Origin of the sequence: Nocardia thailandica NBRC 100428 (genome assembly GCF_000308795.1) — a bacterium.
Taxonomy (GTDB): Bacteria; Actinomycetota; Actinomycetes; order Mycobacteriales; family Mycobacteriaceae; genus Nocardia; species Nocardia thailandica.
The window spans coordinates 1-47326 of sequence record NZ_BAGK01000182.1; the positions used below are offsets into that span (position 1 = coordinate 1).

Sequence of the window (47326 nt, forward strand, 5' to 3'; positions counted from 1 at the left end):
GCGGCGCGGAACTGCCCGAACACACCAGGTCCGGCGTGCTGATCGCCGCGCTCGACGACGGCAACGCGCTCACCGAAGTACTTCGCCGCCACCGGCCGCCGCATCGGAACCACGGTCGACGCCGACGTGCTCGCCCCCGCCGTGAGCGCGCGGCTGATCGATATCGGCTCTGGCACAGTCACGTTCCGTCATCCCCTGGTCCGCTCGGCGCTGGTCGCGGCGGCGCGGGGGGAGGAGCGCCGCCGGGCGCACCTGGCGCTGGCCGAGGTGCTCGACGGGTCGCCGGATCGTCAGGTGTGGCACCGGGCGGCCGGCGCGGCGGGCGTGGACGAGGACGTGGCCGCGGCGCTGGAGGCGGCCGCCGAGCGCGCCAGGCATCGCGACGGGGCGATCGCGGCGCTCGAACGCGCCGCCGCGCTCAGCGGCGATACCGGACGCCGCGCCGACCGGCTGCTGCGCGCGGCCGAACTGGCCGTGGACTCGGGCCGCCGCGACATCGTCGACCGGCTCATCGACGCCGCGCGCTCGCTACCGCTCACCCCGGAGCAGGAGGCCACCGCGAGCTGGGTGCTCAGCGCGCCCGAGGACGGGATCAGGGAGAGCCCGGCGCGGATCGGCGAACTGGCGGCGCTGGCCGCCGCCGTCGCCGCCGACGGATACCCCGATCCGGCGCTGCGGATCCTGTGGGGTGCGGCCATGCGATGCTTCTGGTCCGAGCCGGGCCCTGATGTCCGGCGCGCGGTCCTGGCCGTCGCCGACTCCCTGGGCATCCCCGACGGCGATCATCGCAAGCTGGCGATCGATTCGATCGTTGCGCCGTTCGAGCGCGGCGAGCAGGTCCTCGGTCACCTTCGACAGCTGGCGGCCGGCACCGGCCGTGACCCGGAGGTCGACTACTTCCTCAGCAGCGCCGCCTATCAGGTCGGCGCGTTCGATCTGGCGGCCCACTTCGCCGGCGCGGCCGTGCCCGGCTTCCGATCGGCGGGCCGGCTCGGCCTGCTCACGCGGGCCCTGGCGATCCAGGCGTGGAGCCTGGCCAGGGTCGGTGACCTCGCCGCCGCAGCGCCCATCGCGGCCGAGGCCGCGGCCTTCGCGCTGGAGACCGGGCAGACATTCATGCACGCCTCCGCCACCGGTGTCCAGGCCGAGATCGCCGCGCTGCGTGGCGATTACGTGATGGCCGCGGCGATCGCCGCCGACACCGAACGGACCGGGCTGGCCGCCGCCGTACGTCCGGTGCTGGCGACCGTGCAGCTCACGCGCGGCATCATCGCGCTGGGCGAGGGCCGTTTCGACGACGCGTTCACCGATCTGGCCCGCGTCCACGATCCGCTGGACCCGTCGTATTCGCTGGCACTGCGGGTGTGTTTCCTGACCGAGCTCAGCGAGGCCGCGGTGCGCGCGGGCCGTACCGCGGCCGTCGCGGACCTGCTGCGCGGGCTGGAACCGGTCGCCACCACCACATCCTCACCGGCACTGCACATCGGAATGCGCTATGCCCGGGCCGTTCTCGCGGGCGACTCGGCCGCGGAGCGGTTCGCCGAGGCGCTGGCGGCCGACCTCACCGGCTGGCCTGCCGAGCGCGGCAGGCTGCATCTGGCCTACGGCGAGTGGCTGCGCCGCCAGCGCCGGGTGGTCGAATCCCGAACCCACCTGCGCACGGCCAGGGAGATCTTCGACGCCCTCGGCTTCACCGCGTGGAGCGAACGCGCCCGCCTCGAGCTGCGCAGCGCGGGCGAATCCAGCCCGAACCGCGACCCGGACGCGCGTGAACGGCTGACCCCGCACGAGCTCAGCATCGCGCAGCTGGCGGCGCAGGGGCTGACGAACCGGGAGATCGGGCAGCGGCTCTTCCTGTCGCATCGGACCGTCAGCACGCACCTGCACAGGATCTTCCCGAAGCTCGGCATCAGTTCTCGCGGTGATCTCGCCGCGCTGCTGCCGTCCCTGGACGGCCCGGCGGTCTGACCGGCACGCGGCGATCGACACCGATTACGTCATCCGACGCACGCGGCGGGACCCACCCGCTCCCTAGCGTCGATGCCATGGACATCAATCGACGACGACTCTTCGGCGGCGCGCTCGCGGCGGGCGCCGCCGGGCTGGCCGCGACCTCCCTGGGCGCCTGCGCCACCGAGGCACCGGCCGCACCCGCCGTCCCCGGCGCCGCGCTGCGGGCAGGCGCGGGAACCAACACGAACCTGGGACCGATCAAGTCGATCCAGGCGGGCGTGCTCGACGTCGCCTACGCCGAATTCGGTCCCGCCTCCGGGCAACCCGTGGTGCTGGTGCACGGCTGGCCCTACGACCCGCACAGCTTCGCCGACGTGGGCCCGCTGCTGGCCGAGTCGGGCTTCCGGGTGCTGGTCCCGTTCCTGCGCGGATACGGGCCGACGCGCTTCCTGTCCGCGCAGACGCCGCGCAACGGTCAGCAGTCCGCCATCGCGCGCGACATCGTCGACTTCCTGGACGCGCTGCGCATCGACGAAGCGGTGCTCGGCGGATTCGACTGGGGCGCGCGGACGGTCGACATCATCGCCGCGCTCTGGCCGGAGCGGGTCGCGGCGCTGGTCGCGGTGAGCGGGTACATCGTCACCCAGCTCGCGGCCCAGCAGCAGCCGCTGGCGCCCGCCGCGGAGCTCGGCTGGTGGTATCAGTACTACTTCGCCACCGAACGCGGGCGACTCGGCTACGCGCGCCATCGCCACGACTTCAACAGGCTGATCTGGCGGAATGCCTCTCCGGCCTGGGATTTCGACGAGGCGACCTATCAGCGCAGCGGCGCGGCCTTCGACAATCCCGACCACGTCGACATCGTCATCTCCAACTACCGCTGGCGGCTCGGCCTTGCCCCGGGCGAAGCGCGATACGACGACGACGAGCAGCGCCTGTCGACCGGGCCGGTCATCCCGGTCCCGGCCATCACGATCGCCAGCGACTTCGACGGCGCGGCCGGGGACGGAAAGGCCTACCGGGGAAAGTTCACCGGGAAGTACGAACACCGGGTGCTCGACGGCATCGGTCACAACGTCCCGCAGGAAGCGCCACGGCCGTTCGCGCAGGCGATCGTCGACGCCGCCCGGATGTGAAGGAAGCCACCGCCACACACGCGTACTCCGGCGCCGGGCGGGCCGCCCGGCGCCGGAGTGCCGTCTACAGGGTGATGGTCTGGTACTCGGTGTACTGGCCCAGCCCGACCGCACCGAACTCGCGGCCGATTCCGCTGGCCTTGAAGCCACCGAACGGGCCGTCGAATCCCACCGGCGCGCCGTTGACGGTGACCGTTCCCGCCCGGATGCGGCGCGCGAACGCCAGGGCGGCGTCCTCGTCGGCCGACCACACGCCGCCGGAGAGCCCGTAGTCGGAGTCGTCGGCGATGCGCAGGGCGTCGTCCAGGCCGTCGTAGGGGATCACCACCAGGACCGGGCCGAAGATCTCCTCACGCGCGATCCGCATGGCCGGGGTCACATCGGCGAAGACCGTCGGAGTGACGTAGAAGCCGTCGCCCAGGCCGGGCGGCAGGTGCGGGCCACCGCAGACCAGCCGCGCCCCCTCCGCGATGCCGAGCTCGATGTAGTCGCGGACCCGCCGCTGCTGATCACCGCGCACCATCGGCCCGATGAAGGTACGCGGATCGCTCGGATCACCGACCGGCAGCGACTCCACCAGCGCGGCGAGCGCGGCCACCACCTCCGCGTACCGGCTGCGCGGGGCGAGGATCCGGGTATGGGCGATGCAGGATTCGCCGTTGTTCAGCAGGGAACCGAACTTCAGGCCCGCCGTCACCGCGGTCAGGTCGGCGTCCGGCAGGATCACCGCCGCCGACTTCCCGCCCAGCTCGAGGCTGACGCGCTTGAGCTGAGCGCCCGCGATGGCGGCGATGCGCCTGCCCGCCCCGGTCGAGCCGGTGAACGCGATCTTGTCCACCCGGGGATGCGAGATCAGGTACTCACTGGTGTCGCGGTCGGCAGGCAGCACGCTGAGGACACCGTCGGGGAGCCCGACCTGATCCATCAGCTCGGCCAGCACGCCCATGCTCAGCGAATTCTCCGGAGATGCCTTGAGCACCACCGAGTTCCCGGCGAGCAGGGCGGGCAGGAGCTTCGCGGTCGCGGCCGCGAAGGGCGAATTCCACGGAATCACCGCCGCGACCACGCCGACCGGTTCCCGGCGGACCACCGTGCGGACCGGATCGGACGGGTCCGACGGGGCGAGCTCGCGTTCCCACGGAAAGTCTTCTGCCGCGGCGAAATAGGCGCGTGCCTGCCGCGTCAGTCCCGCCTGGCCCGCCGTGGTGAACCACGCGGCCGAACCGTTCTCGGCGGTGATGAGCGCGGCGATGCGCTCGGCTCGGGCGGCACGCAACTCGTCGAAGCGCCGGAGCGTTTCGATGCGGACGGCCGGTGGGGTGTCGCGCCAGACGCGGCTGTCGAAGGCGGCGGCGGCCGCCGCCACCGCCCTGTCCACGTCCGTGGGGTGCGCCTGCGCCGCCCGGCCGATCACCGAACGATCGTGCGGAGACAGGATCTCCAGCAGGGCGGGCTCGCTGGCCTCGGTCCACCTGCCGCCGAGGTAGAGCCGGTCGTAGGTGATCACGCGAGCTCTCCCCGGTCCCGCTGATCGCGATAGGTTTCCAGCAGCCGCAGCCAGACCTCGCCGATCGTCGGGAACGAGGGCACGGCATGCCAGAGTCGTTCCAGGGGAACCTCTCCGGCGATCGCGACGGTCGCCGAGTGCAGCAGTTCGGCAACCCCGGGGCCGGCGAAGGTGGCGCCGACGACGACCCCGCGATCGGGATCGACGAGCACCCGCGCCCGGCCGCGATATCCCGGATCGTGCTGGATCGCCCCTGCCACGTGGCCGATCTCGTAGTCGACCACGTGCACTGCGCGTCCGGTGCGGGCGGCATCGGCGGTGGTCAGGCCGACCGACGCGATCTCCGGGTCGGTGAACACCACCTGCGGCACCGCGTCCCGGTCGGCGGTGGCGGCGTGCGCGCCCCAGCGCGTGGTGTCCAGGTCCCGCCCGCGCGCCCGGGCGGCAATGACCGCCCCGGCGATGCGCGCCTGGTATTTGCCCTGGTGGGTGAGCAGAGCCCGGCGATTGACGTCGCCGACGGCATAGAGCCACTCGCCCTCGACCGCGGTGACGGTGAGCGTGTCGTCGGTGCTCAGCCACTCCCCCGGCGACAGGCCGACGGTGTCGACGCCGAGGTCGGTGGTCCGCGGCGCGCGCCCGGTCGCCAGCAAGAGTTCGTCGGCCATCAGCTCCGCCCCGTCCGCGAGGACGACGCGCACCCCGTTCTCCCCGCGCCGCGCGGTCGTGATGGCCGTGCCCAGCCGCAGGTCGACGCCCGCTTCCCGGAGCCGCTCGGTGACCAGGTCCGCGGCGAACGGCTCCACGCGCTCCAGCAGCCGCGATTCCCGGGCGATCAGGGTCACCCGGGCGCCGAGGGCCTGCCAGGCGGTGGCCATCTCGACCGCGACGACCCCCGCCCCGAGGATCGCCAGCCGATCCGGCACCGACTGCGCGGCGGTGGCCTCGCGACTGGTCCACGGCCGCAACGCGGCCGGGTCGGGCAGCGGCGGCAGCGCGGCGGAGGTCCCGGTGCAGAGGGCGACCGCGTGGCGGGCGACGAGCCGCACGGTGCGGCCGTCGGGCGTGCGGACCGCCACCCGTTTGGGCCCGTCGAGCCTGCCGTGGCCGCGCACCAGGTCGACCCCGACCGAGGCGAGCCAGGCGAGCTGGTCCTCGTCGTTCCACTCGGCCGCCATGCGGTCGCGATGCTTCAGCACCGCGGCGGCGTCGAGGGGCCCGGTGACCGCGCTCGCCACCCCGGGGAAGCGGGCGGCCTCGCGGTGGAGCAGCGCCGGGCGCAGCAGCGCCTTGCTGGGTTCGCACGCCCAGTACGAGCACTCGCCGCCGACCAGTTCGGCCTCGACGATCACGGTGCTCAGCCCCGCGGCGCGGGTCCGGTCGGCGACGTTCTCGCCGACCGGACCCGCGCCGATCACCACGACATCGTAGGTGCGGGTTTCGTTGTCGGACATGTTGTTTCCCTTCTCGATCAGCGGCCGGGCGCGCGCTGGGTGACTTCCTGCAGGTACCAGCCGTTGCCGTCGGGATCGGTGAACGCGGCGAAGGAGCCGTAGGAACGCCGCTGCGGGTCGGCGCCCGGCACCCGGTGCGCGGCGTCGGGGTGGTGGAACACGCCGGTGGCGTCGCGGAAGGGGCCGTCGACCGCGACACCGCGCCCGGCCAGCTCCGCGACGGCCCGCTCGATGTCGGCGACGATGAGGTGCAGGCCGTGCGTGGAACCCGGTGCGGCCGCGGCGACTCCGGTGCCGAAGATGATCGAGCATCCCGAGCCGGGCGGGGTGACCTGCACGACCCGATAGCCGTCGTCGACGGGGAAATCGGCGTCGAGCCGGAAGCCGAGCCGGTCGACGTAGAAGGCCTTGGCGCGGTCGACGTCGGTGACGGGCAGCACGACGACTTCCAGTTTCATGTCCATGATCGGTGTTCTCCTCGAGGGTTGTGGTGATGGTCAGCGGGTGGCGGCCTGCTCGATGACGTCGGCGACCACATCGGGATGCGAGACGGCCACCGAATGCGACGCGGCGACCTCGGTGATTCGGGAGTGCGCCCGCTCGGCCATGAACCGCTGCGCGGCGGCCGGGATGTTGAGGTCCTGGGTGGTGACCACCGACCAGCTCGGCTTGTCGGCCCACGCGGCCACGGTGGCCTTCTCCTCGAGCGCGGCCTGCGCGATGGGGCGCTGGGCGGCGGCGGCCAGCGCGGCACGCTCGGCGGGCACGTCGGCGGCGAACTGGGCGGGGAACTTCGTCCGCTGGATGTAGAGATCGGTGCCCGCGCTGCCGTCCGCCGCGGTGAACGGGACCGGGTCGAGAGTGCCGGGAAGGGTGGAACCGGGGAACTTGTTCGTCAGCTCCAGCGCGGTCTCCCCCGGGGCCGGCTGGAAGGCCGCCACGTAGACCAGCGAGCGAACCTGGTCGTTGCCCGCGGCGGCCGCGCTGATCACCGACCCGCCGTAGGAGTGCCCGACCAGGACCACCGGGCCCTGGATGTGGTCGATCACGCTGCGCACGACCGCCGCGTCCGCGGCGGGCCCCCGCAGCGGATTGGCCACCGCGACAACGGGATACCGGTCGGCGATGAGCTTGCCGACGACGTCGTTCCAGCTGGAGCCGTCCGCGAACGCGCCGTGGACCAGGACCACGGTGGGCCGCGGCGCATCCGGTGCCGGTCCGGCCGCTGTGGTGGTGCTCGCGCTGCAGGCGACGGCGAGGGCGCCCGCGGCGACGGCGGCCGTGGCCGCGGCGATGATTCGGTGCGGACGGCGGATGTCGACCATGTCGATGGTCCTTTCGAACGAACGGTGCGGTGGGGGTGGTTCCACCTTGGGCCGCACCCCACGGGCGCCACATCTGTCATCTGACGCCGACCATGACGTAGTCACCCGCGATTACGTCACCGCGTGCGTCATCCGACAGATTCGGCGGGTGTGCGCCGGCGGCGATCGTTGAGCCATGACGACGATCCGCTTCCACCTGCTGTCCACCCTGACTCCCGCCGAGGTCGTGCACGTGCTCACCGACTTCGGGCCCACCCGCCCCGAGACCTGGTCGAACTCCATCGACGCCGAGCACTTCGTCGTGCACGACCGGGGCGAGACCTGGGCCGAGGTCACCGAGGGCACCGCCTCCGCCTGGGAACGCGCCCGCTACGACTGGGACCCCGCGGGCGACACCGTCACCGTCACCACGCTGGACTCCAAACTGTTCGGCGCGGGCGGCGGCTGGGTCTTCCGTGCCACACCCACCGAGCGGGGCACGCGCGTCGATGTCGAACTGACCCGCACGCCCACGGCGGTCAAGGGCAGGCTCCTGGCGGCGCTGCTGCCGCTGGTCGGGCCGTCCTCGCTGCGCAAGTCCTTCGCCGCACCGCTGCGGGCCGCGTGATGTCCGGGCCGCTGACACCCGGCGCCCACGCCTTCGAACGGTCGGCCGACCGGAGCAGGCGATGACCGAACAGGCCTTCATCGCAGCGCTGTTCGTGACCGGCCCGATCGCGATGGTGATCTGGTCGGAAGCCGCCGTCCTGCACGGCCGCGGCCCCACTGCGCGTGAACTCCTCGGCCGAACCCGGCCCGAACGAACGGAAATCCCATGAGTACGACCGCAATACCGACCGTTCCGACGTCGGAACGGTCGGCGGTGATCCGCCTGTCGCTGGGGCGCGGTGTCCTGGCCATCGGGTGGGCGGCAGCCTTCGCCGTCGTGAGCGACACCCTCGACGGGGCGGCCGTGGCGCTGCTCGTCGCCTATCCGCTGATCGACGCCGTGTCGTCGCTGATCGACCACCGCGGCATGCCCGACGGACCCGAACGCCGGGTGACGGCGCTCAACGGCGCGCTCGGCGCGGTCGTCGCCGCCGCGCTCGGGTTCGCAGGGGCCGCCGGCGGCGCGGGCACGGTGCTCGGCGTCTTCGGGGCCTGGGCCGTGGTGTCGGGCGCGGCACAGCTCACCGTCGGCCTGCGCCGCCGTGGCCCGGTGTTCGGCCGGCAGTGGCCGACGCTGATCTCCGGCGGCCTGTCCTTCCTGGTCGGCCTCACCTACCTGGCCCAGGCCACCGGCGATTCGCCGTCGCTACACGTGCTGTCCGTGTACGCCACCGGCGGCGGCGTCTTCTTCATCGCCCAGGCCGCGCTGCTGGCGTGGACCTCACGCCAGGTCGGCAAAAGACCCTGACGACTACGAGAATTCGACACACCAGCCGCCGCCGGCCACGTGCCTGGTCTGCTCTCCCACTGCCGACAGACGCTCCCGGGCCGCGATCGACCGATTCCTCACGGGGATCCCCGGGTGATGGCCGCGCGGAGGACCGCCGAGCCCGCCCCCGGACCCTGACGATCCGGGGTCCCTACTCGGCGACGTTCTCGGCCAACGCGTTCCGGGCGAGGTCGCGCAGCCAGGTGTGGGCGGGGTCGGTGTCGTAGCGCTGATGCCACGACAGGTACACTGCGGCGTCGGGCACCTCGAGTGGCAGCGCGAGCAGCGCGAGGCCGAGGTCGGCCGCGGCGGCCAGGGCGGTCGCCGCGGGCGCGGTGACCAGGACGTCGGACGCGCGCGCGATCCGGAACGCGGCGTGCTCGGTGGGCACGGCGGCCACCACCCGGCGGGTGAGGCCCCGGCGGGCGAGTTCGTCGTCGAGCAGGTTGGCCATCGTGCCCCGGCGGGAGATGGTGACGTGCTCGGCGTCGGCGTACTCGGCGACGGTGATCGTCTCGCCGAGGGCCAGTGGATGCCCGCGGCGCGCCACGACGACGTGACGGGTGCGTGCCACTTGTTCGGCCCGGATCTCCGGAGTGGTCGGCCGGTCCGCGTTCGCGGCGAGATCGACTTCGCCGCGGCGCAATTCGGGGGTGTCGACGCTGGACTCCGCGAGGAAGCGCAGGCGCACCCCCGGCGCCCGCTCGCGCACCGAGGACAACAGCGCCGGGCCTGCCAGCGCGACGAGCGAGTCGTGCCAGCGCAGCGTGAAGGTCCGGTCGAGGGTGTCGAGGTCGAGCACGCGACTGGGCGCGAGGACTCCGCGCACCTGGGCCAGCAGGTCGTGTACCTGCGCCCGGATCGCGAGGGCATAGGGCGTGGGAACCATCGTCCGCCCGGTGCGCACCAGGATCTGGTCCCCGGTGGTGCGCCGTATCCGCCCGAGGCTGCGGCTCATCGCCGGTGGCGTCACGTGCAACCGCTCGGCGGCGCCCGCCACGCTGCCCTCCTCCAGCAGGGCATCGAGGGCCGCGAGCAGATTCAGATCCAATTGCATGACAGTCATCCTAGGCGTGCTCAGCATGCACTTGTCGTTAACTGTCGGTGGGCATAGCGTCGAAGACGAACACGGACCAGCCGGTTCCACCCGGCGGCCCGATCCCGAACCCCCTCACCGACAAGGAGTTTCGTCATGCCCGAAATCACCCTGCCCGGCGGTGTCGCCACCGACGCCGCACTGCTCGCGCAGACCGAGATCGCGGTTCGCGCAGCGGGTTCGATCCTGCTGGACCGCTTCGGCGACATCGTCGCCTACGACAGCCGCGACGATCTCGGGCGCGCCCTGGCCGCCAACGACGACGCCGTCCTCGACGTGCTGCGTCCGCAGCTGGAAGCACTGCGCCCTGGCGCGCGCTGGGTCGAGGAGGAGCTCGCCGCCGGCGCGCTGCCCGACGGCGAGTGGTGGGTCGTCGACCCCGTCGAAGGCAACATCAATCACCTGCACGCCCTGACGGACTGGGCGGTCACCGCCACCCTGGTCCGAGACAACCAGCCCGTGCTCACCGTGGTCCACCTGCCGCTGACCGGCCGGACCTACACCGCGCGGGCGGGCGCCGGCGCGCACCTGGGCAGACGGCCGCTGCGCGTCTCGGCGACAGCCGATCTCGGGCTGGCCGTCGTGGCGACCAGCCAGGCCCGCCCCGACGAGGATCCCGCCGTCGTGGCGCGGCTCGGCGCCTCGATCACCGCCATGTTCCGCGACGCGCTGGTCGTGCGGGTCGCGGTGCCCGCCACCCTGCACCTGGTGAACGTGGCCGCCGGGCGCGTCGACGGCTTCTGGCAGTTCGCCGGCGCCCGCGCCGACCTGCTGCCCGGCGCCCTGCTCGTCGCCGAGGCGGGCGGCCGGATCTCCACCGCCGACGGCCGTCCCTGGACCCCCGGCGCCGACAGCTTCCTGGCCACCGGCCCGGGCCTCCACGCCGCCGCGGTCGGCGCCCTCTCGCGCTGATCACCTCCGACCCCGAAGAGACTGTCATGACCACCATCACCGTTCTCGGCAGCGGCCGCGTCGGCGGCTCCCTCGCCGCCGCGCTGCGCGCCGCGGGCCACGACGTCCGGGTGCCCGACCGCTCCCCCGAGGCCGTCGCCGCCGCGATCCGCGCCGCCGCGATCGTCGTCAACGCCACCCCCGGCGCGAGCTCGCTCGAACGACTCGGCGCCCTGGCCGACGACCTGGCGGGCAAGATCCTGCTCGACCTCGCCAACGCGACCCTCGACGGCCCCGACGGGCTCCCGGCGGCCCTGCTCTACCCCGGGTCGAGCCTGGCCGAACAGCTGCAGCACAGCCTGCCCGGCACCCGCGTGGTGAAAACCCTCAACACCATGCTGTTTTCGGTCATGACCGCACCCGCAACGCTCACCCAGCCACCGACCGCGTTCCTGTCCGGCGACGACACCGACGCCAAAGACATCGTCGCCGCGCTGCTCGCCGACCTGGGCTGGCGACCCGAATGGCTCTGCGACCTCGGCGGCATCGAGACCGCCCGCGCCACCGAGGCCGCGATCCTGTTCGTCCCCCACCTCATCCGGTCCTCCGGCTTCGCACCGTTCGCCGTCTCGATCGCGCGCTGAGACAGGGGCGTTCGGTGGCCCCGGCGAGCGGTCCGTGACCGGGTGCCGCACGGCACCACGGCCGCGGGCACGCCTTCACCCCGCGGACGCCGGGGGCCTGATGACGGAGCGCGTCAGGTTCCGCGGATGCGCGGGGTCGAGGCCGCGGACGCGGGCGAGGGCGTGGGCCACCCGGTGCACGGCGACCAGCTCGGCCAGGGGGTCGGCGGGCCGGTCGAGCACCCGGGCACCGGCGCGGCGGGCGGCGGCCAGCACGAGCGGGTCGGCGCAGTCCAGCGACCAGACCACGGTGCCGGGTGCGGCCGCGCCGAGGGGTCCGTGCAGGTATTCCGGCGCGGGATAGGCCTCGGCGACGACGGCGGCCATCTCCTGGATCTTCAGCGCGGCCTCCTGGGCCAGGCCGACGGTCCAGCCCCGGCCGAGGAAGACGAAGTGCCCGTGCTCTGCCGGGTCGACCGGCAGCGGGTCGGCGAGGGCCCGGCGCGCGTCGTCGATCGCGGCGGTGAGATCCGTGCCGAGGTAGGCGCGCGTCATCGCCAGCACGGTGGTGGCGAAACGGGTCTGAACCACCCCGGGTTCGGCGGCCTCCGCCAGGGTGACCACGTGGGACGCCGCGGCCGACAGCGGGCTGTCGGTGTCACCGCACACCGCGTAGACCGGCGTGCCGGGGTGGCGCGAGACCGCCTCGAGGACTTCGCTCGTGGTTCCCGAACGGGAGAGGGCGAGCAGGGCGTCGTAGCTCCTGCGCGGCGGCAGTTCGGTCGGCGTGAACGCGTCGGTCTCCCCCGCGCCCGCGGACTCGCGCAGCGCCGCGACCGCACGCGCCACGTACAGCGATGTGCCGCAACCTATGACGGCCAGCCGGAGCCCGTCCGGCGGCAGGGCCGCCACCGCGCCGGGGCGCGCCCGGAGCCCGGCGCCCCGCACTGCGGCGAGCTGCCACAGCGCCGGCTGACCGGCGATCTCCCGCGCGAGGTCCGCGCCCGGTTCAGCGGGCATCGGACAGGTACGGCAGCGCGTCGGCCAGGGCGGGCTGGCCCGGCGCGCCGCCGATCCGCGCGGTCGACAGCGACCCGCAGGCGACGGCCAGCCGCAGGGACCGGTCGGCCTCCCAGCCGTTGAGCCACCCGAAGAGGAACCCGGCGTCGAACGAGTCACCGGCCCCCGTGGTGTCGACCACCTCGACCGGGAGCGCCGGCGCCCGCCGTTCGCCGTCGCGGTCGCGCAGCAGGGCGCCCTCGGCGCCGAGTTTCACCGCCACCGCCAGATCGCCGCCGAGGGCGCGCAGCGCCGCCGCGGCGGCACCGGGGTCGGGCAGGCCGGTGATGTGCGCGGCCTCCCGGCCGTTGAGCAGGAAGACGTCGGTCAGTGGCAGCAGCTCGAGAACGGTGTCCCAGCGACCCTGCGGATCCCAATTGCAGTCCAGGGACGTGGTCGTCCCACCCGCGCGCGCGGCGGCGAACAGCGCGGGCAGCCCGGCCTGGAGGGCGGGCTGCAGATAGTAGCTGCCGACATGCAGGTGCCGGGCCGCGCGCAGCAGGTCCGCGGGCACCCGGTCGGCCCGGTAGTCGGCCATCACCCCGCGCACGGTGAGGATCGCGCGGTCGGCGCCGCGGTGCAGCAGCACCGAGACACCGGTCGGGCGGTCCGGGTCGGTCACGCACGCGGAGGTGTCGATGCCGCGCCGCGCCATCTCGTCTAGCATGTAGCGGCCGAACAGGTCCCCGCCGACGGCGCCGGCGAACGCCGTGCGCAACCCCAGCCGGGCCGCTCCGCAGGCGGTGAGCACCGAGGAACTACCCGGAGTGAGGGTGACGTCGTCGACGAGGGTCTCCACCTGACCGAAGACCGGCTCGACGTTCTCCCCGCTGACGATCACGTCCGGATTGATCTCACCGACCACCAGCAGGTCCACCGCGGCCACTCGATCGTCACGTGAGGGATCGAGTTCCATCCGCGCACCTTCGGTAGTGGGGAGTTGCTGCCGCGTCGCTATTGTACGACACGAAAGATCGTTGCGCGGCAAAGCGATTGGGGGGACAATTCTCCGTGTGACGGCGGAGATTCGGTGCCCGAACGGGTTTCGTCCGCGCCGGAATCGCACGAGGGCGGGGAGGCGTTCGTTGTCCGAGCTCCATCACCACCGTGCCGCCGTCCGTTCCGAGCATTTCGAGGGCGCCTGGTCGGTTTCCGACGATGGCTGGACGGGACGAATGTCGTTGCGGGGCAGCGGAGACGGGTCGTTCGAGGGCACCTTCGTCAGCGACCGGTTCCGGCAGACCCACCACGTCACCGGCGCCGTCGGCGCCGCGCCCCATGTGCTCGAGTTCGTCGTCCACGATTACAATTTCCTGCCCGAACAACGGTATTCCACTTTTCTTTTCACCCGGGGACACAATGCCCTCGCCGGATCGAGTTCGTGGCGCGGAATTCCATTCGGATTCGTCGCCTGGCGCCGCGACGCCCCGCTGGCCGGACAATTCCGGGCGGGCCCGGTCGAGCCCGCGGACTTCTGTGGCACCTGGGGAATGCGGCTCGACGGCAACACCGCGGATCTGGTTCTCGAGTACGACACGGCCGCCGGTGTGTTACGCGGCGCCTGCTGGGGGCGTTCCCTCGGCCCGGCCTTCGACATCGTCGGCACGCCGGACGCCGAGGTCCCCCATCACGTGTCGATGACGCTGACGAGAGCCGCCGACCCGGCCGTGCACCTGGACGGGCTGCTGTTCTCGCGGCCCAAGAACATCGTCTGCGGGTCCGCCCGGCTCCCCGGCGGACCGGTCGGCTTCTACATGGTCCGGATCCGATGACCGCCCGGCGTCCGAGAGGCGCGCCGAGGTGAAGCCGCGGGACCCGGGCTTCAAGCGCGACATCCCCCTGCTGCTGCTCGGCGTGGTCCTGGGATTCGGTACCAACCTGGTCACCAACGACCCCGAGCGATGGCCCGCGGTGCTCCGGCCGGTCGACACCTACGCCGTGTTCTGGCTCGCGGCGCTGACCTTCGGCGCGTTCGGGTCGGTGCTGTGGCTGTCGCGTCGCGGCGCGCTGCATCGCACGTGGAGCGGCAGCGGCAACCCCTATCCCGGGCTGGAGCCCTTCGACTCGGCGCGGTCGGGAGTCTTCTTCGGGCGCCGGACCGAGACCGAGGATCTCGTCGAACGGATCGTGGCCGCCCGCCAGCTCCCGTCGCTGCGGTTCATCCCGGTCGTCGGCCCCTCCGGCTGCGGCAAGTCCTCGCTCATCCAGGCCGGGGTACTGCCCACCGTGCGGCAGCGCGGCGGCTGGCAGGTCGTCGGGCCCATCCTGCCGGGCACCGACCCGATCCAGGAGCTGTGCCGGATCACGGCGGGCCCGCAGGAGCGGCAGCACGCCGACGGCCTGCTCGCGGCCGAACAGGCGCTGCGCGTCGAGGCCGACGCCCTGCTGGCGGACGCGGACGCCGGTGTCCCGTACCGGCGCCCGGTGACGCTGGCGCGCCGTCTGCTGCAGGCGCGGGGGGAGCAGCGGCGGCTGCTGCTCGTCATCGACCAGTTCGAGGAACTGGTCACGCTGAGCGAGTCCGGTGACCGGCACCGGTTCCTCGCCCTGCTGGAGGCGGCGCTGGCCGTCGAACCCCGCTTCCACGTGGTGGTTTCGCTGCGCGCCGAGTTCCTGGTCACCTTCCAGGCCGAACACGGTGGCTCGCTGTTCACCCACCCCTACGGTCTCGGGGTGCTGCCGCGCGAGCGGATCCGGGAGGTCATCGTCGGCCCCGCGCGGGCCGCCGATGTGACCTTCGAGGACGGGCTGGTCGAGCTGATGCTCGGCGAGGCGCACGGTGGTGACGTGCTGCCACTGCTGGGATACCTGCTGCAGCAGCTCTACGCGGGCGCCAGCGATCAGCAGTTCATCACGTTGCGCGACTACGACAACGCGGGGCGCATCGCGGGCGCGATCGCCCACCAGGCCGATCAGGTCCTCGCCGAGTTGTCGGCGGTCTACGATCCGGCCGAGATCCTGGAGACCCTGCTGCGTTTCGTCACCTGGGAAGGGCCCGAGCCCACGCGCCGCCGGGTGAGCTCGGGGGAACTCGGTGAGCGGGAGCGCCGGATCGTCGCCGAGTTCCGGGACGCCCGGCTCATCGTCGACGACCGGCCCGTGCCGCTGCCGGCGGCAGCGGCGGCGGAGGTGGAATTCGATCTCGCCCACGAGGCCCTGCTGCGGCAGTGGGAGCCGCTGAACCTGCTGGTCCGGTCCCGCGAGGCGGCGGTGCGGCGCCGCACCGAACTGGAACCGCTGGCTCTGGTCTGGGAGCGCAGCGGTCGGCGCGCGGACTACCTCATCCGCGGCAGCCATCTCCGGGAGGCCGCCGAGGGGCTGGACGAGCGCGCCCTCTCCCCGGTCGTGGAACGCTTCGTGCGCACCTCGCTGGACCGCCAGCGGGAGGAGAACCGCACCGCCGCGAACCGGCTCGCCGACGAATCGCTGGCACTGGCCGACCACGATCCGCAGCTGGCGCTGACGCTGGCGCACGCGGCCATCGTCGACTGCGCGCCCACCGTGCACGCCCGCACCGCCCTGCAGGCGGCGCTGGAGAATCCGCTGCGCGACGTCTGGCACGGGCATGTCGGCGTGGTCTGGTCGGTGTCGTGGTCCCGGACCGGGCAGCTCGCCTCGGCGGGGGGCGACGGCACGGTGCAGGTGTGGCCCGCCGAGTCCTCCGGCGAACCCCTGACCCTGGCGGGCCACGGGAGCGGGGCGTTCGCGGTGGCCTGGTCGCCGGACGGCAGGCTGGCCTCCGGCGGCGGCGACGGAGTGGTCCGGGTCCGTCGCACCGGCGACGCCGACGCCGCGCTGGCCGTGGGCGCGGGCCGGGTACTGGCGCTGGACTGGTCACGCGACGGCAGGCTGGCGATCGGCACGTCCGGCGGGGACGTGCGCGTGTGGGATCCGGACACCGGCGCCGTGACGGCGCCGAGCGGGCACCGCGGCGACGTGAACTCGGTGGCGTGGTCGCACGACGGCCGCCTGGCCACGGGCGGCGCCGACGGCCGGATCCGGGTGTGGGACAGCGGGTTCGGCGATGCCTGGGAGGCGATGCTGGACGAGAGCGGCGTGTGGGCGGTCGGCTGGAGCCCCCGCGGCGCGCTCGCCGCGGGCGGCGGCGGCGGGTCGGTCTGGACCTGGCCGGAAGGTGTCGGCGGTCCCGCCGCGGAACTGCCGCTGCGCAGCGGCGGCGTGTTCGCGCTGGCCTGGTCGGATCAGGAGGTGCTCGCCTGCGCGGGCGACGACGGGGTCATCCGGGTCTGGCCGCGCGGGCCCGCCGCCCGGCCGTCGACCCTCAACCGCTCCGGCGACGAGGTGTTCTCGCTGGCCTGGTCGGCCACCGGCCTGCTCGCCTCCTGCGGCGGCCACGACGGGGCGGTCCGGGTGTGGGATTCGGCGCGGCGCCCGGAACGGGCGATCGCCGCCTCCGCCGCGGTCACCGCCGTGACCTGGCACGGCGACGCCCTCGCGGTGGCCACCGGCGACGGCCGGGTCGAGGTGCGGCGCCCGACCGCCGACGCGGTGAGCGCCTCGATCACGTTGGACGCGGCGCCCCGCAGCGCGGTCTGGCTCGACGGGGATCGGCTGGCGGTGCGCGCGCGGGACCGTGTGTGGGTGTGGCATCCCGGCGCGGGCGCCCCGCCGGACGAAGTGCCCGGCGCGGCGGTGCGTTCGATCGCCTCGGCGGGCGGCGACCTGGCCTGCGGCGGGACCGATGGGACCGTGCGGGTGCTGCGCGGCGAGGACCTCCGGGCCCTGGCAGACCTCGGCGGCCAGGGCGGCGCGGTGCCCGCCCTGGCCTGGTCCGCGGGCGGGCTCCTCGCCGCGGGCGACACCGACGGCGTGGTCCGCGTCTGGCACCGCGAGGACTGGCGGCAGACCGCGGCGCTCAGCGCGCACGGCAGCGCGGTCACGGCGGTGGCCTGGTCGCCCGAAGGACTGCTCGCCACCGGCGGCGCCGACGGGACCGTCCTGGTGTGGCGCCCCGAGGAGGGTCGGCAGGTCGCGGCCGACAGCGGGCACAACGGCGCGGTCACCGCCGTGGCGTGGTCGGCCGAAGGGGTGCTGGCCTCCGGCGGGCGGGACGGGACGGTGCGGGTCCGCGCGCCGCTGGCCGGGGCCCAGGCCCGGATCCTGGCGGGCGACAGCGGCGCCGTCACCGCGGTCTCCTGGTCGGACGACGGCGTCCTGGCCGCGGGCACCGCCGACGGCGCGCTGCTGCTGTGGACCGCGGCCGTGTCCGCGGACCGGCTGCGCGAACGGGCGGCCGAGGTCGCGATCCGGCCCCTGTCGGCCGAGGAACGGCATCACCACCGGATTCCGGAATGATCCCGCCGACCCGAGGGACGCCGCCGTGAGATTCCTGCCGCCGACCGCCGCTCAGCTCGTCTGTCACGACTTCGTGAGCGCCGAGGGCGCGTGGCCACCGGCCACGCGCGCCCACGTCGCCTTCACCCTCGACACCCCGATCGACCGGGACCGGCTGGCCGACGCGGTCCGGCAGGTGGTCGACGCCCACGATGCCCTGCGCACCACCCTCGAGCACCGCGACGGGGCGCTGGTGCAGGTGGTCCGGGAACCGGCCGAGATCACCGGCTCCCCGTGCGGGACGGTGGACTGGGACGGCACCGCCGCGGGCGTTCGCCGGATCGTCGACGCGGCCGACGTGCGGAACGGCCCGGGCGCGGGACCCGCGCGGGTGCTCACCGGGGCCGCAGGCGGACGCAGCCTCGTGGTCGCCGTGTTCGATCACGTCTGCGTCGACGGCCTGTCGGCGGAACTGGTCGCCGAGCAGATCCGCGCCGCCTACGACGGCACGCCGCCCCCGATGGCGTTGTCCTACACCGACTATCACGCCCGGATCCTCGACGACGCCTCGCCCGCGGCGCACGCCGCCTGGGACACGGTCCTCGCCCGGTCGCGGCCGGCCGTTCCCGCCTGGATGCTCGCCGCGAGGGCGGCCGCGCCACGGGCGCGCAGGGGCGTGCACCGCTGGTCCTTCGACCCCGACAGCGTCGCGCTGCTCACCGCGGCCGCCCGGCGCCAACGGGCCAGCCCGTTCGAGATCGTCGCCGCGGCGGTGGCGGTGTACTTCCGCAGGCCCGACGGCGCCCCGGCGGCGCTCGGCGTCGTGCACGGCGGGCGGCACCGGCCCGGCGGCGCGGGCGTGGTCGGCCTGGTCCGCGGGTTCGTGCTGCACGAGGGCGTGGTCGAAGCGGGTGCCACGATCGCCGACGCGGTCGCCGCCCGGCGCGACGGGTTGCGCGGCGCGTTCACGGACCTGACCCGGCTGCCGTGGGAGGAGGTCTGCCTGCGCGCAGGCCGGCCCGCCGGCCTGCGCGCGGGCGCCCCCGGCGCCTGGGAGGTGGAGCTCAACGTCGGGTTCACCGCGCAGGAGGCGGGACGGATGGCCGGCGTCGCCGCGCGCTCGCTGGACGCGGCGCCACCGGGCGAGCAGTGGGCCGAGAACGGCGGTCCCCTCGTGGCGCTCACGTTCCGGCTCGGGCCCGAGGCGGTGACCGGCAACGTCCGATACACCCATCCGCCCGTGGACCACGAACTCGCCGCGGCCCTGGCCCGTGAGCTCGAGGCCACCGTCCGCCTCATCGGGACCGCGCCGCAGACCCCGGCCGAGGCCGCGCCCGCGTTCCACGAACTGGCCGGCGCCCTCGCGCCGGCGGCGGACACCGACCTCCTGCACGTGCTGTTCGGGCGCGCCGCGGACCGCGCCCCGGACGCGGTCGCGCTGATCAGCGGCGAATCCACCCTCACCTACGCGCAGCTCGACGCGCGCGCCCGCGCCCTGTCCCGCCGCCTGCGCGCTCGCGGCGCCGGGCCGGAGACCGCGGTCGCGGTCCGGCTGGGCCGGTCGATCGATCTGGTCGTGGCGATGCTCGGGGTGCTCATGGCCGGCGCGGTCTACGTACCGATCGAACCCGACACGCCCGGTCCGCGCTGCCGCGCCATGCTGCACCGCGCCGGGGCGCGAATCCTGGTGACCCGCGACGATATCCACGACCCCGCGATCACCGGCCCGCTGCCCGCCGTCCTCGACACCGGCGACCCCGGCGCGGCCGTCGGTGACGAGGCGGCCGGGGTGCGACCGGACGGCCTCGCCTACATCACGTTCACCTCGGGGTCGACCGGTGAGCCCAAGGCCGTCGGCACCACCCATGCCTCGGCGGTGCGCTACCTGCGCCACCTGGCCGCGTCCGGATACCTGCGCGCCGGCGACACCGCGCTGCAACTGGCCACGCCGTCGTTCGACGCCTCGATCCGCGACCTGCTCGGCCCACTCACGGTGGGTGCGCGCGTGGTCCTGCTCGCCGACCGGTCGGCCACCGATCCCGCCGTGTGGCACGCGATGATCGCGCGGCACCGGGTGACGGTGGTGCCCGCGCTGGCACCGGCCACGCTGCGCCTGCTCTGCGACACACACCCGGGCCCGGCGCCCGGCACGCTGCGCCTGCTCATGGTCAGCGGCGAGGCGCTGCCCGCGACGACGGTGCGCCGGGCGCGCGACAGCCTCGGCGCGGCGGTCGACCTCGTGAACCACTACGGGCCCACCGAAGCCACGATGACCTCGACCTTCCATCACGTGCGCGAAGCCGCGCCGGACCCGGTCCCGATCGGTCGGCCCCCGGTGTGGGGGCGCATCCGGCTGCTCGACGACGCCCTCGTCCCCGTCGCCCCCGGCACGGTGGGCGAGATCTACATCGGCGGCCCCGGCGTCGCCCGCGGCTACGTCGGCGATCCGGGGCGTTCGGCCACCCGGTTCCTGCCGGATCCCTCCGGCGCGCCCGGCGCCCGCATGTACCGCACCGGGGATCGCGGCCGATTCGACGCGCAAGGAATCCTGTGGTTCCACGGCCGGGTCGACGCTCAGCTCAACCTCAACGGCACGCGGGTCGAACCCGGCGAGATCGAGGCGGCGCTGCGGACGCATCGATCGGTCCGCGAGGCGGCCGTCGGCACGATACCCGGCACCACCGGCGGCAGCGTGCTCGTCGGCTACGTCGCCGCGCACGCCGGGCACACGCTCGAGCCCGCCGAGCTGCGCGCGTTCACCGCCTCGCTGCTGCCCGATCCTCTGGTGCCGCGGGCGTTCCGGCTCGTGGCCGCCCTGCCCCGCACCGCGCGGGGCAAGGTGGACCGCGCCGCCCTGGCCGCGCACCGCACCGCCGCGCGGCCGGCCGACCGGCCGCCGCGCACCGAGGACGAGGCCCGCATGCTGGCGCTGTGGCGGGAGGCGCTGCGCCGCCCCGGATTCGGCGTCCACGACGACCTGTTCGAGGCGGGCGCGGACTCGATCCTGGTGCTGTCGCTGGTGGCGCGGATCCGCCGCGCCTTCGGCAGGGCACCCGAACCCGCCGACATCTTCCGGACCCCGACGGTCGCGGAGGTCACCGCCCTCCTCCCGCCCCCGGGGCCGCGCGCCCCTGGCCCCGTCCCGCCGGCACGGCCGGAAGACGCGGGCCCGGCCCCGCTGTGCCCGGCCCAGCAGCGCCTGTGGTTCTTCGAGCAACTGCTGCCCGGCACGGCCCTGAACACCATCACCAGCGCGTTCCTGGTCGAGGGCCGTCTCGATCACGCCGCGCTCGCCGCCGCCACCGGCGACGTGATCGCCCACCACGACGCGCTGCGCTCCACCTTCGACGACGATGGTGGCACGCCGGTCCGGCTACCCGGCGGCGTCGATCCGACGGCGTTCGACGTCGTCCCCGTCGACGGTGACCTCGCCGCGGCGATGAACACGGTGGCCGCGCGACCGCTGGACCACCGCCGCGGCCCCGTGCTGCGGGTCACCGCGTTCGCCGGGCCTTCGGGCGGCGGGCTGCTGGTGCGGGTGCACCACCTCGTCGCCGACGCGGGCTCGCTCGAGATGATCCTGGACGACCTCGCCGCCGCCTACCGTGCCCGCCGCGCGGGCGCGGCGCCCACCCTTCCCCCCACCACGCACTCCTACGCCGACTACGTCCGCTGGCAGTCCGAACGGCTCGCCGGCGCGCCGCTGGACCGCGAACTCGCCTTCTGGCGAACCGAACTCGCGGACGCCCCGTCCTTGCTCGCGCTCCCCACCGACCGCGACCGTCCCGCGGTGCAGCGCCACCGCGGCGCCGTGCACCATCGCCCGATACCCGCGGACCTCGCCGAGGCGGCGACCGCGCTCGGCCGGGCGGGCGGGGCCAGCCCGTTCATGGTGCTCGCGGCCGTGTGGGCCGCGCTGCTGAGCCGCTGGACCGGCCAGGACGACCTCGTGGTCGGCGTCCCCGTCAGCGGACGCGCCGAGCCCGAATTCGACCGTGTGGTCGGCCTTTTCGTCAACGTGCTGCCCGTGCGGGTGCCGCTGCGCGGCGCGCCGTCCACCCGCGCGGTGCTCGCCCGCCTGCGCGCGGCGCTGTTCCGCGCCATCGACCACGGCGACCTGCCCTTCGAGCAGCTGGTCGACCACCTGCGTCCGCAGCGCAGCCTCGCCCACGGCCCGGTCTTCCAGACCCTGGCCGACACCCAGCGCACCCCGGCCCTCGACCTGCCCGGCGCGCGGCTCACCCCGACCGTGGTCGACACCGGTGGCTGCTGGTTCGACCTGTCGATCTCCTTCCTGCGCCGCGACACCGGGCTCACCGCACTGCTCACCTACGACACCGACCTGTTCGACGAGGACACCGTCGCCCGCCTCGCCGCCGCCTTCGTCCGGCTGCTGGCCGCCGCGACCGCCGCGCCCGACCACCCGATCGCCACCCTGCCCCTCCGATCGCCCGCGCCGCTCCCCCGCCGGTCGCCCACCCGGTATCCGGCGGTCGCGGACCGCATCGCGGAGAACATGCGCCGGTTTCCCGACCGCGTCGCGGTCACCGCGGCCGACCGGTCCGTCACCTACTGGGCGCTCGATCACGCGTCGGCCGGGATCGCGGCGCGGCTGCGGGAACGCGGCGCGGGCCCCGGGTCGCTCGTCGGGCTGTGCGCCGAGCGCGAGCCCGAGCTGGTGGCCGGGCTGCTCGGCATCCTCCGCGCCGGGGCGGCTTATCTCCCCCTGGATCCGACGCATCCGCCGGAGCGGCTGGGTCGCCTGCTCGCGGGCGCGCGCCCCGAGCTGCTGCTCGCGCAGCCGGCGCTCGTCGACCGGCTCGGTGACCGCGCGCCCCGCCTCGTGCCGCTGGACCCGATCGCGACCGCGAGCACGGCACCGGCCACGCCGTGGACACCGTGCCCGGCCCACGAACTGGCCTACGTCGTCCACACTTCCGGCTCGACGGGCGACCCCAAGGGCGTCGAGGTGACGCGGACCGGTCTCGCGCACCTACTCGGCGTCCTGGCCGAGCGGCTCGGCGTGACCGGCGCCGACACCCTGGTCGCGGTCACCACGGTGTCCTTCGACATCGCGGCGCTCGAGATGCTGCTCCCCTTGATCGTGGGGGCCCGGGTGGTAGTGGCCTCCTCCGCCGACGCGCGGGACCCGGCGCGCCTGCGGACCCTGCTGCGCGCCGCGCGCGCGACCGTGCTGCAGGCGACGCCGGTGACCTGGCAACTGCTCGCCGAGCAACCGGACCCGCCCCGGGTGCGCATCGGGCTGTGCGGCGGCGAGGCGCTGCCGCCGGCGCTGGCCGCGGGGCTGCGCCGCATGGCCGATTCGGCGTTCAACGTGTACGGACCGACCGAGACCACGATCTGGTCCACCCTCGCGCCGGTCGGCGAGGACGACCACGTCCCCCTCGGCGACCCGCTCGGCGACACCGTCGTGCACGTCCTCGACGCCCATCTGCAACCGGTGTTGCCGGGAGCCATCGGCGAGATCTACCTCGGCGGCCCCGGGGTGGCTCGCGGCTATCGCGGACAGCCCGGGCTCACCGCCACCCGCTTCCTGCCCGACCCGTTCGCGGGCGACGGCGCGGCACGGATGTACCGCACCGGCGACCTCGGCCGCCACCGCGACGGCCGACTGGACTATCTGGGCCGCACCGACCGCCAGATCAAACTCCGCGGGTTCCGCATCGAACCCGCCGAAACCGAGCGCGCCCTGCTCGACCACGCGCCCGTGCGGGCGGCCGTCGTCGCCGTGCGTCCCGACGCGAACGGCCTCGCCCAGCTGACCGCCTACCTCCTCGCCGACGACGAACTCGACATCGGCCGGCTACGCGCCTTCCTCGGCCGGCGGCTGCCGAACCACCTCGTCCCCACCGCGATCACGGTGCTGGAGTCCTTCCCGCTCACGGCCAACGGCAAGATCGACCAGCGGCGGCTACCCCGTCCGGCGACCGCGCGCCCGCGCCCGGCGACCCGGATCAGCCGCCCCGGCACCGGTACCGAGCGACGCCTGGCCCGCGTCTGGCAGGAGGTGCTCGGGCTGGAGGAGCTGGGCCTGGACGACGACTTTTTCGACCTGGGCGGACACAGCCTGAGCGCGATCCGGCTCATGGCGGCCACCGCCGAGGAGTTCGGTGTCCGGCTCGAGCTGCATTCCTTGTTCACCGAGCGCACCCCGCGCCGGATGGCGGCGCTGATCGAGCGGGTGTCATCGCCCGGGCGCGGGTGACCATCCCGGCGCGACGAGGCGGGTGAACGCGGCGGCGTCCACCGACCCGCCCGAGACCACCACCCCCACCGACGCGTTCGCGGCGCCGAAGCGCGGCGCCGCGGCCAGCGCCACCGCGCCCGACGGCTCGACCACGAGGTCGAGGCACCGCAGCGCCCACCCCATCGCCGCGCGGATCTCGTCCTCGGTCACGGTCACCACCGCGCCGAGAAGCCGGCGGTTGATGCGCCACGGCAGTTCGGCGGGCACGCGGTGGCGCAGCCCGTCGGCGATGGTGTCCGGCACGGTGGGCAGCGCGATGCGCCGTCCCGCCCGCAGCGACAACGTGGTGTCCGCGGCGGTCTCCGGCTCCACCCCGACGACGCGGACGTGCGCCGCGAGCTCGGCGACCGTGAGCGCCGTGCCCGCGGCCAGCCCGCCGCCACCGACCGGCACCAGCAGGACGGTGAGATCCGGTGCCTGCGCGAGGAATTCGAGCGCGACCGTGGCCGCGCCCGCCACGACGTCGCGGTGGTCGGCGGAGGGCACGACGGTCAGGCCGTGCGCGGCGGCCAGGTCGGCGGTGAGCCGGTCGCGATCCTCGCGGAGCGGGTCGTAGCCGACGATGCGGGCGCCGAGCGTCCGCGCCACTTCGATCTTGATCGCGGGCGCGTCCCGCGGCACGACGACGGTCACCGGAACCTGCCACAGACACCCTGCCAGCGCCAGCGCCTTCGCGTGATTGCCCGAGGACGCGCCGATCACCCCGCGCCCTCGCCTCTCCTCGGGCAGCGCAGCGACCGCGTTGTAGGCTCCGCGAAACTTGAACGACCCCGCCTGCTGCAGACTTTCGGCCTTGCACCACACCGGCGCTCCGCACACCGCGTCGAGGGTCCGATCCGCGCGGACCGGCGTCACCGTGGCCACCGACCGCAGCCGCTCCCGCGCCGCGTACACGTCCGCGATCCCCACGGGCAGGTTCGGCGTGACCACCGGCGACGGCCTCAGCGCCGGGCCGTGTCGAGGAGTCGCTGCGACATGTCCACCCCGGTCCGCACCACGAAAAGGGCACCACCACAAGGATATCGCCCACGAGCAGTCACAGACGCGGAACCACGCAGGCCCCCGCACGAGCCCACTCCACCCACCGACCCGCGCCCACCGCACCGACCGGCGTGTCCGAAGCCGCAGCGCCGACCCCCTATAGCCCCTAAGGCCCTAACTAGCACCCCTAATCCGGCTCCGCCACCGTGACCCACACCCTCAACCGCCGTAGAGTTCCCCACAGCCGGCAACCAGCTCCATCGCACCGCCACACCACCATCGCGCGCGACTGCTACACCCCACGACCACACCGCGACCCGAACATCCCGCGGACGTCGAGACCTGAGAGGTGAGAGCCATGCCCGACCCGACGCACACCCCGCACCCCACCAGCACCGCACTGCACCGCCTGGCCCGAGGACTACAACGCGGCCTCCCACCAGGATGGAACGTCGACCTCGCACCCCACACCGCGCGAAACGACGGACACCCGACCCTGCTGCGCGTACACTTCGCCCACTGAGTCCGGCCCGCCCATGCCCGACGCCCTCTCCCCCACACCACCGGCCCGCGACACCACGCCATCACCACCCGGCGACTTCGCCTGGAGAGTCCTCGACATCGTCGTCCCCGACACGATCCCGACACGCGAACTCGACCGCTACATCACCGCCGCGATCCGGACCCGCACCAACTGCCCCCGAACCGCGCCCCTATGCCTGCGCTACGGCTACCCCGTACGCATCGACCCGACCCACACGAGATGGCAGGTCACCTACCGCACCGGCTCGACACCAACCTCGTCGTCCACGGGGTGAATCATGCGCTGGTGGGACCGAACCGGCTCCACGCCGCGCGCGAGGGCCGCGTCGGCGATGCTGCTGACGTCCTGGCAACGAGACAAGGGAGCGGCCGTCGCATGATCGACGAGGTCCACAAGAACATCATCCTGCGAATTCACAGCATCTACAACGCATTCTGCGAAGCGTGCCGGTCCGTGTCCGGACCGGGCGACATCGGCTGCCGCACGGTCGACTGGCGCGGGTCACAGGTTCCGCTGCGCGAACTGGCCGAGGTCGACGACACCGGCAGCGCGATCTACGTGTTCGACGGCACGACCGTCGAATGCGTCCGCCGGGCTCTGGCCGAGGCGGGCCTGCGCACGCGAACCTCGGGAAAGATGATCATGGTCGGCCCGGCAAGGACGGACATCGACGGCCTGATCACGGCTATCGACGGCCTGGCCGAGAAAGCGCGTACCGAAATCGACGCCGTCGGGCGCGAGGCCGCGCGGACGGCCGGCCGGCACGAACTGCGGCGCATCGAATGGGCCATCGAGGACCTGATCAGCACCACGGTCGACAGGATCGGCAAGGATGCGGAGCGGTGGAAGGGTCGGGTCGGCAACCCCTGACCGCTGCTCTTCGGCACTGCGATCGGTTGACCGATTCGCGTGCACCACGGTCCGTGCGAGCAACGCCCGCGTCGGGAACGACGTCGACTACGGTTGACCGGGTCCCGGACGGTCCGCGGGCCCGCCACGACGAGAGGCCCTCGACAGCGATGTGGAACACCCCCGCCGACGTCCCCGACGACAGCGCGACCTCGCACCAACTCACCCTGATGGAGACCTTCGCCGACGGCGAGATGACCCGCGCGGAGTTCGTCCGCGAGTGGCTGGCCGCGCGCCGGCTCGCCGCCGACACCGGTGAGCCGGTCCAGGGCCGGCTCGCGGCCCTGCTCGACGGTGTCACCTCCGACGTCGAGGACTATGCCGTCGAACCGGCACCGGCCGAGGCCGCCGATCCCTCCGACGATCCGCTGCGCGCCGAAGTCGACCAGGCACGGATCGACCTCACCAGCCTCTAGGCCGCCGGGAGCCGGGCGGGTCGCGGTGTTGCGGGGTGGCCACGATCTGGTCAACGGGGGTGGCTGGCGACGACGCGGCCGTGTAGGCCGGACATAGCGGCTCGAACCCGCGAGTCGCCCGGATCGGCTCATCGAGGGGTGAGACATGACCGCACGACCCAGCCACGCCGACGACACCATCGACGGATACGAACAGCTCGCACCGGTATTCACCCAGCTCGCCGCCCTCCCACCGGACAGCCGCGAGCACGCCCGGCTGCGCGAACGGATCATCACCGCGTGCCTGCCGCTGGCCGAGCACATCGCCACCCGCTACAGCGGGCGCGGGGAACCCTACGACGACCTGCTCCAGGTCGCCTCCCTCGGCGCGGTGCTGGCGGTCGACCGCTACGACGTCACCCGCGGCGTGCAGTTCCTCGGCTTCGCCGTCCCCACCATCATGGGCGAGGTCCGCCGCCACTTCCGCGACACCACCTGGGCCCTGCGGGTCACCCGCGCCGACAAGGAACTGCAGGCCAAGATGGGGAAACTCGCCGACGACCTCGCCCAACGCCTGCGGCACTCCCCCACCGTCGCCGAACTCGCCGCCGCCGCCAACATCGAACCCGCCGACGTGGTGCGGGCACGGGTCGCCGCGGAGGCCTACACCACCAACAGTCTCGACGCCCCCGTCGTCGCGGGCGCGGCCGAGGCACCCTCGATCCTGGACACGCTCGGCTACGACGAACCCTGCTACGAACTCACCGAGCGGTCCCTGGCCGCCGCCCCGGTGGTCGCGACCCTGAACGCCGAGGAACGCCAGCTGCTGCACTGGCGCTACTTCACCGGCCTGTCGCAGGAGGAGATCAGCCGCCGCCTCGGCGTCTCCCAGATGAGCGTCTCCCGCTACCTCAAACGACTCCTCGACCGGCTGCGACGCGACATCGGCCTCGACGACCTCGTCGCCGCCTGACACCGCCGGAGCCGTGTTCCGACGAAGGTCTGCGATATCGAATGTGTCTCCACACACCCTCATCCGAGGAGCCCGCGCCGATCTCCCGGTCACGTCGGCGCGGCGGTAGGGACCCGGGCCGAGCGTGGATCCGGTCAATGGGTGCTGTTGATGTGCCGGGCCGCGTGTGTGGTCCAGGTGATGTCGGTCCCGGGCATGGGCATCCCCGAATACAGCACGTGCTCGCCGTGCGGCCACGGGGTCAGGTAGCCCACGACTCCCGTGAACGCCCGCTGGAATCGCTCGAAGTTCTGCAGGGGATTGTCGGCGAACAATTGCGCGAGCTGCGCGGTGATCCGGAATCCCACATCACCGATCCGCGCGCCCTCGACGAACGAGAACGGCGCGATCCCGTCGTTGATCAAGCGCAGCGGTGAATCGGCACGGCTGGCGGTGATGATGTCGCCGGGATTGGCGTATTCCTGGATATCGATGTCGGGCCACGGGCCGTGCTCGCCGTGCAGACCGAAGGTGTCCCCCGGACAGAGATCGTGGACCGACTTGCCGCGCCTGCGCAGGGGGTTGGCGATGTTCACCGCGAACGCGATGTCGAGCGGGGTCCCGTCGGTATTGACGAATTCTCCCGACCGTACGCCTTCGAGAATGCGGCTGACGACTATGCCGCCCAGTGAATAGCCGATCAATCCACACGGCTCGGGCGATTCCTGGATCGCCGACACTCCGGCGCGGGTCCCGGCCGCGACGCTGGTTTCCAGCGAGACACCCCACCCGTCGGGCGATCCCGCCGGGCCGATGACCGCGGGCCACTCCGGTTCACGGCATCGGAACCTTCGTACATCCAGCCGACCGGTGATGTCGGCGAGCATGCCCGAGGGTGTTCCGTCGCCGCTGCGGGGCTCGCCCGTTCCACGGAAAGTGAAGACATCGATCATCGAACGGTTCCTGCCCGTGCGTCGAATGTCACGCCCAACGCACCGAGTATGCGCGCCGAACCGTCGCTGCGTCCACCGGCGAATCCGGGAACGGGTTCTCCGCACAGAGTTCGAGTAGTCGACTACGCGCGCCGCCGTTTCCGCGCGAACGCAGCATGGAGGTCGTATCCGATCGTGGAGAAGAACTGAACTGGAGGCCATGCGATGGACACACCGACACTCGCGCGGGCGATGGGCAACAGCTTGTCGCTGCAGGAGTACGAAGCGTTCACGGAGCCGTTCAACAAGGCCCTCATCTCGGCCGAGTGCACCACCGTCGACAGGGTGGCGATGTGGTGCGCGCAGATCGGCCACGAGTCCGCGGGCCTGCGGTTCATGGAAGAGATCGCCGACGGCAGCGATTACGAGGGCAGACTGGATCTCGGTAATACCGAACCCGGCGACGGCCCCCGTTTCAAAGGCCGCGGGCCCATCCAGCTGACCGGCCGGCACAACTACGGGCTGTTCAGTGCGTGGGCATTCGACCGGGGACTCGTCCCGAATCCGGACTTCTTCGTCTCGGACCCGTTCCAGGTGGCCCGTCCGGAATGGGGGTTCCTCGCGGCCTCCTACTACTGGACGGTGGCGCGGCCACAGCTCAACGAGCTGGCGGACACCGGCGACGTCGAGGGCGCGACGAGGGCGGTCAACGGCGGGACGATGCACCTGCAGGACAGAATCGACCGCTGGCACATGTGCCGCGAGCTCGGTACGGCTCTGCTCCCCGACGGAATCGCCGCGGCGCAGCCCGTGGAGAGGGTGCTCGACTACCCGCGTATCCACGTCAAGCAGGACACCGGGTTCAATTGCGGCCCCGCCTCCACCCAGACCGTGATCCTCGCCCGCACCAACGACCTGATCGTCGAGAGCGACCTCGGCCAGGAGATGGGCACCGACGAGGACGGCACCGACCACATCGGCCTCATCGGACCGGTCCTGGACAAGCACATCCCCGGCGCCGACTACAAGGTCGTGCAGATGCCCGACGACCCGCCGAGCGCGCACCAGCGGGAACAGCTGTGGGCGGACGTCACGCGCAGCATCGACAACGGCTACGGGGTGGTGGCCAACATCGTCGCCCCGCCGGGCAACTATCCCGTGGGTGTCCGGGGCTCGACGAGTCCGGAGTACCACGGCGGCACGGTCTTCCACTACATCGCGATCATGGGGTACGCCGACGACAACGGCGGCCGCGCGTTCTGGGTCGCCGATTCGGGATTCCCCCCGTTCGGCTACTGGTGCTCCTTCGCGCAGATGGCCACGCTGATCCCGCCGAAGGGCTACGCGGCCGCCACCGGTACGTCCCCGTCCGGGCGACGGACGGTCGACGACTGCGTCCTCGACGCCTGGCTGCAGCTCGTCGGCGTCGACGGCGCCGGCTGGCCGCAGCTGAACAAGCGATCGGTGGTCGACGCCCTCGCCGACATCGGCACGCACGCGGCGGTCGCGGGCATGGTGAACCCACCCGCCTCGCCGCAACCGATGCGCCTGCCCGACACCACCGTCGGCCGCGCCAACGACGTCTTCGATCAGATCCGCGGCCCGGGAGGCAACGCCTGGAATCAGCTCGGACACCGCACGATCGTCGACGCGATCGGCGCGATCGCCAGAGAACTCCACGTCCCCGGGCATTGGGGCACCCCCTGACGGCCGAGCCGGGGCGGCGTCAGGCGCCGCCCCGCACCGGCCGGACCGCGACCGTGCACCAGGCGCGGGCGATCAGCGAGCCGGCGCGGCCGCTGTCCCGGCGCGAACGCACCGGCGGCGCGCAGCGCGCTCCTGCGCCCGCGTCACCGGCTCGGCTGATGGATCGACTCGGTGAGATAGCTGATGGTCCAGCGCATCCGCTGCGTCGTGATGCGGAACATGCACGTGTAGCGCAGGCACGACAGCCGCAGGCCCGACAGCCGTAGACGCGAGTTCACCAGACCCGAGACGTAGGTGTCGAGGTCGGCCGTCGCCATCGAGTCCGGTACGTCGACCCGATCCGTCACCCATTCGGCAGCCAACGGACCCGCGTCGGCCTCGAGTCCCGATGTCGTCAACGCCTCGTCCTCGCTCCACCATGTGCCCGACCGCTCGGTGTCATCGCGCCCTCCCTCTCCCCGGCCCGCACGAGACGCGTCGACCTCGCGCGCACGACCGTCTCCCCAGACTACGCAGACAACCCGGTGGCGATCATCGCATCGTCCGGAGTGCCCGGCACCGAAACCCGTCCCGCGACATCGCCTGTCGCGCAGTCGTTCGAGAACGTCTCCGCTTCCGCCCCGGGCGGTGAGCCTTTCTCCCCAGCGGCGACCTGCGGCGCCCGGCCTCCGGGAGACCGCCCGAGATGCCGCGCCACGGCCGAAGCGCGTCCACGCCTCACCTCCGAACGACGCCGCGAACGGCCGGTGGCGCCGCGTCAGGACTTGGTGAGGACTCCGCTGATCCTGCCCAGCGCCGCGGTGGTGGCGTACACGGCGGTCCCGTCGGGAACGAGGGTGATCGTGGAGGTGGATCCGTTGTCCAGGCAGCTCGACGATCCGCCGGAAAGCCGGGCAACGAGGCGGATTTCCGACGCGCCGGCACCGGTCATCTGCTCGGTGCGTTCACAGCGGGTCGAGGTCAGCGTGTCGGTGTTCACGGCGGTGGCGACGTCGTCGCCCACCGTTCCCGCGCGGATGTCGACGGTGACGGCGTAGGCCAACAGCGGGTCGCGCGCCGTTCCGGTCCAGCGGCCGATCAATCCCGCGGGCACCGTCGCCGGACCGGGCGGCGTGGACGAGGACCGGTCCGCCGCGGAGGGCGCGTCCCGGCCGTAGAACGCTCCCGCCACCACCGCGGCCACCACGACGCCCGCCGCGGCGGCGGTGGCGAGGACGGTGCGCCACGACCGCCACCGGGCACCGGCCACCTCGCCGCTCGGCACCGGGGTCCGGTGCCCGGTGGTCGCCGCGGGCGGAGGGCCCGGCCGGATCGGCACCTGGTGCGAGGGCATCGGTTCCGGCGTCTCAGGGACCGGATCCAGTTCCAGCACGGCGGCGGTGCGCCGGCTGATCTCCTCGAGCAGCGGCACCGGCAGCCCACCGGCAGCCTGCTCCCTCCCGCACAGCGCGCGCAGGCGGGCGGACAGGTCGACGGCCCGCGGCCGTTGTTCGGGATCCTTCGCGGCGCACGCGGCCAGGATCGGCCGCAGCGGCTCGGGCACCCCGGCGAGATCGAGAGGCTCGTAGACGATCCGGAAGGCCACCTGTGCCACGTCTCCGCGCCCGTAGGGCGCACGGCCGGTCGCGGCGTGGACGAGGATCCCCGCGAGGGCGAAGACGTCGCTACCCGGTCCCACGGCCTCGCCGCTCACCTGCTCGGGACTCATGAACGCCGGCGTGCCGAGCACGCCGCCGGTGACCGTCAACGCCGTGTCGTCGATGCTGCGGGCGATGCCGAAGTCGATCACCCGGGGACCGCCGATGCCGAGGATCACGTTGGCGGGCTTCAGGTCTCGATGCACCACGCCCGCGGCATGGATGCCGGACAGGGCCGCGGCGAGGCCCGTGGCCAGTCTCAGCAGCGCCGGTTCCCCCAGGGGTCCGTACCCGGCGATCGCCTCGCCGAGCGGCACCCCGGCGATGTAGCCCGTCGCCAGCCACGGCACCGCGGCCTCGGGATCGGCGTCGAGGACCGGCGCGGTGTACTCCCCGCGCACCCGCCGGGCCGCCGCGACCTCCCGGCGGAACCGGCGCCGGAACTCCTCGTCGGCGAGCTCGGGCCGGATCACTTTGATCGCGACCGCCCGTCCGCCGGCCGTGCGACCCAGATACACGCGCCCCATACCGCCCGCGCCCAGTACGCCGAGCAGGCGATAGTGGCCGATTCGGCGCGGGTCCGACGGACCGAGACCTTCCATCCCCACCCCCGGGTACTACTCGACGCCCTTGCCCGACAGCACGATACCGGCGAACGCGGACGTTCACCACCGGCCCGGCTCCGCCCACCCGCAGAACCAGCCACTCCCGCACCACCGCGCACCTCGGAACCGAGGCCGTTGTCCGCGCCGACACCCCGACGGAACACGGCGCACGTCTACGCCGATCCGCTCCCCGCGGCGCACGTGGTCGGCTACATTGTTGAGCCGCAATGATCTTGGAGGGGGCGATGGTGGAAAAGCTCGACACGGACAAGGCCGAACCGGGCGTCGGCGGCGTGCGGGAAGGCTTCGGTCGGACCGTCGACGGCCTCGGCAGGGCGGCACGGTCGGCGTCGACGCAGTTCGCCGGACAAGTCGGCGGCGTGAAGGACGCGGCGAGGGGCCGGGTCGAGAAGCTGACCGCGAAGCAGCCGGATCCCTATGAACTGGCCGTGGCGGAATACAACGCCGCCTTCACCGCCATGGCCGACAGGGGGCTGTCCCTGTTGCGTCAGCGCGAACGCTCCACGGACCTGATCGAGCTGGTCGAGCAGTTGGTGAACAGTATCGCCAATACCCCGAAATCGTTCGATACCGACTTCGACGAGATCGAGGTGCACAGGAAACGCTTCGCCGACACCGAGGAATTCGCGCAGAACGAACTGGACGCGGCGCGGTTGTCGGCAGCGGGCGCGGGTGCCGGATTCGCGGCGGGGACCGCGGTGGCCGGACTCGCCCCGTCGGCGGCGATCTGGGTCGCGACAACGTTCGGGACGGCGTCGACCGGCACGGCGATCTCGACGCTGTCGGGCGCGGCGGCCAGCCAGGCAGCACTGGCGTGGCTGGGCGGTGGTGCGCTGGCCGCCGGTGGCGGTGGCACCGCGGCGGGCACCACGCTGCTCGCCCTGGCGGGCCCGATCGGCTGGACCATCGCGGGAGCGACCCTGCTCGCCTCGATCGCACTGTTCGCGAAGAAGAAGTTCGAGAACCGGGAAGCGAAGAACGAAGCGCTGACGGCGATCAAGCGGAACACCGCCCTCGTCGCCGGCATGGACGCCCAGATCGATGATCTCGTCCGGCGGACGACCTCGCTCCGCGAACAGCTGGTGCACAGCTACGGCGCCAACCTGGCTCACTTCCGCGCCGACTTCCGGACGCTCGGCCCCGCCGAGCGGTCGGCGCTGGCCGCACTGGTGAACAACACCAAGGCGTGCGCGGCCCTGCTGAGCACGCGGATAGAACAGGCCCCCAGGGATGAGTGACACGGCCGAGTTCGTCACCGGCATCCAGGAACAGGCCGTCGGCTCGTGGGTGAACTATCTCAATCAGCTCCGCATCGATACCCTCCTCAGCACACTCGACCGGCAGGACACACACCTTCGGGACGCGCTGACCAGCGTCGACGAGGCGGTCAGGAAGATCGACCTCGAGGTGGTCGCGACCAACCGCGGCGGCCTGCACGGCATGCACGGCTTCATCGCCGAGATCGCCGAGGTCGGTATCGGCAACGCCCGAGGGCAGGTCCTCGGCCACGAGCCCGCCTACCGGTGGGTGAACGACAACGGCCCGGTCGATCTGCTGCGCGGAACCGTCGAGATCCAACAGAAGTTCGTCGCGGCGGGCGGCCGCTACTCCCTGGGCGCGATCGCCGAGCACCTCCGGAAGTATCCCGAGTACGTGCGCAACGGCGGGCGATACCAGATCCCGCGCGACCACTTCGAGATGATCCAGCGACTGCGCGCATTGTCGCCCGAGGAAGCGAACAAGCTCGCACGCACCGGCGAGGGACCCTCACTGCGGGACTGGCAGCGGGTGCAGGTGTTCTTTCGCGACAACTCGGTCGACCTCGAGGCGCTCGAACCGTCGGCGCTGGAATACCACGAGGTACAACGCGACGCCTACGCCTCGACCATGGCCGCCGAAAGGGAATCGCTGCACGCCACCGATCGCGCACTACGCGACGATGCCTACCACCGCAGCCGTCCGACACTCCAGGAGGGGACTGCCGCAGCGGTCAACGCCGCCGCGACCGCTGCCGGGACCGCCTTCGTGCTTGCCGTGATCGCCAAACGGCGGGAAGGCAAGAAGCTCAACGCGTTCAGTGGTGAGGACTGGCTCGACATCGCGGGCGACACCGGGGCAGGATTCGGCAAGGGCGCCGTCCGGGGATCGAGCATCTACGCGCTGACGAACTTCACCGCGACGTCCGCAGCCGTCGCGAGCTCGATCGTCACCACCTCGTTCAGCATCGCCGAACAGGCGAACAAACTCCGCCGCAACGAGATCGGCGAACTCGAGTTCATCGAGACCGCCGAACTCATCGCACTGGAAGCCGCGGTGCGAGCGCTGTCCTCGTTCATCGGCCAGGCGACCATCCCGGTCCCCATCCTCGGCGCGGTCATCGGCACCACGATCGGCACGGTGATGTACAAAGCCGTCGCCTCGTCGTTGACGAAGCGCGAGGCCGCGTTGATCGAGCGCTACCTCGCCGAACAGCGTGCGCTCGACGAGCACCTCGCCACCGAGTATCAGGCGCTACTGGAACAGCTGGACCGGAGCATGTCCGACTATCTCGGGCTGCTCGAACGAGCCTTCTCCGCCGATGTGCGGGTCGCACTCGCCGGATCCGTGGAGTTGGCGAGAGAACTCGGCGTGCGCGCCGAGGAGATTCTGGACTCCGAGGACGAGATCGACGCCTTCTTCCTGGACTGAGCGCGGGCACCGGAACACCGTCACCCGGGTGCCGGTAGCGTCGCCGCGAGGGCGACGGATTCGGCGACGGCGTCGGCGGTGGCGTGGAGGTGGTCGGTGGTGTGTTCGGCGGTGAGGAAGAAGCGCAGCCGTTCGCTGCCGACCGGGACGGCCGGGGCGGTGATCGAGCCCGCGTAGATGCCCTGCTGGAGCAGCCGGGCCGCCACGAAACCGGCCCGGAATTCCTCGGGGACGATCACCGGGCAGATCGGCGTGCCCTGGGAGACTCCCAGGTCCAGGCCCCGGTCGAGCAGGAGTGTGCGGAAGGTCCCGGCGTTGGCCCACAGGCGGGTCAGGCGTTCGGGCTCGGCGTCGAGGACGTCGAGCGCGGCGAGCGCGGCGCCGATGGTCGAGGGCGCGGGTCCGCCGCTCAGCATCGCGACGCCGGGCGCGGCGACCTTCATCGCCGCGATCAGGTCGGCGTCACCGGCGACGAAGCCGCCGCAGCTGCCGAGCGCCTTGGACAGGGTGCCCATCCAGATGTCGACCGCGTCGCCCGCCAGCCCGAAGTGTTCGCGGATGCCGTGCCCGCGCTCGCCGAACACCCCGAGCGAATGGGCTTCGTCGACCATCACGGCGCAGTCGAACTCGCGCGCCACGGCCGCGATCTCCGGGAGCGCGCCGACGGTGCCGTCCATGCTGTAGTGGCCTTCGATCACGACGAGGGCGCGGTCGAATTCGGCGCGCGCGGTCCGCAGCACCGCGCGCAGCGACTCGGGATCGTTGTGGCGGAAGGTGCGCTGCCGCGCCCCCGACCACCGCACGCCCGAGATCACGCTGCGATGGATCAGCGAATCGCACACGGCGACATCGCCTTCGCGCAGCAGGAAGCCGATCACCCCGGCGTTGGTGAGGTAGCCGCTGGTGGACACGAGGGCGTCGGCGACGTCGTACATGCTGGCGAGGCGTTGTTCGAGTTCGGTGTAGAGCGGGATCTCGCCGGCGATGATGCGCGACGCCGACGCGGAGGCGCCGTAGGTGTCGAGCGCGTCCTTGGCGCCCTGCACCACCTTGGGATGGTTGCTCAGCCCGAGATAGTTGTACGCACCGAAGTTCACCAGTTCCCGGCCCTGCCAGCGGATGACGCTGTCGTTGGCGCTCTCGCGGAGCAGGAAGACCGGGTTCGGCATGCCGAACCGATCGTGGATCTCGGCGATCGCCGCGCGCTTGGTCGCCATGGCCGCCACCTCGGGGTGGTCGGCGAACTGGCGACCGGGCCCGCGCCGGGGACGCCGGACCGGCGGCGGCGGGGAGGCCGGGCGTGCGGGGGCGCCCGCGGTGTCGTCGAGCAGCCTGCGCGCCAGGTCCCTGGCCGACTCGCTCACACCCGCACCTCCACGATCGCCTCGGCCACGCGCGCGCCGGCCTGCTCGAGACTGAACGACCGGCCCATCTGCAGGCTCAGCAGGTCGACGCCGAGCGATTTCGACACCAGCGCACCGAATTCCACCGCCATCAGCGAGTCGAGGCCGAGTTCGGGCACCGGGACCGCGAGGTCGATGGAGTCTGCCGCGACACCCATCACCTTCGCCAGCTGTTCGGCGAGCATGTAACCGACGACCTCCGCGCGCTTGTCCTCGTCGAGTTCGGCGAGCTGGGCACGCAACCGGCTCGCGGCCGAATCGTCCTGGACCGCGGCGGCGATCATGGACTCGAGGCGGCCGGTCTTGCCGAAGAACGGCGCGGTGGCGTCCACCTTGGCCCAGTCGATCGGGATGATCGAGGCCTGCGTGACGCCCAGGCGCAGCGCCTGCTCGAGGTAGCGGGTGCCCTCGTCCATGTCGAGCGGATCGAAACCGGTGGTGCGCAGGTAGCGGGCGATGTTCTCGTCGGCGGCGGCCATCCCGCCACCCGACATGTGTCCCCACCCGACCGCGAGCGCCACCCCGCCGGCGCGGACGACCGCCTGCGCGGCCGCGTGCAGCACGGAATTGGCCGCGGTGTAGGCGAACTGGCCGACGGCGCCGAACATCGCCGAGCCCGAGGAGTACAGCACGAAGTGGTCGAGGCGCACGCCCGCCGCCTCGAGGCCCGAGCGCAGCGCGCGCACGCCGTCCACCTTCGGGCGATACACCCGGGCCAGGCTCTCCCGGTCCATCACCGTCACCCGCCGGTCGTCGATCACGCCCGCGGTGTGGAAGACCCCCCGCAGCGGATGCTCGGCGCTGTCGGCGCGGGCGATCACCGCGCCGACTGCCGCGGCGTCGGTGACGTCGACCAGTTCGCTGACGACGGTGACGCCCTGCTGCCGCCATGCCGCGAGCTGCGCGACCGCGGCCTCGGTGGTCGGCCCGCCGCGCCCGAGTAGGGTCAGGTGACGCGCGCCGCGGCCGACCAGCCAGCGTCCGGTGGCCAGGCCGAAGGCACCGAAGCCGCCGGTGACGAGGTAGTTGGCCGACTCCTCCACCCGCACGCGCGGGAGTTCCGGGCGGACGGTGGGTTCGGCGTCGGTCAGATCGAGCGCGACCCGCCCGGTCCCGGTCGAGCGGGCGACCGCTTCGAAGGCCGCGCCGACCTCGGCGGTGGGGTAGGCGGTGAACGGCAGCGCCCGGTAGGTGCCGTCGTCGAGCCGGGCGTTGATGCCGCGCACCAGGTCGAGCACCCGGTCGCGCCGCACGCGGGCCATCCGGTCGAGGTCGAAGGAATAGTAGGCGACGTTCTTGTCGAAGGCCGACAGTTCCAGCACCCCACCGGCGTAGATGTCGGCCTTGCCGATCTCGACGATGCGGCCGAATTCGGCGACCATCGTGAAGTTCTGGCGTTGCAGTTCGCCCGGCGCGGTGCTGAGGATGACGTCGACGCCGCGACCGCCGGTGAGCGCGAGCACCTCGTCGACGAGGGTGAGCGACCGCGACCCGAGCGCGTGGTCGGCACCCTCGGCCCGCACCAGCGCGCGGCGCTGCTCGGTGCTCGCCGTGCCGATCACGACCGCGCCGTGCAGTTTCGCGATCTGCACCGCCGCGGTGCCGACGCCGCCCGCCGCGCCGTGGATCAGCACGGTTTCCCCCGGCCGGATCCGTGCCAGCTCGAGCAGGGAGTGTTCGGCGGTGGCGAACGCGGTTCCGCTGGTGCAGCGGCCGGGGTCGGTGCCGGGGCGCACGCGGGCGACGAGCGCGGCCTCGGTGGTGTGGAAGCGGGTGATCATGCCCTTGGAGGTCACGGTCACCTCGTCGCCGGCCTCGACATCGGTCACACCGTCGCCCACGCGGACCACGGTCGCGGCGCCTTCCATGCCCGGCACGGTGCCGAAGTAGGTCGGCGCGAGCTCCCGCTCCCCCAGCACTCCGATCACTTTCAGCGCGTCCTTGTAGTTCAGGCCGATCGCGTGCATGCGCAGTTCGACCTCGCCCGGACCGGGCGCACGGCGCGCGCACCGGCGCCAGCCCAGCCGCGCGAAGGACCGCGACCGGGGCAGTTCCAGCGCGAAGTTCGCCTCCGGATCGGTGAGCGGCACCGCGGTGTCGAGCTCGTCGAGGTGCTGCGGGAGGGTGCGGTCGACGACGGTGACCCAGCGCAGGCCGTCTCGCAGGATCACCTCGTCGGCGCGGTCACCGGTGAACGCGCCGGGCACGGCGAGCTCGGCGGCCAGTTCGGCGTCGGTGACGCGGTCGTCGACGTCGACCAGCCGCCACCGCAGCCGGGACTGTTCGTTGAGCAGCACGCGGCGCCCGCCCGCGATCGCGGCCTGGGTGAGCGAGGGCGGGGTGGGGTCGGCCGGGTGGCTATAGGCGCGGGCGGTGACGACGGTCGCGTGCAGCGAGCCGTCTCCGGTCATCGGCACGTCGAGCCCGAGTTCGTCCACCCGGGCGGTGAGGAAGCCCTCCAGGGTGGCGGCGACGCGGCGCAGGGTCCACAGCGTGCCGACGTCGCCGTCGGGCGAGTCGCCGGGGACGACGCAGACGTGGACGCGCGTGACGCCCTCGGTGGTGAACAGTTCGGCAAGGCGGGCGGTGAGACCGGCTTCGATGTCGGCGTCGTCGAGTGTGACGACCGCGGCCCCGGCGGCGCTCCCGCAGACGGCCTTGTGCACCCGCTCCACGCGGTCCCCGAGGTCGGTGCCGTAGCCGAGGACCAGCGTGGCCAGCCCGTCGGTGCCGGGCAGCGCCGCGAGGTCGATCGGGTCGCGCGTCTCCCAGCGTTCCTCGTAGAAGAAGTCCGTCATCCGCTGGAGCGGTCCCGCGCCGGGGGTGAGCGAAGCGAAGCGCACGCCCCGCAGCTGGAGGCAGGCGACCCCGCCGGGTCCGAGCAGGTCGATGTCGGCGGTGTCGCCGCTCAGGCGGGTCACCACGGTGACCTCGGGCGGCAGTGCCGACAACCGGCGCACCGAGCGCACCTCGACGGGGACCAGCGCCGTCTCGGCGCCGCGTCCGGCGAGCAGGGCCGCCACGGTCTGCAACGCGGCGTCGACGACCGCGGGATGAGCCAGATGTTCTCCGCCGCGGGCGATCTCGCCGTCCACCCGCGCGACGACCGTGTCGGGCGACAGCCGCAGGGCCTCGATCCGCCGGAAGGCCGGGCCGTACGCGAGCCCGGCGGCCGCGAGCCCGGTGTAGAAGTCGGCCGGTTCGATCGGGGACGTGGCCGTGCGGTCGGGAACCTCGACGACGATCGGCGCGTACGAGCCCTCCACGACGCGGCCGGTCGCGTGCACGGTCCAGACCGAGCCCGCGGCGCCCCGCGAACGGATGGTGAAGCGTCGCGTCGAGACCTCCAGGTGGAGTTCGACGATCGGCGCGTCACCGCCGTCCAGGGCAAGGGGCGCGACGAATCGCACGTCCTCGAGCCCCACCTGCTCGGCCTCGGCCCGCTCGGCGGCGGCGGCGAGCGCCGCCTCGAGGTACCCCGCGCCCGGCATGATCGCGGAACCGCCGACGACGTGGTCGGTGAGCCAGGGCAGGGCGGCGGTCGACAGGTTCAGCCGCCAGGTGCTCACCGCGTCGGGGTGCCGGTCGCCGAGCAGCGGGTGGGAACCGGGGTTGCCGTGGCGCGAGGTCCGCAGCTCGGGTAGCTCGGACCGCAGCACCGAGCGCTGCCAGGGGTATCGCGGCAGGTCGACGTGCGGTGTCGGCCCGGTCGTCGCGGCGAACAGCGCGTCGATGTCGAGCGCGCCCGCGGCGTAGAGGTCGACCAGCACCTGACGCAGGCTGTGCGCGTCGGACTGCTTGCGGTGCAGGGTGGCCACGGTCGTGCCCGTCTCGCCCGCGCCGAGGAGGATCTCCCGGATGTTGGCACCGAGCACCGGATGCGGACCCACCTCGAGGAACACCCGGTGCCCGGCCTGCACCAGCAGGGTCGCCGCCGCCGCGAAACGCACCGGCCTGCGCACATTGGCGCACCAGTACTCGGCGTCCCAGTCGGCGCCGGAGACCGGTTCGCCGGTGACGCTGGAATACAGCGGCAGGCGCGGTTCGGCGACGGTGATCCCGGCGAGGGCGGTGCGCAGCTCGTCGAGGATCGGGTCCATCAGGGCGCTGTGATAGGGCACCTCCACCTGCAGTCGTCGCGCGAACACGCCCCGTTCGGCGAGTTCTCCGGCGAGGGCGTCGAGGCGGTCGACCGCACCGGCCAGGGTGACCGCCGACGGGCTGTTGATCGCGGCGATGTCGACGGCGTCCTCGGCGGCGACCAGTTCGGCCGCGGCGTCGGGACCGAGACCGACCGCGAGCATGCCACCGGTGCCCGCCGTGGTGGCCTGCAGGCGCGAGCGGTGATAGGCGACCAGCACGGCGTCGCGCAGCGACAGCATGCCCGCCAGATGGGCGGCGGCGACCTCGCCGACGCTGTGGCCGACGACCGCCGCAGGCTCGACACCGCGCTCGCGCAGTGCCGCGAACAGCGCCACCTGCACCAGGAAGTTGGCGGGTTGGGCGACGGCGGTGGTGGTCACGGCCGACTCGTCTTCCGGCCGCAGCAGTTCCTCGATGATCGACCAGCCGGCGACCGCGCGGAACTCCTCGTCGACCCGGGCCGCAGCGTCGGCGAAAGTGCCTTCGGTCGTGAGGAGTTCGCGCGCCATGCCCCACCACTGCGGGCCCATGCCGGTGCAGACGAACACCGGCTCGGGTGCGCGCCTGGCGACCGTCGACCCGACCCGGCCCGACCCCGTCGCCAGGTCGATCAGGCCCTGCACCAGGGCGGTGTCGTCACCGAACGCCACCCCGGCGCGGACGGGATGATGCCTGCGCCGCCGCCACGCCGCCTCGGCGAGCCGGTGCGGATCGGCACCGTCGGCGATCCGTTCGGCGAACCCACGGGCCAGTTCCCGCACGGCCGCCTCGGAGCGCCCGGACAGCGGCAGCACGCCGAAGTGCACCGGCGTCCGCGCGGTCGGCGCGGCCGGCCGGTACTCCTGCAGGATCGCGTGCGCGTTCGTCCCGCCGTAGCCGAACCCGTTGACCGCCACCGCCATCCGGTCGATGCCCGGATCGGCCGGTTCGGCCTCGGTGAGCACGCGGATCCCCCAGTCCTCGAACGGGATGTCGGGGTTGGGTGTCTCGAGCCAGCCCTGCGGTGGCAGCGTGCGGTGGCGGATCGCCAGCGCGGACTTGATGATGCCCGCGACGCCGGAGGCGGCCTCGGTGTGGCCGAGCGTCGCCTTGAGCGACCCGACACCGAGCCGATCCGGGCGACCCGTCGGCGCGCCGTAGGCGCGGCCGATCGCCCGCAGTTCGATCGGATCGCCGACGGGGGTGCCGGTGCCGTGCGCCTCGACGTAGGTGACCTCGCGCGCGGCGAGGCCCGAGCGGCGGAGCACGGTGCGAGCCAGTTCCTCCTGGGCGTGGGCGCTGGGCACGGTGATCGCCGTGGTCCGCCCGTCCTGATTGGCCCCGGTGGCCTTGACCACCGCGTAGATCCGGTCGCCGTCGCGCTCGGCGTCGGCCAGCTTCTTGAGCACGACCACGCCGGCGCCCTCGCCGCGGCCGTAGCCGTCCGCGGCGGCGTCGAAGGGCTTGCTGCGTCCGTCGGTGGCCAGGAAGCCGCCCTTGCACATCGTGACGAACGTTTCCGGCTGCGTCATCACGTTCACCCCGCCCGCGATCGCCACCTCGCAGTCGCCGCCGGCGATGGCCGAGCAGGCCAGGTGCAGGGCGACCAGCGACGACGAGCACGCCGTGTCGACGGTGACCGCGGGTCCCTTCAGGTCCAGCGCGTAGGCCAGCCGGTTCGACAGCATCGTGTACGACGCGCCGACAGCGGTGTGCAGGTCGACGTGCGGCAGCGCCACCCCGGTCGACACCACCATCTGGTCGAGGGTGAACGCGCCCACGTACACCCCGAGCGAGGAATCCGGGCTGCGCCCGGCGACCCCCGCGTCGTCGAGCGCTTCCCACGCGACCTCGAGCATCAATCGCTGCTGCGGGTCCATGCTGGTCGCCTCGCGCGGGGAGATGCCGAAGAACTCCGGGTCGAACGCCCACGGGTCGCCGGTCATGAACGCGGCGCGCTTGGTGTACATGCGGCCGGGGGCGCGCCGGTCGGCGTCGTAGTAGCGCCGCCAGTCCCAGCGGTCCGCCGGTATCTCGCGGACCCCGTCCCGCTTGTGCAGCACGAAGTCCCAGAACGACTCCGGCGAGTCGATGCCACCCGCGTAGCGGCAGCCGATGCCGACGATGGCGATGTCAGTCACGTGATTCCTCTGGGTCGAGCGGCCGCGGGCGGCGAAGGATGATGGCGAGTTCCGGCCCGGACGCACCGAGCCGGACGGATCCGACGCGCTCGTTACCCAGCGCCTCGTAGTAGCCGACGTTGCCGTCTTTGCACAGGCCGCAGATCGGCACGGCTTCCCGGTCGGCCCTCGCGGCGAACGACGCGTACAGCGCCCGGCCCACGCCGCGACGCTGGAGGCCGGGCTCGACACCGAGGTAGACGTGGAAGAAGTGCGGCTCGGCGGGCGCGGCGCGATCCATGGCCGCGTCGACGTCGATCCCGCGCCGCACCGCGGGCCCCATCGCGACGAGCAGTTCAGGGCCCGCGAGCATTTCCCGTGGCCCACCGGGACGGTAACCGGCCGGATACCACAGCAGCACGCCGACGACCCGGCCGTCGAGTTCCGCCACCTCCGCGCCGCCCACGGGCAGGAAGCGGTGCCGGATCATGGCGCGCAGCATGCGCGGGGCGCGACGGTCCCGGACGGTTTCGTCCGGGAAGATGTGCTCGTCGATCGGGTCGTCGCGGGCGAAGGCGGCGGCGAGCACTTGCACCATGGAGCCCAGGTCCGCCCGTATCGCCGGGCGGATCAGAAGACCCGCTGCTGAATTCAATTCTGTCTACCTCATCGATCCGCTGTTCCGCCGGGCGGAAACCGTTCCGGCGGAAAGCCGTTCGTTAGGCTATCTCAACAGCTGTGTAGCACAACGAAATTCGTACGACTGGTCGGTTCATGACAGGTCACCACGCGTCAAGGGTCACTGACGCGCGGCCGGGCGACCGCACCCGGCGACGGGTCAGCGGACCGCCGCCACGGCCTCGATCTCGATGAGCGCCCCCTCGACCGCGAGACCGGACACGAACGCGAAGGTGATCGCGGGCGGATTCGGCATCGGCCCCCACGCGGCACCGAAGGCGGCGAAACCTTCCTGGAGGCTCTCCCCCTCCTTGATCAGCAGGTTCCACTTGACCACGTCGCCGGGTCCGGCACCGGCCGCTTCCAGGCAGGCGCGCAGATTGGCGAGGGCCTGCCGGACCTGCGCGGCCAGGTCCGCCCCGACGACGCGGCCCGTGCCGTCGACGCCGTTCTGACCGCCGATGAAGACCAGATCCGCGCCGGCGGGGATCCGGACCACCTGGGAGAAGGCCGGGTTGGTGTGCAGGGACTCGGGATTGAGGTAGGTCGCGATTGCCATGCGATCAACGTAACCGGTTAAACTGGTGTCATGCAAGAGCGAAAATCCCTCCCGCCCGCGATGCGCCGTCGCTTTCGCACCGGGCGCGCCTGCCTCGACCTCGTCCACACCGGCGGCGAGGGCGAGCACGCGGCCTGGGAGATCGTGCACACCGCCACGGACCTGGCCCACTGGCTCGGCGTCATCCTGGAGCTGCCGGAGGTGACGGCCGAGGACGCCGACCTCGCCGCGTTCCGCACGCTGCGCGCGGCGCTGTCCCGCGCGGCGTTCGGCGCCGCCGACGGCAATCCCCCGGATCCCGCCGACATCGCGGCCGTCAACGCCGCCGCCGCGGTACCACCGCTCGTCCCCCGGCTCGGCGTCGACGGCACGCGCACCTACCCCTCGCCCACCGCGCGCGCGGCACTGTCGACCCTGGCCCGTGACGCCGTCGACCTGTTCTCGGGTCCCCTCGCCACCCGCATTCGCGTGTGCGCGTCCGACACCTGTGGGCTGCTGTTCGTCGACGCGTCACGGCCGGGTCGGCGCCGCTGGTGCTCCATGGACCGATGCGGCAACCTCGCCAAGGTTCGCGCCTACCGCGACGCACAGGCGGCCGACACGACCGCGCCGCGCCGCGCCTGAGACCCCGGAGCGAGGCGGCGCCGCCGCGACCCGTGTGCACCGCATCCGCCGACGGGGTGATTCACCCGCGCGGCAACGGGTATGCGGGCGCCGATACGAGGGACACCGCCGGACCGTTCGGATGTCCCTGTCGGCCATCCCGATTCGGAGACCGCCATGGAGCACCTGTTCCGCACCGCCACCACCGTGCCCTTCGCCGCCGCCGCGCCCGGCCTGCCCGCCCCCGACGACCGCCTGGTCGTCGGGTTGCGCGATCACCGGCTGCGGGCGCTCCTCGTCACCGCCGCCGGGCTCTCGGCCCAGAACCAGCTGCGTCTGGGCGCGGTCGCGGAGACGCTGCGCGAGACCGAGGGCCTGCATCGGCCACAGCACACCGCCGACCTCTGAACATCGCCGGGCTCGTCGCGGAGTCGCGGGCAGCGCACGCAGGCAGCCGCTTCTCGCGGCCCGCGTCGTCGCCGCGACAGGCACGCACCGAGCCTCGCCGAGGCCCGCGCAGCCGGCACCGGGAGGGATCGACCGCGCCGGCTGCTCGGCTGAACCGGCACGCTCTGGGCCCCGCATGCACCCGGGCGTATGCGCGACCTGGGAGGGGTCTACCCGTCCGGCCGCGCACCCAATCGCGGGCCGACGCTTCCGCGCGAAATCGCTGTCGAGCGGCGCCCGGGCCGGGCAGTAGTGCACCGGACACGGAAGAGTCGCGCAGGGGGCGGACATGTCGGACCTCCGACGTAGCCTCATGGTCGGTCCATCGAGGAGGGGCAGCGCCACGGCCGATTTTCGGATCACCGCGGGATACGCCGGCGACAAGACCATCGAGGCACACCACTTCGAAGTGGTCGGGTCGTTGATCATCTTCTACAGCGGCGCGGAAACCCGGTCGGCGGACGCGATGTACGCGATCCCCCTCGACAAGGTGATCACGGTCGAGAAGGTCAGCGCCGAGAACTGACGCCGGGCCGCGCGTCCGCACCGGCGCGGCGCGCACCGTGGGACACGGCGAGGCCCCGGCTCGGGTGAACCGGGGCCTCGCTCGTCTTCGGATGGGGTCGACGCCCGACAAGCGCCTCTCGGCGAGTGGTCGCTCGAAGCGACGAAGGGGGTGCGGCCCGGGGCTGCCCGGACGCCGACAGTTCGGTTCAACCGGCGCACACGTCCGAAGATTCCCCGCGTCGATTGTGATCCCCGCCGCCGGCCACGCCCGCCTCGACCGGGCGGAGGGACCCGACCCCGGACGGGGCGTCGCGATCGAGCCGGTGCCGGCGAGTGCTCCGCGGGCCGCGGAGACATTCATCGATCTTTCGCTATTTAGCTACAGTGCTAAACTGCGAACATGACCGAACTCGCCCCTGACGAGGAAGCCGGTGTGTTCCGCGCGCTGGCCGACTCGACGCGTCGGCAGATCCTCGAGGACCTGCGGTCCGGCGAGCTGACCGCGGGCGAGATCGCCGCGAGGTTTCCGATCAGCGGTCCGTCGATCTCCCGGCATCTGGGCGTCCTGAAGGCGGCCGGGCTCGTCCGGGAGCGACGAGTCGCCAACCGGGTCTACTACTCCCTCGTCGAGGAACGCCTGGCGTTGTCGGTCGGCAGGTTCCTCAGCGCGATCTGCCCCGAGCAGGTCGTCATCAGGCAGCGCAGGCTGCGCAGCACGAAGACAGGGGCTCCGGATGAGACCGCCGCGGATGACCAGCGTCGTCGAACGACGACTCCTCGTGAACTACCGGGTCGACCCTGATTTCGCCGCCGGCCTGGTGCCGTCGCCGCTGCGACCTCAGCTGGTCGACGGCTGGGCGGTCGCCGGTATCTGCCTGATCCGTCTCGGCGCGTTCCGGCCCCGACGGCTGCCCTCCTGGGTCGGCCTGCGCAGCGAGAACGCGGCCCATCGCGTCGCGGTCGAGTGGGACGGCCCGCGGGGCCGCTCGACCGGGGTGTACATCGCGCGGCGCGACAGCGGCTCGCCGGTCAATGTCCTCGCCGGTGGCCGGCTCTTCCCGGGTGAGCACTCCGCGGCGCGGTTCGACGTGCGGGAGACCACGCGGGACCTGCACGTGAGCTTCGCGGGCCGTGACGAGACGGTCGCCGCGAGCGTGGACGTCCGCACCGCCGAGAAGTTCGAGGGCAGTGAGCTGTTCGCCGATCTGGCCCAGGCCTCGGAGTTCTTCCGGCGCGGGTCGGTGGGATTCTCGGCCACCCGCGGCGGCCGGTACCTCGACGGGCTGGAGCTCCGGACGGACGCCTGGCACGTCGAACCGGTCGAGGTCCGCTCGGCACGGTCCACGGTGTTCGACGACCGCGACCGGTTCCCGCCGGGCACCGCGATCCTCGACTGCGCGTTGCTCATGCGCCAGGTCCCGGTCGACTGGCGGCCGATCCCGCCGCTGCCGCTCGCTCCCGGCTCCACCCCCGTGGGGACCGGCCGACCCGA

At 72.9% G+C, this 47326-nt stretch carries 37 protein-coding genes; 22 read left to right on the forward strand and 15 right to left on the reverse strand.

Annotated elements, in window-relative coordinates; translation table 11 throughout:
* Positions 1–126: 126 nt before the first annotated feature.
* Both ON36_RS19670 and ON36_RS19675 read left to right on the forward strand, forming a co-directional pair.
* Positions 127–1968, forward strand: coding sequence for a helix-turn-helix domain-containing protein (locus tag ON36_RS19670; protein WP_245558134.1), 1842 nt, complete (start codon positions 127–129; stop codon positions 1966–1968).
* A 77-nt stretch (positions 1969–2045) separates the two neighbouring features.
* Entirely contained in the window at positions 2046–3089 is a 1044-nt protein-coding gene (locus ON36_RS19675; RefSeq protein ID WP_043655616.1) for an alpha/beta hydrolase, read from the forward strand.
* A 64-nt stretch (positions 3090–3153) separates the two neighbouring features.
* Here the strand turns inward: ON36_RS19675 and ON36_RS19680 are convergent, their stop codons facing one another.
* Genes ON36_RS19680 through ON36_RS19695 form a run of 4 tightly spaced genes read right to left on the reverse strand, consistent with a single transcriptional unit; the run spans position 3154 to position 7375 of the window.
* Positions 3154–4596 carry an aldehyde dehydrogenase gene (locus tag ON36_RS19680; RefSeq protein ID WP_043655619.1) on the reverse strand — a complete coding sequence of 481 codons (1443 nt, stop codon included), beginning with the start codon at positions 4594–4596 and terminating at the stop codon, positions 3154–3156.
* On the reverse strand, positions 4593–6050 hold the full coding sequence (locus tag ON36_RS19685; protein ID WP_043655622.1) for a dihydrolipoyl dehydrogenase family protein: 1458 nt from the start codon (positions 6048–6050) through the stop codon (positions 4593–4595). The genes ON36_RS19680 and ON36_RS19685 overlap by 4 nt, the downstream gene beginning before the upstream one ends.
* Before the next feature lie 17 nt (positions 6051–6067).
* Positions 6068–6514, reverse strand: a complete 447-nt coding sequence (locus ON36_RS19690) for a VOC family protein (RefSeq protein WP_043655625.1) — start codon at positions 6512–6514, stop codon at positions 6068–6070.
* Positions 6515–6547: 33 nt separating this feature from the next.
* Complete coding sequence (locus ON36_RS19695; RefSeq protein WP_083885248.1) at positions 6548–7375, reverse strand: alpha/beta fold hydrolase; 828 nt, start codon at positions 7373–7375, stop codon at positions 6548–6550.
* A 175-nt stretch (positions 7376–7550) separates the two neighbouring features.
* Between ON36_RS19695 and ON36_RS19700 the strand changes: the two genes are divergently transcribed.
* From ON36_RS19700 to ON36_RS19705, 3 genes are all read left to right on the forward strand, one after another.
* Positions 7551–7982, forward strand: coding sequence for an SRPBCC family protein (locus tag ON36_RS19700; RefSeq protein WP_043655628.1), 432 nt, complete (start codon positions 7551–7553; stop codon positions 7980–7982).
* 61 nt (positions 7983–8043) lie between these two features.
* Positions 8044–8193, forward strand: coding sequence for a hypothetical protein (locus ON36_RS34925; protein ID WP_157224947.1), 150 nt, complete (start codon positions 8044–8046; stop codon positions 8191–8193).
* On the forward strand, positions 8190–8771 hold the full coding sequence (locus ON36_RS19705; RefSeq protein WP_043655632.1) for a hypothetical protein: 582 nt from the start codon (positions 8190–8192) through the stop codon (positions 8769–8771). Before ON36_RS34925 ends, ON36_RS19705 begins: the two co-directional genes overlap by 4 nt.
* Before the next feature lie 172 nt (positions 8772–8943).
* Here ON36_RS19705 and ON36_RS19710 read toward each other — a convergent pair whose 3' ends face one another.
* Positions 8944–9849, reverse strand: a complete 906-nt coding sequence (locus ON36_RS19710; RefSeq protein WP_043655635.1) for a LysR family transcriptional regulator — start codon at positions 9847–9849, stop codon at positions 8944–8946.
* 135 nt (positions 9850–9984) lie between these two features.
* Between ON36_RS19710 and ON36_RS19715 the strand changes: the two genes are divergently transcribed.
* Positions 9985–10800 (forward strand): inositol monophosphatase family protein, encoded by an 816-nt coding sequence (locus ON36_RS19715; protein ID WP_043655638.1) that lies wholly within the window; start codon positions 9985–9987, stop codon positions 10798–10800.
* A 26-nt stretch (positions 10801–10826) separates the two neighbouring features.
* Positions 10827–11423, forward strand: coding sequence for an NADPH-dependent F420 reductase (locus ON36_RS19720; RefSeq protein WP_043655641.1), 597 nt, complete (start codon positions 10827–10829; stop codon positions 11421–11423).
* A 75-nt stretch (positions 11424–11498) separates the two neighbouring features.
* Here ON36_RS19720 and ON36_RS19725 read toward each other — a convergent pair whose 3' ends face one another.
* Together ON36_RS19725 and ON36_RS19730 are read right to left on the reverse strand one after the other, a co-directional pair.
* Positions 11499–12422 (reverse strand): SIS domain-containing protein, encoded by a 924-nt coding sequence (locus ON36_RS19725; RefSeq protein ID WP_043655644.1) that lies wholly within the window; start codon positions 12420–12422, stop codon positions 11499–11501.
* Entirely contained in the window at positions 12412–13377 is a 966-nt protein-coding gene (locus ON36_RS19730) for a carbohydrate kinase family protein (RefSeq protein WP_052314151.1), read from the reverse strand. Before ON36_RS19730 ends, ON36_RS19725 begins: the two co-directional genes overlap by 11 nt.
* Positions 13378–13642: 265 nt before the next feature.
* On the opposite strand from ON36_RS19730, the gene ON36_RS19735 reads away from it, so the two are divergent.
* From ON36_RS19735 to ON36_RS19745, 3 genes are read left to right on the forward strand one after another with little or no spacing between them, the layout of a single operon-like run.
* A complete protein-coding gene (locus tag ON36_RS19735; protein ID WP_157224948.1) occupies positions 13643–14233 on the forward strand; it encodes a hypothetical protein in 591 nt (196 codons plus the stop codon).
* Positions 14234–14261: 28 nt separating this feature from the next.
* Positions 14262–17777, forward strand: a complete 3516-nt coding sequence (locus ON36_RS19740; RefSeq protein ID WP_043655650.1) for an nSTAND1 domain-containing NTPase — start codon at positions 14262–14264, stop codon at positions 17775–17777.
* A 25-nt stretch (positions 17778–17802) separates the two neighbouring features.
* Positions 17803–23982: a non-ribosomal peptide synthetase gene (locus tag ON36_RS19745; protein ID WP_052314152.1), complete on the forward strand. Its 6180-nt coding sequence runs from the start codon at positions 17803–17805 to the stop codon at positions 23980–23982.
* Here ON36_RS19745 and ON36_RS19750 read toward each other — a convergent pair.
* Positions 23962–24954 carry a threonine ammonia-lyase gene (locus ON36_RS19750; protein ID WP_043655651.1) on the reverse strand — a complete coding sequence of 331 codons (993 nt, stop codon included), beginning with the start codon at positions 24952–24954 and terminating at the stop codon, positions 23962–23964. The two genes, ON36_RS19745 and ON36_RS19750, sit on opposite strands and share 21 nt — an antisense overlap.
* 587 nt (positions 24955–25541) lie before the next feature.
* Between ON36_RS19750 and ON36_RS34930 the strand changes: the two genes are divergently transcribed.
* The 4 genes from ON36_RS34930 (at position 25542) to ON36_RS19770 (ending at position 27826) form a co-directional block, all read left to right on the forward strand.
* Positions 25542–25823, forward strand: coding sequence for a hypothetical protein (locus tag ON36_RS34930; protein WP_157224949.1), 282 nt, complete (start codon positions 25542–25544; stop codon positions 25821–25823).
* 101 nt (positions 25824–25924) lie between these two features.
* Complete coding sequence (locus tag ON36_RS19760; RefSeq protein ID WP_043655656.1) at positions 25925–26419, forward strand: hypothetical protein; 495 nt, start codon at positions 25925–25927, stop codon at positions 26417–26419.
* A 149-nt stretch (positions 26420–26568) separates the two neighbouring features.
* Positions 26569–26874: a hypothetical protein gene (locus tag ON36_RS19765; protein ID WP_052314153.1), complete on the forward strand. Its 306-nt coding sequence runs from the start codon at positions 26569–26571 to the stop codon at positions 26872–26874.
* A 145-nt stretch (positions 26875–27019) separates the two neighbouring features.
* Positions 27020–27826 (forward strand): SigB/SigF/SigG family RNA polymerase sigma factor, encoded by an 807-nt coding sequence (locus ON36_RS19770; protein WP_052314154.1) that lies wholly within the window; start codon positions 27020–27022, stop codon positions 27824–27826.
* Between the two features lie 134 nt (positions 27827–27960).
* Here the strand turns inward: ON36_RS19770 and ON36_RS19775 are convergent, their stop codons facing one another.
* Entirely contained in the window at positions 27961–28692 is a 732-nt protein-coding gene (locus ON36_RS19775; protein WP_245558135.1) for a hypothetical protein, read from the reverse strand.
* Between the two features lie 270 nt (positions 28693–28962).
* On the opposite strand from ON36_RS19775, the gene ON36_RS33670 reads away from it, so the two are divergent.
* The gene (locus ON36_RS33670; protein ID WP_083885250.1) at positions 28963–30444 is read left to right on the forward strand and encodes a C39 family peptidase; all 1482 of its coding nucleotides are present in this window, start codon (positions 28963–28965) and stop codon (positions 30442–30444) included.
* A gap of 143 nt (positions 30445–30587) precedes the next feature.
* On the opposite strand, the gene ON36_RS19790 is transcribed toward ON36_RS33670, so the two are convergent.
* Positions 30588–30842 carry a hypothetical protein gene (locus ON36_RS19790; protein WP_157224950.1) on the reverse strand — a complete coding sequence of 85 codons (255 nt, stop codon included), beginning with the start codon at positions 30840–30842 and terminating at the stop codon, positions 30588–30590.
* 359 nt (positions 30843–31201) lie between these two features.
* Positions 31202–32683: a serine/threonine-protein kinase gene (locus tag ON36_RS19795; RefSeq protein ID WP_043655663.1), complete on the reverse strand. Its 1482-nt coding sequence runs from the start codon at positions 32681–32683 to the stop codon at positions 31202–31204.
* A 248-nt stretch (positions 32684–32931) separates the two neighbouring features.
* On the opposite strand from ON36_RS19795, the gene ON36_RS19800 reads away from it, so the two are divergent.
* A complete protein-coding gene (locus ON36_RS19800; protein WP_043655700.1) occupies positions 32932–33945 on the forward strand; it encodes a hypothetical protein in 1014 nt (337 codons plus the stop codon).
* A complete protein-coding gene (locus ON36_RS19805) occupies positions 33938–35395 on the forward strand; it encodes a hypothetical protein (RefSeq protein ID WP_043655665.1) in 1458 nt (485 codons plus the stop codon). Before ON36_RS19800 ends, ON36_RS19805 begins: the two co-directional genes overlap by 8 nt.
* Positions 35396–35415: 20 nt before the next feature.
* Here ON36_RS19805 and ON36_RS19810 read toward each other — a convergent pair whose 3' ends face one another.
* The 4 genes from ON36_RS19810 to ON36_RS19825 all read right to left on the reverse strand — a co-directional run bounded on the left by ON36_RS19810 (position 35416) and on the right by ON36_RS19825 (position 44277).
* Positions 35416–36759 (reverse strand): aminotransferase class I/II-fold pyridoxal phosphate-dependent enzyme, encoded by a 1344-nt coding sequence (locus tag ON36_RS19810; protein ID WP_052314155.1) that lies wholly within the window; start codon positions 36757–36759, stop codon positions 35416–35418.
* Complete coding sequence (locus ON36_RS19815) at positions 36756–43061, reverse strand: type I polyketide synthase (protein ID WP_052314156.1); 6306 nt, start codon at positions 43059–43061, stop codon at positions 36756–36758. Before ON36_RS19815 ends, ON36_RS19810 begins: the two co-directional genes overlap by 4 nt.
* Positions 43054–43638 (reverse strand): N-acetyltransferase, encoded by a 585-nt coding sequence (locus ON36_RS19820; protein ID WP_083885251.1) that lies wholly within the window; start codon positions 43636–43638, stop codon positions 43054–43056. Before ON36_RS19820 ends, ON36_RS19815 begins: the two co-directional genes overlap by 8 nt.
* A gap of 240 nt (positions 43639–43878) precedes the next feature.
* Positions 43879–44277, reverse strand: a complete 399-nt coding sequence (locus ON36_RS19825) for a RidA family protein (protein ID WP_043655670.1) — start codon at positions 44275–44277, stop codon at positions 43879–43881.
* A gap of 30 nt (positions 44278–44307) precedes the next feature.
* On the opposite strand from ON36_RS19825, the gene ON36_RS19830 reads away from it, so the two are divergent.
* The 5 genes from ON36_RS19830 to ON36_RS19850 all read left to right on the forward strand — a co-directional run.
* Positions 44308–44901, forward strand: coding sequence for a CGNR zinc finger domain-containing protein (locus ON36_RS19830; protein WP_052314157.1), 594 nt, complete (start codon positions 44308–44310; stop codon positions 44899–44901).
* Positions 44902–45057: 156 nt separating this feature from the next.
* On the forward strand, positions 45058–45288 hold the full coding sequence (locus ON36_RS19835) for a hypothetical protein (protein WP_043655676.1): 231 nt from the start codon (positions 45058–45060) through the stop codon (positions 45286–45288).
* Between the two features lie 352 nt (positions 45289–45640).
* Positions 45641–45853, forward strand: coding sequence for a hypothetical protein (locus tag ON36_RS19840; protein WP_043655679.1), 213 nt, complete (start codon positions 45641–45643; stop codon positions 45851–45853).
* A gap of 381 nt (positions 45854–46234) precedes the next feature.
* On the forward strand, positions 46235–46636 hold the full coding sequence (locus ON36_RS19845) for a metalloregulator ArsR/SmtB family transcription factor (protein WP_052314158.1): 402 nt from the start codon (positions 46235–46237) through the stop codon (positions 46634–46636).
* On the forward strand, positions 46584–47326 hold a 743-nt coding region (locus ON36_RS19850; RefSeq protein WP_245558136.1), incomplete at its 3' end, for a DUF2071 domain-containing protein. The genes ON36_RS19845 and ON36_RS19850, both read left to right, overlap by 53 nt.

Coding starts and splice junctions, on each gene's coding strand:
- ON36_RS19675 (WP_043655616.1), top strand. CDS start 2,046: ATGGACATCAATCGACGACGACTCTTCGGCGGCGCGCTCGCGGCGGGC.
- ON36_RS19685 (WP_043655622.1), bottom strand. CDS start 6,050: ATGTCCGACAACGAAACCCGCACCTACGATGTCGTGGTGATCGGCGCG.
- ON36_RS19690 (WP_043655625.1), bottom strand. CDS start 6,514: ATGGACATGAAACTGGAAGTCGTCGTGCTGCCCGTCACCGACGTCGAC.
- ON36_RS19695 (WP_083885248.1), bottom strand. CDS start 7,375: ATGGTCGACATCCGCCGTCCGCACCGAATCATCGCCGCGGCCACGGCC.
- ON36_RS19700 (WP_043655628.1), top strand. CDS start 7,551: ATGACGACGATCCGCTTCCACCTGCTGTCCACCCTGACTCCCGCCGAG.
- ON36_RS34925 (WP_157224947.1), top strand. CDS start 8,044: ATGACCGAACAGGCCTTCATCGCAGCGCTGTTCGTGACCGGCCCGATC.
- ON36_RS19705 (WP_043655632.1), top strand. CDS start 8,190: ATGAGTACGACCGCAATACCGACCGTTCCGACGTCGGAACGGTCGGCG.
- ON36_RS19710 (WP_043655635.1), bottom strand. CDS start 9,849: ATGCAATTGGATCTGAATCTGCTCGCGGCCCTCGATGCCCTGCTGGAG.
- ON36_RS19715 (WP_043655638.1), top strand. CDS start 9,985: ATGCCCGAAATCACCCTGCCCGGCGGTGTCGCCACCGACGCCGCACTG.
- ON36_RS19720 (WP_043655641.1), top strand. CDS start 10,827: ATGACCACCATCACCGTTCTCGGCAGCGGCCGCGTCGGCGGCTCCCTC.
- ON36_RS19725 (WP_043655644.1), bottom strand. CDS start 12,422: ATGCCCGCTGAACCGGGCGCGGACCTCGCGCGGGAGATCGCCGGTCAG.
- ON36_RS19730 (WP_052314151.1), bottom strand. CDS start 13,377: ATGGAACTCGATCCCTCACGTGACGATCGAGTGGCCGCGGTGGACCTG.
- ON36_RS34930 (WP_157224949.1), top strand. CDS start 25,542: ATGCCCGACGCCCTCTCCCCCACACCACCGGCCCGCGACACCACGCCA.
- ON36_RS19760 (WP_043655656.1), top strand. CDS start 25,925: ATGATCGACGAGGTCCACAAGAACATCATCCTGCGAATTCACAGCATC.
- ON36_RS19765 (WP_052314153.1), top strand. CDS start 26,569: ATGTGGAACACCCCCGCCGACGTCCCCGACGACAGCGCGACCTCGCAC.
- ON36_RS19770 (WP_052314154.1), top strand. CDS start 27,020: ATGACCGCACGACCCAGCCACGCCGACGACACCATCGACGGATACGAA.
- ON36_RS19775 (WP_245558135.1), bottom strand. CDS start 28,692: ATGCTCGCCGACATCACCGGTCGGCTGGATGTACGAAGGTTCCGATGC.
- ON36_RS33670 (WP_083885250.1), top strand. CDS start 28,963: ATGGACACACCGACACTCGCGCGGGCGATGGGCAACAGCTTGTCGCTG.
- ON36_RS19795 (WP_043655663.1), bottom strand. CDS start 32,683: ATGGAAGGTCTCGGTCCGTCGGACCCGCGCCGAATCGGCCACTATCGC.
- ON36_RS19800 (WP_043655700.1), top strand. CDS start 32,932: ATGGTGGAAAAGCTCGACACGGACAAGGCCGAACCGGGCGTCGGCGGC.
- ON36_RS19805 (WP_043655665.1), top strand. CDS start 33,938: ATGAGTGACACGGCCGAGTTCGTCACCGGCATCCAGGAACAGGCCGTC.
- ON36_RS19820 (WP_083885251.1), bottom strand. CDS start 43,638: ATGGTGCAAGTGCTCGCCGCCGCCTTCGCCCGCGACGACCCGATCGAC.
- ON36_RS19825 (WP_043655670.1), bottom strand. CDS start 44,277: ATGGCAATCGCGACCTACCTCAATCCCGAGTCCCTGCACACCAACCCG.
- ON36_RS19830 (WP_052314157.1), top strand. CDS start 44,308: ATGCAAGAGCGAAAATCCCTCCCGCCCGCGATGCGCCGTCGCTTTCGC.
- ON36_RS19835 (WP_043655676.1), top strand. CDS start 45,058: ATGGAGCACCTGTTCCGCACCGCCACCACCGTGCCCTTCGCCGCCGCC.
- ON36_RS19840 (WP_043655679.1), top strand. CDS start 45,641: ATGGTCGGTCCATCGAGGAGGGGCAGCGCCACGGCCGATTTTCGGATC.
- ON36_RS19845 (WP_052314158.1), top strand. CDS start 46,235: ATGACCGAACTCGCCCCTGACGAGGAAGCCGGTGTGTTCCGCGCGCTG.